Source organism: Burkholderia pyrrocinia, from assembly GCF_003330765.1.
In the GTDB taxonomy this organism is placed as follows: domain Bacteria; phylum Pseudomonadota; class Gammaproteobacteria; order Burkholderiales; family Burkholderiaceae; genus Burkholderia; species Burkholderia pyrrocinia_B.
Map to the genome: position 1 here is coordinate 794063 of NZ_CP024902.1, position 57671 is coordinate 851733.

Annotated in this window: 41 protein-coding genes (2 of these 41 running past the window's edge); 24 read left to right on the forward strand and 17 right to left on the reverse strand. The window is 61.9% G+C overall.

Going from position 1 to position 57671, the window contains the following annotated elements; all coding sequences use genetic code 11:
- Together miaA and mutL are read right to left on the reverse strand one after the other, a co-directional pair.
- Positions 1-800, reverse strand: partial view of a tRNA (adenosine(37)-N6)-dimethylallyltransferase MiaA gene (gene miaA / locus CUJ89_RS03780; RefSeq protein WP_114176191.1) — the 5' portion only. 175 nt of this gene lie to the left of the window's left edge; 800 of the gene's 975 nt are visible here — the first part of the coding sequence; its start codon is at positions 798-800; its stop codon lies off the left edge, out of view.
- Entirely contained in the window at positions 797-2776 is a 1980-nt protein-coding gene (gene mutL, locus CUJ89_RS03785; protein ID WP_114176192.1) for a DNA mismatch repair endonuclease MutL, read from the reverse strand. The genes miaA and mutL overlap by 4 nt, the downstream gene beginning before the upstream one ends.
- Positions 2777-2950: 174 nt before the next feature.
- On the opposite strand from mutL, the gene CUJ89_RS03790 reads away from it, so the two are divergent.
- A complete protein-coding gene (locus CUJ89_RS03790; protein ID WP_201752270.1) occupies positions 2951-3634 on the forward strand; it encodes a DedA family protein in 684 nt (227 codons plus the stop codon).
- A 35-nt stretch (positions 3635-3669) separates the two neighbouring features.
- Here the strand turns inward: CUJ89_RS03790 and CUJ89_RS39030 are convergent, their stop codons facing one another.
- From CUJ89_RS39030 to CUJ89_RS03805, 3 genes are all read right to left on the reverse strand, one after another.
- A complete protein-coding gene (locus CUJ89_RS39030) occupies positions 3670-3858 on the reverse strand; it encodes a transposase (RefSeq protein ID WP_415859041.1) in 189 nt (62 codons plus the stop codon).
- Positions 3859-3918: 60 nt separating this feature from the next.
- The gene (locus CUJ89_RS03800; protein ID WP_114176193.1) at positions 3919-5544 is read right to left on the reverse strand and encodes a hypothetical protein; all 1626 of its coding nucleotides are present in this window, start codon (positions 5542-5544) and stop codon (positions 3919-3921) included.
- A 70-nt stretch (positions 5545-5614) separates the two neighbouring features.
- Entirely contained in the window at positions 5615-6046 is a 432-nt protein-coding gene (locus CUJ89_RS03805; RefSeq protein WP_152036582.1) for a hypothetical protein, read from the reverse strand.
- 618 nt (positions 6047-6664) lie between these two features.
- Between CUJ89_RS03805 and CUJ89_RS03810 the strand changes: the two genes are divergently transcribed.
- The gene (locus tag CUJ89_RS03810; protein WP_236654914.1) at positions 6665-6979 is read left to right on the forward strand and encodes a hypothetical protein; all 315 of its coding nucleotides are present in this window, start codon (positions 6665-6667) and stop codon (positions 6977-6979) included.
- A 454-nt stretch (positions 6980-7433) separates the two neighbouring features.
- On the forward strand, positions 7434-8804 hold the full coding sequence (ltrA, locus tag CUJ89_RS03820) for a group II intron reverse transcriptase/maturase (protein WP_114176196.1): 1371 nt from the start codon (positions 7434-7436) through the stop codon (positions 8802-8804).
- A 103-nt stretch (positions 8805-8907) separates the two neighbouring features.
- Here ltrA and CUJ89_RS03825 read toward each other — a convergent pair whose 3' ends face one another.
- The 4 genes from CUJ89_RS03825 to CUJ89_RS03840 form a co-directional block, all read right to left on the reverse strand.
- Positions 8908-9720 (reverse strand): mechanosensitive ion channel family protein, encoded by an 813-nt coding sequence (locus CUJ89_RS03825; RefSeq protein WP_114176197.1) that lies wholly within the window; start codon positions 9718-9720, stop codon positions 8908-8910.
- Positions 9721-10061: 341 nt separating this feature from the next.
- Positions 10062-11489: a mannose-1-phosphate guanylyltransferase/mannose-6-phosphate isomerase gene (locus tag CUJ89_RS03830; RefSeq protein WP_114176198.1), complete on the reverse strand. Its 1428-nt coding sequence runs from the start codon at positions 11487-11489 to the stop codon at positions 10062-10064.
- Positions 11490-11629: 140 nt separating this feature from the next.
- The gene (locus CUJ89_RS03835; RefSeq protein ID WP_236654916.1) at positions 11630-13480 is read right to left on the reverse strand and encodes a capsular biosynthesis protein; all 1851 of its coding nucleotides are present in this window, start codon (positions 13478-13480) and stop codon (positions 11630-11632) included.
- Entirely contained in the window at positions 13477-14631 is a 1155-nt protein-coding gene (locus tag CUJ89_RS03840) for a glycosyltransferase family 4 protein (protein WP_114176199.1), read from the reverse strand. Before CUJ89_RS03840 ends, CUJ89_RS03835 begins: the two co-directional genes overlap by 4 nt.
- Before the next feature lie 144 nt (positions 14632-14775).
- Here CUJ89_RS03840 and CUJ89_RS03845 point away from each other — a divergent pair, with 144 nt between their 5' ends.
- The 10 genes from CUJ89_RS03845 to CUJ89_RS37605 all read left to right on the forward strand — a co-directional run bounded on the left by CUJ89_RS03845 (position 14776) and on the right by CUJ89_RS37605 (position 25717).
- The gene (locus tag CUJ89_RS03845; protein WP_114178477.1) at positions 14776-15945 is read left to right on the forward strand and encodes a polysaccharide biosynthesis/export family protein; all 1170 of its coding nucleotides are present in this window, start codon (positions 14776-14778) and stop codon (positions 15943-15945) included.
- Positions 15946-16092: 147 nt separating this feature from the next.
- Complete coding sequence (gene gmd / locus CUJ89_RS03850) at positions 16093-17127, forward strand: GDP-mannose 4,6-dehydratase (RefSeq protein ID WP_114176200.1); 1035 nt, start codon at positions 16093-16095, stop codon at positions 17125-17127.
- Between the two features lie 5 nt (positions 17128-17132).
- On the forward strand, positions 17133-18035 hold the full coding sequence (locus tag CUJ89_RS03855) for a GDP-mannose 4,6-dehydratase (protein ID WP_114176201.1): 903 nt from the start codon (positions 17133-17135) through the stop codon (positions 18033-18035).
- 153 nt (positions 18036-18188) lie between these two features.
- A complete protein-coding gene (locus tag CUJ89_RS03860) occupies positions 18189-18980 on the forward strand; it encodes an ABC transporter permease (protein WP_114176202.1) in 792 nt (263 codons plus the stop codon).
- Positions 18977-19630 carry an ABC transporter ATP-binding protein gene (locus CUJ89_RS03865; RefSeq protein ID WP_114176203.1) on the forward strand — a complete coding sequence of 218 codons (654 nt, stop codon included), beginning with the start codon at positions 18977-18979 and terminating at the stop codon, positions 19628-19630. Before CUJ89_RS03860 ends, CUJ89_RS03865 begins: the two co-directional genes overlap by 4 nt.
- 35 nt (positions 19631-19665) lie before the next feature.
- Entirely contained in the window at positions 19666-20952 is a 1287-nt protein-coding gene (locus tag CUJ89_RS03870; protein ID WP_114176204.1) for a glycosyltransferase family 4 protein, read from the forward strand.
- On the forward strand, positions 20919-21401 hold the full coding sequence (locus CUJ89_RS37600; protein WP_152036583.1) for a hypothetical protein: 483 nt from the start codon (positions 20919-20921) through the stop codon (positions 21399-21401). Before CUJ89_RS03870 ends, CUJ89_RS37600 begins: the two co-directional genes overlap by 34 nt.
- A gap of 298 nt (positions 21402-21699) precedes the next feature.
- Positions 21700-22815: a GSCFA domain-containing protein gene (locus tag CUJ89_RS03875; RefSeq protein WP_114176205.1), complete on the forward strand. Its 1116-nt coding sequence runs from the start codon at positions 21700-21702 to the stop codon at positions 22813-22815.
- A gap of 22 nt (positions 22816-22837) precedes the next feature.
- Positions 22838-23734: a WcbI family polysaccharide biosynthesis putative acetyltransferase gene (locus CUJ89_RS03880; protein WP_152036584.1), complete on the forward strand. Its 897-nt coding sequence runs from the start codon at positions 22838-22840 to the stop codon at positions 23732-23734.
- 267 nt (positions 23735-24001) lie between these two features.
- Positions 24002-25717 carry a hypothetical protein gene (locus tag CUJ89_RS37605; RefSeq protein ID WP_152036585.1) on the forward strand — a complete coding sequence of 572 codons (1716 nt, stop codon included), beginning with the start codon at positions 24002-24004 and terminating at the stop codon, positions 25715-25717.
- Between the two features lie 64 nt (positions 25718-25781).
- Here the strand turns inward: CUJ89_RS37605 and CUJ89_RS03890 are convergent, their stop codons facing one another.
- From CUJ89_RS03890 to CUJ89_RS03910, 5 genes are all read right to left on the reverse strand, one after another.
- Complete coding sequence (locus CUJ89_RS03890) at positions 25782-26900, reverse strand: glycosyltransferase family 4 protein (protein WP_114176208.1); 1119 nt, start codon at positions 26898-26900, stop codon at positions 25782-25784.
- A 194-nt stretch (positions 26901-27094) separates the two neighbouring features.
- Complete coding sequence (locus CUJ89_RS03895; RefSeq protein WP_114176209.1) at positions 27095-28717, reverse strand: glycosyltransferase family 4 protein; 1623 nt, start codon at positions 28715-28717, stop codon at positions 27095-27097.
- A gap of 6 nt (positions 28718-28723) precedes the next feature.
- Positions 28724-31651, reverse strand: coding sequence for a glycosyltransferase family 4 protein (locus CUJ89_RS03900; protein ID WP_114176210.1), 2928 nt, complete (start codon positions 31649-31651; stop codon positions 28724-28726).
- A 6-nt stretch (positions 31652-31657) separates the two neighbouring features.
- The gene (locus CUJ89_RS03905; protein WP_114176211.1) at positions 31658-34510 is read right to left on the reverse strand and encodes a DUF4214 domain-containing protein; all 2853 of its coding nucleotides are present in this window, start codon (positions 34508-34510) and stop codon (positions 31658-31660) included.
- A gap of 443 nt (positions 34511-34953) precedes the next feature.
- Positions 34954-36111, reverse strand: coding sequence for a hypothetical protein (locus tag CUJ89_RS03910; RefSeq protein ID WP_415859034.1), 1158 nt, complete (start codon positions 36109-36111; stop codon positions 34954-34956).
- A gap of 837 nt (positions 36112-36948) precedes the next feature.
- Between CUJ89_RS03910 and CUJ89_RS03915 the strand changes: the two genes are divergently transcribed.
- The 7 genes from CUJ89_RS03915 (at position 36949) to CUJ89_RS03945 (ending at position 51083) form a co-directional block, all read left to right on the forward strand.
- Positions 36949-38154 (forward strand): capsule biosynthesis protein, encoded by a 1206-nt coding sequence (locus CUJ89_RS03915; protein WP_114176212.1) that lies wholly within the window; start codon positions 36949-36951, stop codon positions 38152-38154.
- Positions 38147-38938: an SDR family NAD(P)-dependent oxidoreductase gene (locus tag CUJ89_RS03920; protein WP_114176213.1), complete on the forward strand. Its 792-nt coding sequence runs from the start codon at positions 38147-38149 to the stop codon at positions 38936-38938. The genes CUJ89_RS03915 and CUJ89_RS03920 overlap by 8 nt, the downstream gene beginning before the upstream one ends.
- Positions 38935-40467: an LTA synthase family protein gene (locus CUJ89_RS03925; protein WP_114176214.1), complete on the forward strand. Its 1533-nt coding sequence runs from the start codon at positions 38935-38937 to the stop codon at positions 40465-40467. The genes CUJ89_RS03920 and CUJ89_RS03925 overlap by 4 nt, the downstream gene beginning before the upstream one ends.
- A 3-nt stretch (positions 40468-40470) precedes the next feature.
- Positions 40471-48105 (forward strand): type I polyketide synthase, encoded by a 7635-nt coding sequence (locus CUJ89_RS03930; protein ID WP_114176215.1) that lies wholly within the window; start codon positions 40471-40473, stop codon positions 48103-48105.
- Entirely contained in the window at positions 48102-49019 is a 918-nt protein-coding gene (locus CUJ89_RS03935; RefSeq protein ID WP_114176216.1) for a UDP-3-O-acyl N-acetylglycosamine deacetylase, read from the forward strand. Before CUJ89_RS03930 ends, CUJ89_RS03935 begins: the two co-directional genes overlap by 4 nt.
- Before the next feature lie 64 nt (positions 49020-49083).
- Positions 49084-50412 (forward strand): aminotransferase class I/II-fold pyridoxal phosphate-dependent enzyme, encoded by a 1329-nt coding sequence (locus tag CUJ89_RS03940; RefSeq protein WP_114176217.1) that lies wholly within the window; start codon positions 49084-49086, stop codon positions 50410-50412.
- Positions 50409-51083, forward strand: coding sequence for a GNAT family N-acetyltransferase (locus CUJ89_RS03945; RefSeq protein ID WP_114176218.1), 675 nt, complete (start codon positions 50409-50411; stop codon positions 51081-51083). The genes CUJ89_RS03940 and CUJ89_RS03945 overlap by 4 nt, the downstream gene beginning before the upstream one ends.
- Positions 51084-51334: 251 nt before the next feature.
- On the opposite strand, the gene cysC is transcribed toward CUJ89_RS03945, so the two are convergent.
- From cysC to CUJ89_RS03960, 3 genes are all read right to left on the reverse strand, one after another.
- Complete coding sequence (cysC, locus tag CUJ89_RS03950; protein WP_114176219.1) at positions 51335-51931, reverse strand: adenylyl-sulfate kinase; 597 nt, start codon at positions 51929-51931, stop codon at positions 51335-51337.
- Between the two features lie 841 nt (positions 51932-52772).
- On the reverse strand, positions 52773-53606 hold the full coding sequence (locus tag CUJ89_RS03955; RefSeq protein ID WP_114178479.1) for a class II glutamine amidotransferase: 834 nt from the start codon (positions 53604-53606) through the stop codon (positions 52773-52775).
- A gap of 221 nt (positions 53607-53827) precedes the next feature.
- Entirely contained in the window at positions 53828-54157 is a 330-nt protein-coding gene (locus CUJ89_RS03960; protein WP_114176220.1) for a carboxymuconolactone decarboxylase family protein, read from the reverse strand.
- Between the two features lie 129 nt (positions 54158-54286).
- Here CUJ89_RS03960 and CUJ89_RS03965 point away from each other — a divergent pair, with 129 nt between their 5' ends.
- The 4 genes from CUJ89_RS03965 to CUJ89_RS03980 all read left to right on the forward strand — a co-directional run.
- Positions 54287-55237 carry a cupin domain-containing protein gene (locus CUJ89_RS03965; protein WP_114176221.1) on the forward strand — a complete coding sequence of 317 codons (951 nt, stop codon included), beginning with the start codon at positions 54287-54289 and terminating at the stop codon, positions 55235-55237.
- 103 nt (positions 55238-55340) lie between these two features.
- On the forward strand, positions 55341-55784 hold the full coding sequence (gene yiaA, locus CUJ89_RS03970; RefSeq protein ID WP_114176222.1) for an inner membrane protein YiaA: 444 nt from the start codon (positions 55341-55343) through the stop codon (positions 55782-55784).
- A 139-nt stretch (positions 55785-55923) separates the two neighbouring features.
- Positions 55924-56988: a glycosyltransferase gene (locus CUJ89_RS03975; RefSeq protein ID WP_114176223.1), complete on the forward strand. Its 1065-nt coding sequence runs from the start codon at positions 55924-55926 to the stop codon at positions 56986-56988.
- A gap of 66 nt (positions 56989-57054) precedes the next feature.
- On the forward strand, positions 57055-57671 hold the 5' portion of the coding sequence (locus tag CUJ89_RS03980) for a hypothetical protein (protein WP_114176224.1). The gene runs 400 nt beyond the window's last position; only the first 617 of its 1017 coding nucleotides appear in the window; the start codon lies at positions 57055-57057; its stop codon lies beyond the right edge, outside the window.

A 57671-nucleotide genomic window follows, 5' to 3' on the forward strand; every position in this document is an offset into this window, starting at 1 on the left:
TCGGTGTCGCCGTCGAGAAATTCCCACGCCTGCCGGTAGCCGACGCAGCGCATCGACGGCAGGCCGGGATGGAGGTCGTCGCGACGGCGCAGCCGTTCGACTTCGTCGATGAAGCCCGCGTCGAGCATCGCGTCGAAGCGCTGCGCGATCCGCGCGTGCAGCACCGCGCGATCCGACGGTTCGAGTGCGACCGGCACGAACCGAAACGCGGCGGCCGCATCGTCCGCGGGCGGCGGCGCGGCAAGCAGCACCGACATCGGCTGCCCGCTCAGCATGAAGATTTCAAGCGCACGCTGGATCCGCTGCGAATCGTTCGGCGCGAGCCGGGCGGCCGTCGCGGGGTCAACCTGCGCTAGCCGTGCATGGAGCGCGGGCCAGCCGTCGCGCGCGGCGTCGGCATCGAGTTCGGCGCGCACGGCTGGGTTGGCGCCCGGCAAGTCGTTGAGCCCCTGCGTCAGCGCCTTGTAGTACAGCATCGTGCCGCCCGCGAGCAGCGGCGTGCGGCCGCGCGCGGCGATCTCGCCGATCAGGCGCAGCGCGTCCGTGCGGAATTCCGCGGCCGAATACGCGTCGGCCGGGTCGATGATGTCGATCAGGTGATGCGGCACGCTCGCGCGCTCGTCGCGCGACGGTTTTGCGGTGCCGATATCCATGTCGCGGTAGACCAGCGCCGAATCGACGCTGACGATCTCGACCGGGCGGCGCGCGGCCAGCGCCAGCGCCGCGGCCGTCTTGCCCGATGCGGTGGGGCCGAGCAGGCAGGCGATCGTCGTCGGGCGGGAGGGCGGTGCGGCGCTCATTGGCCGCGCATGAACAGGCGGTCGAGATCGTTCAGCGTGAGCTGATACCAGGTCGGCCGGCCGTGGTTGCATTGATCTGCGCGCTCGGTCGCCTCCATCTGGCGCAGCAGCGCGTTCATCTCGTCGAGCGTCAGGCGCCGGTTCGCACGCACCGCGTGGTGGCACGCGAGCGTGCCGAGCAGTTCGTGCTGGCGCTCGGTGAGCACGCGCGAGCCGCCGAATGCGTGCAGGTCGGCGAGCACCGCACGCGCGAGCGCCTGCAGGTCGGCATCCTTCAGCAGCGCCGGCACCGCGCGGATCGCGAGCGTCGTCGGCGACAGCACCGCGAGATCGAAGCCGAGCGATTCGAGCGTGTCGCGCTCTTCCTCGACCGTACCGATCTCGACCGGCGTGGCCGTCATCGACACCGGCAGCAGCAGCGACTGCACGGCGACCGAGCGATCGGCGAGCGCGTTCTTGAACTGTTCGTACAGGATCCGCTCGTGTGCCGCGTGCATGTCGACGATCACCAGCCCGTGCGCGTTCTGCGCGAGCACGTAGATGCCGTGGATCTGGCCGAGCGCAAAGCCGAGCGGCTGCTCGTCGTGCGCGGTGGCTGCGAGCGGCGATGCGGTGAAGCCTGGCAGCGGCGCGATCGGCGTGCCGGCCGAATCGCGGGCGAGGCTCGTCGTGCCGTCCGGCGTGCCCGCGCCGGTGTCCTTGCGGCCGAACAACGCGTCGTAGAGCGCGAGCGGCTGAGCGACGGGCAGCGTTCCCTGCGTCATCCGCGCCTGGCGCATCCAGGTGTTGCCCGACGACGATGACGACGACGGCGACGAGAAACCGCTGCCGCTGGCCGCCTGGCCCTGGCCGAGCGGCGTGTCCAGGAACGATGCCGGCCCGCGCGGTGCGGGTTCGATATGCGCGGCATGGCCGCCCGCCGTGGTTTCCGGCGACGCGCCCGCATGGCGAGCGAGCGAGCGCTGGACCGCGTGGAACACATATTGGTGGATCGAGCGCGAATCGCGGAACCGCACTTCGATCTTCGACGGATGCACGTTCACGTCGACGGCTTCGGGCGGCAGGTCGAGGAACAGCACGTACGACGGGTAGCGGTCGCCGTGCAGCACGTCCTCGTAGGCCGCGCGCACCGCATGCGTCAGCAGCTTGTCGCGCACGAAGCGGCCGTTGACGAAGAAATACTGCTGGTCGGCGCGCCCGCGGCTCGCGGTCGGCAGGCCTGCGCAGCCGTAGACCGCGAGCGGGCCGGCCTGTTCGTCGAGCGGCAGGTGTGCGGTCGCGAAGCTGTCGCCGAGGATCTTCGCGACGCGTTGCGCGGGTTCGGTCGCATTCCAGTGCTCGACGGCCTTGCCGTTGTGCAGCACCGAGATCGCGACGTCCGGCCGCGCGAGCGCCGCGCGGCGGATCATTTCGAGGCAGTGGCCGAACTCGGTCTGCTCGCTCTTCAGGAACTTGCGCCGCGCGGGCGTGTTGAAGTACAGCTCGCGCACCTCGATCGTCGTGCCGATCGAGCCGGCGGCGGGCGACAGCACGCCCGTGTGCGCATCGATCTTCATCGCATGCGCGGCGTCGGCCGTCCGGCTCGTGATCGACATCTCGGCGACCGACGCGATCGACGCGAGCGCTTCGCCGCGGAACCCGAGCGTCGCGACCGCTTCGAGCTCCTCCAGCGAGCGGATCTTGCTGGTCGCATGGCGCATCAGCGCGAGCGCCAGCTCGTCGGGCGGAATCCCGCAACCGTCGTCGGTGATCGAGATGCGCTTGACGCCGCCTTCTTCCAGCACGATGCGCAGTGTTGTCGCGCCGGCGTCCATCGCGTTCTCGAGCAGTTCCTTGACGACTGACGCCGGGCGTTCGACGACCTCGCCGGCGGCGATCTGACTGATCAGCTGGTCGGGCAGGGGCTGGATCGCGCGCAGCGGGCGCGGAGCGGGGGCGGGCGCGGCGCCCGCGGCCGTTTCGGTGATATCGGACATGGCCGAATTATAGCGAGGCGGCGGATGTATGCCGGGGCGCCCGGCGGTTACGTTTTTTCACGGAGCCTTAAGGTAGTTTCGGTATCATGGGTCCGTAACGCACGCCGGCCTTGGCTGGCGCGCGCTTCAGCCTTTTCTGGCCATTCCGGCCCTTTCGCCTTCGAGGAATCGCATTTGGATACGCTGCTTCATTTCGTCAATCTTGTCCTGCATATCGACGCATTCCTCGGCGATTTCATCCGGCAGTACGGCGCGTGGGTCTATGTCGTGCTGTTCCTGATCGTGTTCTGCGAGACGGGGCTCGTCGTGTTCCCGTTCCTGCCCGGCGATTCGCTGCTGTTCATCGGCGGCGCGTTTGCGGCGACGGGCGAAATGAACGTCGGCGCGCTGATCGTGCTGCTGCTCGTCGCGGCGATCGCCGGCAACACCGTGAACTACCTGATCGGCCGCTGGGTCGGCCCGAAGGTCTTCAATACCCATATCCCGGTGCTCGAGCGCTTCCTCGATCGCGCCGCGCTGCAGAAGACCCACTCGTTCTACGACAAGCACGGCGGCAAGACGATCGTGCTCGCGCGCTTCATTCCGGTCGTGCGCACGTTCGCGCCGTTCGTCGCGGGCGCGTCGTCGATGAGCGCCGCGCGCTTCCAGCTCTTCAACGTGATCGGCGCGCTGGTGTGGGTGCTGCTGCTCGTGCTGCTCGGTTACTTCTTCGGCAACATCCCGTTCATCCGCCAATACCTGAACGTGATCGTGCTGGTCGGGATCGGCGCGGCGATCGTGCCGGTCGCGCTCGGCGCGGTGTGGAAGCTCGTGCGCGGGCGGCGGTCGGACAATGCGCAGGGGACGGGCGGGCGCTGAGCGGGGGGGCTTCGTTTCTGGTGCAATAAAAAAGTTCATCGCGGATTACCGGGGAACGCGGCGCGGATCTTGACGAAGAAGGACTCATCGTCGCGGTACCCGTCAGCCCTGCGCTTGATGACCTTGATGGTGCTGTTGACGCCTTCACGATGCCGGTATTGCGCGGCTGGCGGGCGCGCGGACGTCGAACGCCCGTTCCTGCGCGACCACCTTGTTTTCCGGATCGGTCATGTGATGGATCCTCGTGCGCGGAAGACCGGCTGATCTCTTCTCGTGCCGTGTCCTCATTGCGTCGGCAGTTCGGGCGCAAGCCCTCCGCTTTCGCGCAGCGCGACGGATCGCAATCCAATCCCGACAGTTCGATTGTCGTTGGGATTTCCCCCCACGTCGCAGGGCCGCAATGCCCCTTGCACATCGAAGGCAATGATCAGCAACCGGTGCTTGACGGCTTCGGCGTCGAGTCTGACGACCCACTCCATGCTCCCGTCCTGGCCGAGGGACAACCGACATTCGTGGCCATTGACCAGGATGCGTATGGTCGGCGGGGTCACCGTGCCGGGAGCAAACACCTGGCCGTGCAACGAGAATTCGAAGTCGCCGCCAGGCGGCACGTTATCGGGAAAGCCCAGTGGAATAACCAGCCACGCGTGCGCTTCTGCACTCCACACGCCCCAATTTTCAGGCCAGTACCAGCCATATCCGAAGACAGTACATGCAGCACCCGGCGCACCCAGCGCCATGCTCAGCGACTGTCCCGGCACGAGCGTCGGCAATTCCTGCAGACCGTTCGCCGCTGGATCCAGTCCCCAGCGGTAGCCGAAGATCTGGTTGAGCATGTCCTCGGGAAACGCCGGCGGCGGGTTGGCCGAAAGTCGAGGCAGGGGCCAATGCCACGCGCGCTGTCTCGCACGGGCGAAAGCCCTTAGCGAGCGAACGCTGGCCACCTCGAGCCTGACGGGTATCCACGGTGAGCAGGTTGTCGGCAGAAGACCGACCCGATTGCGGTCATCGGTGAGCAATCGCCGAATATCGTTGCACCCAAGATAGCTGGCTTCGTTAAGCACACCGGAGGATACCGCTCCGACGAATGCAAGATTGTCCGCGCAGAGCAGACTGTATGTGTTGCCGCTCACGAGCACCGCGTTGGGCACCTGTTCCAGCAATGCGTGCAGGTGGCTCGTATCGGTCTGCGCGGGATGAGGACGAATAGCAAGGAGATCGACCTCCTTCGCCCAATCGCTGATTTGCTTGACGAAATCGACGGGGCGCGTGAGGCGGCCACCGTGCACCACAGCCAGATCAACGGTCATCTGCCCGACAAAAACACCTACGCTCCGATCAGGCCGCACAATAAAAGACTGTCCGCGCCGCGCAAAGTGGGCGCGCAAGCCGGCGGCCGCAGACCAGATTATCTCTTCGTCTATGCGCAGCCGCTCCAGTTCACGCTGAATCCCGGGATCGTTGGTGCGCATTGCCAGATGCAGATCGCGGGTAAAGCGGATCGAGTGGATTTCCACGTCGATGAATGCCGCTCCGTGGCAGTCTACATAATGCATGATGGACGGCGGCAAGCCCCAGCCAATCACCAGGGTAGCGGGCGTCAAGGCCAGTGAGCTCAAGTGCTCTGCGGCCTGATTCAAGTCGGTCGTGCACGCAGCGGCCCATCCGTCCGGGCTTTGCGGTAAGTCCAGTGCCTCCATAACCTTGCGTACTGGAATGCTCCCGCCCTGCGACCGGGAGCAGACTTCCCTCACGCGCCAACCCAGTCTCGAAGCTGCCGTGCCGAAGAAAGCACGCAAGAACTTGCGGTTGACCTGTGATGCCAGCGGCAATCCGTTTTCGCGCGTCCGAAAAAAATCGTCAGCGAAGACCACCTCGTCGATGTGCGGTCGTCGTTTCAATTCCAGCATGAATCCATCGATTGTTTATTGCAGGTTACTGAATGTATTGCGAGTGCATCCATGACGAAGACAGGTCGCGTCAGGTGACCGTCTCGCGAGAAAACCCGAACGTCGGACTTGTGTGGCGATGCATTTCGCCCGGCTCGACGTCGACCTCCGCAAACTCCGGTTCGTGGTCGTGTTTGCGCAAAAACACACGATAGCCGTACTGGGGTGTCCCGCTCAAGCGGTGCCGCAACACATGCCGCAGATCGCCAAAGAGCCCGGCGACGATGGCACGCGGCGGGCAGCGACCAAGCATCTCCATGCCGCCTGATAGCGCATCGCCTTCCGCTCCCTCGATAATCCGACTCCAGATGTCGAACGCGCCGTGCTCGATCCGTAGCGCATCGATGCTCGTGGTTTGCACGGAAATCATGTGATGAATGTCGCCGAAGATGTACAGAAACAGCGCAAGCACTTTGTCCTTCAGGCTCGATCCTTGATGGCGCGCGAGCGAAACGGTCATCATGGTCGAGTGCCCCCGCATCGGAGGAGATCCTGGTCCGCGGGAACGACGCGGTCGGTAGCCCCCTCGCGAGCTTGGCATGAAGCTCAGGAATCGGCTCAGCAGCGATTACGCGACGCGCACCGGTCTCGAGCAACTTGATTGCGGTGACGCCGATATTCGCGCTGACATCGAGCGATCTGATTGCTTGTCCTGACGAATCGGCGGAACCGGGTCCGGTCTATATCATCTTTCGGATATCGAATATCCGGGATCAGCGACACCGAATAGTACCTTTCGTGCCGGCGAGACAAATCAAACGTGATGGGTATCGCACCGATTTCGAAAGTGCCTTTTCCGCTGCCCCGGATGCTGCCTTCGAATTCCGTGTAAAGCGTCTCCTGCGTCGACATTACGCTCTCTTCTGTTAATGGGGGCATATTGTCCGCCCGCGTCGGTGCCTATCGTACTCGCGCACAGGGTGAGCTTGATATTACTTTCAGTCACCGTTAATTACATTTCATTACATGGCATTGCCGGGTCCGCTAATTCGAGACATTGCTGCATCACGAGTATTGGGGTGACGAAGTCGCGAGGCCGTGTCGACGCCGCTTTCGATTCGGCAAGCGATGTCATCGCCGCATGCTCTCGCTCATGCTCCGGAATCCGACGCCCTTGACTCGAGCCCCTTCTCCCGAAGCACCTTCCGTGTCCGTCGCCGTCCTGCTACGTGCAAGCCATTCGCACCTTTATCCCGGCAGTATCGTGACGCTCGACGATGCACCGCGCATCGAGAAGCCGCATCCGGCCATAATCGAATTCGCCGGCGGATCGGGTGTGGCCGCGACGCTTGCTTCGCCCGACGACGATACATTCGAACTCGCCGTGGACGAATACCGTGACGAACGGTACTTCTTCCTCAAGATCCGCGCCGCGTTCCCCGGTAATCCGCGATGATCCAAAACAAAACCCTCGCACTTGGCGAGGGTCTGTCAGCAGTCTGAGCGTGGCGGTTGCCACGCTTTTTTCGTGTGCGCCCAGCATGGGCGCACTCCTGCGGGTGCAAGTCCCGCCATAAGCTGATCACGGCAAATGAAGCGAAGCGCAACTGCATGAGGGCGACCGAGTGTGGGGAGGAAGCGTGGAGCGTAAATCGCGAGCCGATGGACAAGAACCGCATAGAAGGCGCTGCCGAGCAGGGCGAGTGGGCACGTAACCACAAAGCTCTCGTGATCAAGGCGAGGTGGCGTAAATGCAGCGGTTGTGCGATGAAGGAGTGCGTTCTTACCTGGGGAGATCTCGCCTTGTGCCTGAAAGGGCGACGGTGCTGAGCCGGAGCGAGAAGTCAGCAGAGGCCGTAGTAGCCGCTGGTTGAGGGCGAAGGGCTGAACGAGTAGGAGGGCCGAAGGCCGTGTCGCTCGGACGTGCAGGGCATCAGAAGGCTACGCAGGTAGCGCGCAACGCGGGATGGCGAGGTGAAGCCGAGCCTGAAGCGAGGCGTGATGAAGCGCGGACGGCGCGACACGAAACTGGAGGCTTGGGGCGAGACAGTCTGCTATCGCAGGCGCTCGCGAGAGCGAATCTGGTGATGGCGTGGAAGCGCGTCAAAGCCAATCGTGGCAGTGCCGGGGTGGATGGGAAGTCGATAGCCGAGACGGCGGAACACCTCAAGACGCACTGGCCGGGGATTCGGGAAGCGTTACTGGGCGGCAGCTACCGGCCCGCGCCGGTGAGGCGAGTCCAGATTCCGAAACCCGGTGGCGGGACGCGTGAGTTGGGGATTCCGACGATAACGGATCGGCTGATCCAGCAAGCCTTGCTGCAAGTCCTGCAACCCATCATTGATCCGACATTCAGTGAACACAGCTACGGCTTCCGGCCGGGTCGTCGTGCGCGTGACGCGGTGCTGATGGCACAGCGGCATGTGCAGGACGGCTATCGGGTGGTGGTCGATGTGGATCTGGAGAAGTTCTTCGATCGGGTCAATCACGACATCCTGATGGAGCGGCTATCGAGGCGGATCGACGACAAGGCCGTGCTGCGGCTGATTCGTCACTACCTTGAGGCCGGGATCATGGATGGCGGCGTGGTCAGTGAGCGACACGAAGGCACGCCGCAAGGCGGGCCGCTGTCGCCGCTGCTGGCCAATGTGCTGCTGGACGAGGTGGATCGTGAACTGGAGAGGCGCGGACACCGCTTCGTGCGTTACGCCGACGACTGCAACGTGTATGTACGCAGCAGCCGGTCGGGCGAACGGGTGCTGGGCGGCCTGCGCAAGCTCTACGATCGGCTTCACCTGAGGGTCAACGAGGCGAAGACGGCGGTCGCACAGGCGACCGGTCGCAAGTTTCTGGGCTACGAACTGTGGCGCAGCGCGGGGGACCGGATCAAATGCGCGGTGTCGTGGAAGGCGCTCGCGACCTTCAAGCAACGCATCCGGGAACTGACTCGCCGCCCGGGTGGGCGGAGCCTGCCGGAGGTAGCGGAGCCACTGAGAGCGTATATCCCTGGCTGGAAAGCGTACTTCCGGCTTGCTCAGACGCCGAGGGTGTTCCGTGAACTCGACAAGTGGATCAGGCACCGGCTGCGTGCAGTGCAGCTCAAGCACTGGCGTCGAGGTACGACGATGTACCGGGAGTTGTTGGCGCTGGGCGCCTCGAAAGAGGATGCCCACCGGGTAGCCGCGAACAGTCGGCGTTGGTGGCGAAACAGCCGCTGGCTGCTGAACCGCGCCATGCCGATCGCCTACTTCGACCGTCTTGGCGTACCCCGGCTCTCATGACCTCAACTGCTCGAACCGCCCGGTGCGGACCCGCATGCCGGGTGGTGTGGGAGGGGATCGGTCAGGTTGCCTGACCGCCCCTATCCCGATCCGTGCGATGCCGTTACGCGCTGCGATGCGAGACCGGCGTTTCGGGCGTCGGGTATTGGGCGTCGCGGAACGTATCGAGGATCACGCGGTTGGTGTCGCAGTACACCTGCCAGTAGTTCTCGGGTGCCGTGGACGGGCGCACGAACAGCAGCGGGCCTTCCGGCGTGAACTGGAATACGCCGACGTCCGGTGCCGGGTTGGTCAGCACGTTCGGGATCTGCTGGATCGACGTCTTCAGGCGGTTGATCGCGTCGACCGCGTCGACGCCGTTCGCGATCTTCGCGGTCAGGTCGACGCGACGGTGCGACGTCGCGCTGTAGTTCGCGATGTTGTCCGAGAAGATCTTGTTGTTGCCGACGATCGTCACGATGTTGTCGGGGGTGATGATCGTCGTGCCGAACAGGCCGAGTTCCTTCACCGTGCCCGTGACGCCGCCCGCATTGATGACGTCGCCGATCTTGAACGGGCGCAGCACCTGCATGAACACGCCGGCGGCGAAGTGCGCGAGCAGGCCGCCCCAGGCGGTGCCGATCGCGAGGCCGAGGCCGGCGAGCAGCGCGGCGAACGAAGTTGTCTGCACTCCGAAGATCTGCAGGATCGCGAGGATCAGCAGGACCGTTAGCAGCACGCCGACGACCGAGGTCAGGTAGTCGGTGAGCGTCGGGTCGACCTTGCCGCTGCGGCGTACGACTTTGCCGAGCAGGCGCGTGCCGATACGGACCGCCCAGCGGCCGACGAACCACAATACGATCGCGGCGAGGAGGTTGAGGCCGAAGTCGAGGCCGCGGGCCATCAGGAATTGCTGGGCGGTGGCGAGATCGATCATGCGTTCTCCAAATCGGAAGTCGGGGCGCGGAATGCGCCGGCTCCGAAGTTATACCCGGACGGCGACGACGCGGCAAATATCTGGCGATGCCGATATCGATACCGAAGCTCTCTTAGCTGGCGGTCATCGCACCGGGCCGGATCGAGTTGTCTGTAGACGAGGCAAGCCGGGAGCACATGCGGACTTTCTGCTGCCGCAGACGGGCTGTAGCTCGTACGGCGTCGCCGGTCGGGATGCCTGCGTAAGCGCGCGGAGAACCGGGCGCGTACGCCGGAGGGAGAGGCCGTGCCGCGCAAGGCGGCACGGTGATGGGCTCTGTGGCGCGAGCCTGACGCCCCGGCTTACTTCGGTGCGCGGCCGTAGGTGTCTTCGAAGCGGACGATGTCGTCCTCGCCCAGATATGAGCCCGACTGTACCTCGATCAGTTCGAGCGGGATCTTGCCAGGGTTGCTCAGACGATGTGTCGTGCCCAGCGGAATGTAGGTCGACTGGTTCTCCGTCAGCATGATTTCCTTGTCGCCGTTCGTGACGAGTGCAGTACCCTTCACGACAATCCAGTGCTCGGCGCGATGGTGATGCATCTGAAGGCTGAGCTGCGCGCCGGGGTTCACGACGATACGCTTGACCTGGAAGCGGTCGCCTTGGTCGAGACCTTCGTAATCGCCCCACGGACGCACGACGCGGCGGTGCGTAATCGATTCATGACGGCCGGAGGCATTGAGTGATTCGACGATTTTCTTGACGTCTTGGGTTTTGTCGCGATGCGCGACGAGAACGGCGTCGGCCGTCTCGACAATCACCAGATTGTCGACACCGATCGTGGCGACCATGCGGTGCTCGGCGCGAACGTAAGCGTTGCGGGTATCGTAGGTGAGTACGTCCCCGAGCAGTGCGTTGCCGTCATCGTCTTTGTCGGCGATCTCGGCGAGTGATGCCCACGAACCGATGTCGTTCCAGCCGAGGTCGGATGCGGTGATCACGACGGCACGATCGGTCCGCTCCATCACCGCGTAGTCAATCGAAATGTTCGGTACGGCGGAGAACTCTGCTTCACCGAGACGGATGAAGTCGGCGTCGCAGGTGGCTGCGTGGAGCGCCGCTTCGGCCTGTCGGGCGACTTCCGGCTCGAAGCGTTGCAGTTCCTCCATGTATGTCGATGCCTTCAGCATGAACATGCCGCTGTTCCAGTAATAGCCGCCGTCGTCGAGGAAGGATTCGGCCGTTGCGTGGTCGGGTTTCTCGACGAAGGCCTGAACCGTGTAGGCGGCGCATTCCTCGGAGATGGTCGAGCCGCGGCGGATATATCCGTATCCGGTATTCGGCGAATCCGGCTTGATGCCGAACGTGACGAGGTGATTGTCCGCGGCGATTTTCGCGGCGGCGCAGGCCGCTTTCACGAATGCCTGCTCGTTGAGAATGATATGGTCCGACGGCAGCACCATCAGTAGTGCGTCCGGTGCGCTTCTCAGCGCAACCAGTGCCGCGATGGCGATCGCGGGGGCCGTATTGCGACCCATCGGTTCAAGTATGACCGAGGATGGCGTGATGCCTACGGCGCGCAGCTGTTCGGAGATGATGAACCGTTGCTCGGTATTCGAAACGACAATGGGTGCGGCCGCATCCGGGATGTTGGCAAGACGCAGTGCGGTCTGCTGCGCGAGAGAGTGCTTTCCTGCAAGTTTTAGATATTGCTTCGGGTAGCCTCCCCGCGACATGGGCCAAAGCCGCGTACCGCTGCCACCACAGAGAATCACCGGATAAATGTTCATGAATCACTCGACCTTGCTGAGATGCTGATGAAAGAGTTGCCTGCCTTGAAATCAGTGCGCCATTTTCTCGAAATTTTGCAGACACGTGTTGTTTTCGGATGAACGAGTGTCGCGTTTATCCGCAATCGACCGCAGCGCTATCAATCGCGCGAAAGAAGGTGCAGGATGCCATTCCGACTCCAGCGCCAAGCTTTCAACCACGGCCGCATTCGGTTGCCTTCGATTTTTTCGAGCGGCCGAGATGCGGATGCGGTCATTTTGCTGACAACTGATTCCGGCGTGGTAAATATCCCCCACGTCCAGTCCCAGTAAACCGGGTAGCGAATCAACACGCCGGCGGTCAGCATGTCGAGAGTCAGTCTGCGATCGCGCCATGGCTGTGCGAGCCTGTCGTGCGTGAGGCCCCAGCCGGCGTAGAACGGCAGTCCGTAGGTATGGACTTGCTTGCCGCGTATGAGGGCTTCGAAGCCGGATAGCGAGGATAGTGTATGAACCTCGTCGGAAATCTCGATTAGCGACGCGAGATCGGATTCGGTATCGACGATATCTGCATTGCCGTTCGCCTCGACAACGCCCAGCCGGTTTCCGGACAATACATCCGGATGCGGTTTGTAAACGATAAATGCGTCGGGGCGCTGCAGGCGGACCTGGTTCACGAGATCTTCAATCGTCGAGATGTTTCTCGTGCCGAGGCGAATGGATGCGTCGTCGGCGACTTGACCGGGGACGAGGATGACGGTTTTCCCGACCGGAGCGTGCCAGGTCGGACAGCGGCGGCCCAGATTGTATTTCGTCAATCCGGCGTTTGAGATAGTTTCGCGTAAGGCTCTGGCGCGAGAAAGTTCTGCGTCGGCAAACTCCGCTTCGTTCAGGATCGCTGTGAGATCGCTCGGCCGGCTCGCATCGAAATAAATCCCTCTTCGGTCGATGACCTGACTGCAGGGCGCGACGTGATCCGAACCCAGGCCGGCCGAATGCAGGAAGCCATCCTCGATGCGGATCACGGGCGTCTCGGGTGGAAGGCCTGCCGACGAGCGAGCGCCCCAGAAGGCGGCATATTCGCCCACGCGAAGTTCGTCGAGCCGATCGAGCCAGCGCAGTTGTGCTCCCGCAGCGGTGAGATAGGGTTTGGCGAACGTCCGTTTCCACAATTGGAAGCGGACGCCCGCAACCCTGCCCACATCGGCGAAACGCCGCGCGGTCGCACGGTGTGTCGCGATTGCGGCAAGCAACTTGTCCAGCTCGCCGATTGTCCCGGTCTCCGGATCGATGTATTGGGACAGGCGTACGAATATCGCGTCGAACAGGGTGCCAATTGTCGCACTGGCCTGGCGTGCCGGTTGATCGGCATCATCGTGCGTCAGGCCCCATCCTGCGTAATAGGGGTGGCCAAACACGTGGACCGGTACGCCGCACAATAGCGCCTGCATGCCTTCGGGAGCAGATACGGTGTAAACGTGCTGGAAATGGGGGAGCGACGCACACAACGAACCGAGCGGATCAATTGATCGCGAAACTGCGCATATCTCTGGATGACGGGCGGACAACCATTCCGTGCGCTCGTTCGCGCCGCTGCGCGCGAGCCACAATTCCGCCACGGGGTGCGTGCTGCGCGCCGCCGAGACCATTCTTTTGAATGCCTGGTGGCGCATCGGAGGCGGTGTGCCGAAAGCGTCCGAGACCGGTTCGTCGATCAGCAGCACACGCTGCCTGGTCGACGCGGCCAGGTCGGGGTGGGGGCGCGACGGCGAAGCAGCAGGATCGAATACGCAGGCCGCGCGAAAGCGCTCCATCAACTGCTGCAAGTCGATCGTGTCGCTGTCGGGCGCGTGCTTCGCCAGCACGTTGTCGATGCAGCGGATCCACGTCTCCGTGGTGCGAATCGCAAGTGGCGCACAGAACCACGATAGTAACGGCCCGCGTTTGCGTGGCAGGATATCGTTCGTCCATACGCCAGGGGCGTCGGCGGGCCGGTAGATGTTCTTCTTCACGAAGACAGTGCGTTAATGAATGCGTCGACCTGGCGGAAATGGGTTTGCCAGGTGGGAATATCGAAGTCTGCGATGCGGTCGAGCTGTGCGTTGCGCTCGGGGCTGCCGGTTTGTGCATATGCGAGAATGCGCGCGCACCAGCCCGGGCCATCGAATGGATCGAGATAGTCCGGAATATCCCCGGCAATTTCATGAAACACCCCGAGATCGCTTGCCAGTACCGGGACGCCAAGCGTCAGCGCCTCGACGAGCGGCATGCCGTAGCCTTCCACGAAGGACGGGAATAATAATGCCCGCGCATGCTGCAGCCAGGCGCGCAATTGCGCGTCGCTGCAGTCGGAATGTTCTATGACGGCATCCTGGATACTTTCGCAACGCTCGAGCATGTCAATGACGTTTTCGCATTCCCATCCGCGGCGACCGATAATGACGAGTTTGGGCGCTTGCGTACCGAGCCGGGCGACAAGCTTCCGCCAGATATGCAGCATGAACCAGTGGTTCTTGCGAGGCTCGATTGTACCGAGCATGACGAAGTAGGGTTGATCGAGTGGGCTGGGCACACTGCCGTGCGAGGCGATTCCCGGCGCCAGACGGGCCACGACCGTAGGCGGCAACGACAGGTTGACGCGATGCGCTTCCGCGGTCAGTGCATCGAGTGTGTCCTGCGAGTTCATGATGAGGCCGTCGGCATGGCGCAGCGCGGTGTGGATGCGCGCGCGATGAACCGTGCCGACTCCCGGGCGACAGTATTCGGCATGCGTGATCGGTATCAGGTCGTGGATCATGAAGACTGACCGAATACCGCGACGTTTCATGGCTTGATAGTAGCGCGGCTGTTCCATGCCGTTGTGGCTGGTATGCAGGAGAATGGCCTTTTCGAAGGTGCCGCTCACGGGTGTCAACAGACTGAAAGCCGATTGAACGCGTATTCGTGCCTTGGAGGGCGCGGTCGATTGCAGCAGCAGGCTGAATAGCCGGCGCGAATCCTGTTCGGACAGAATTTTGGAAAACCCCAAATCGCTGAGTACCGCCCGCGCGTTGCCGTGGTAGCGCTCCACGTAGGCCAGGCCGACGCGATCCACACCGGTCGGTAATTGTCCTTTGGCGAGACGCGACAGGAGTCGAGATACGTCCAGAAATACGTTTAACACGGATGAAATATTTTGTCGTGACGGATGGGACGTATGCGAGTAGCAACGGATGGATCGAGGAATTCTGCCAATCGCGCGCAAATATATTCTACATCGTGAGACAATCCAAGCCGATTCTAGATGATGACCGGAACGCATCAAAACATGGCAAGTTTCTATCGTCGTACATATCTGGCTTGGGCCGTATGCTGTGCCGTCGGTCTGAGCGCCTGCTCAGCCATTCCGACCTCTGGGCCCAGCCGGTCCCAAGTCAATAGCGCGGCCACCGAAAGCAATCCGGCGGGAATCCAAATCGTCGATCTCACAGACGAAGTGGCGCGCAAACTTTTTGCCGAGCGCAAGCTAAGCGATTTCGTCGATGTCCTGGGAGACGGGGCGCAATTCAGTCAGCGGTTCGGGGTCGGCGACAGTCTTTCCGTGTTGATCTGGGAGGCGCCACCGGCGACGCTGTTTTCAGCAGGTGAAATGGACGCCAAGTCCGGTGTGACAAGCGGATCGCGCATGACGACGCTGCCGGCTCAAACCGTTGATGGTGAGGGGAACATTCGTATCCCGTTCATTGGTGCGGTAAAAGCGGCCGGGCGGACGCCGGCGCAGCTTGAACAATACATCACGGCCCGGCTCAAGGGCATGGCGCATGATCCCCAGGTGCTGGTGAAACTCGATCGCAACGAGACCTCGTATGTCACGATTGTGGGAGATGTGGCGAGCAGCAACAGGATGCAGCTCAGCGCACGCGGCGAGCGCGTGCTTGATGCTCTGGCTTCTGCAGGGGGCGTCCGGCAGCCGATCGACAAGATCACGATTCAGGTGACGCGTGGCAATGTCGTGGCGTCGCTTCCGCTTGCAACCGTGATTCGCGATCCGCGTCAAAATGTACCGTTACGCGCGGGAGACGTGGTTACCGCGTTGTTCCAGCCTTACAGCTTTACGTCCCTGGGTGCCACGGGCAAGAATCAGGAAATCAACTTCGAAGCGCAGGGCATTACCCTGGCACAGGCGCTCGCGCGAGCTGGCGGCCTGGAAGACTCGCGTGCGGATGCGCAAGGCGTGTTCATCTTCCGTTTCGAGGATGCTGGTGCGCTCGATTGGCAGTCCAAGCCGGTGCGTACCACGACGGATAACAAGGTTCCTGTGATTTATCGGGTGAACTTGCGTGATCCTGGTTCGTTTTTTGTTGCCCAGAATTTCATGGTGGACAACAAGGACCTGATTTACGTGTCGAATGCGCCTGTTACGGAGCTCCAGAAGATGTTGAACCTGGTGTTTACTGTTGCATATCCGGTCGTGACCGGGGTGCAGTCGTTCAAGTAATTTGAGGATTGAGTCATTCGATCGTTATGTGACGTGGCGCGGCGTCATTCAATTCAGAGTGCGGAAATATTTAATTGTGTAATCGCACGATTGTATGTTTCGACGCATTGGTGATCTGAAGTATTTTTTTGAATTGCAGAGATAAACATGAAGACGGCAATCATTACTGGTATCACTGGGCAGGATGGGGCGTATCTGGCGCAATTGCTGCTGGAGAAGAATTATTTGGTTTACGGTACCTACCGTCGGACGAGCTCGGTGAATTTCTGGCGAATCGAGGAACTCGGCATCGACTCGCATCCCAATCTGCGACTCGTCGAATACGATCTGACGGATCTGGGCGCGAGCATCAACCTGCTCAAGACGACCGGCGCCACCGAGGTTTACAATCTCGCGGCGCAAAGCTTCGTTGGCGTGTCCTTCGATCAGCCGTCCACTACGGCCGCGATTACCGGGCTCGGTCCGCTGAACCTGCTCGAAGCGATCCGTATCGTCAACACCGACATTCGCTTCTACCAGGCCAGCACCTCCGAGATGTTCGGCAAGGTGCAGGCGATCCCGCAGGTTGAGTCGACGCCGTTCTATCCGCGTAGCCCGTACGGTGTCGCAAAGCTGTATGCGCACTGGATTACCGTGAATTATCGGGAAAGCTACGGCATCTTTGGCAGCAGCGGCATTCTCTTCAATCATGAATCTCCGCTCCGCGGGCGCGAATTCGTCACACGCAAGATCACCGACAGCATCGCGAAGATCCATCTCGGCAAGCTTGATGTGCTAGAACTCGGCAATCTCGACGCGAAACGCGACTGGGGGTTTGCCAAGGAGTACGTCGAGGGCATGTGGCGGATGCTGCAGGCGGACAAGCCCGATACCTATGTCCTGGCCACAAACCGGACTGAAACGGTGCGCGATTTCGTGACGATGGCGGCGAAGGCAACCGACATCGACCTCGCGTGGAGTGGCAGCGGTGCCGACGAAATCGGTAAGTGCACGAAGACGGGCAATGTGATCGTCAAGATCAATCCGAAGTTCTATCGTCCCGCAGAGGTCGATCTGTTGATCGGCAACCCGGAGAAGGCTCACGCCGAACTCGGCTGGAAACCTCAAACTTCTCTTGAGGCGCTTTGCCAGATGATGGTTGAAGCCGATATCCGCCGCAACAAAGCCGGTTTTTCGTTCTGACTCTCATGGCGAAAGTCCTGATCACCGGGGTACACGGCTTTACCGGCCGCTTCCTGTCGGATTTTCTCGTCGCGGCAGGCCACGAGGTATGTGGCTTTGGTCATCGGCAGGACGTTGATTCGCAAGCGACGACTCGTGTCGTCGACCTGCTGGATCGCTCCCAAGTCGTACAGGCCCTTGAGGAAATCAGGCCCGATGTCGTTGTGCATCTGGCCGCCATCGCGTTTGTAGCACATGGAGACGCGCGCGCAATTTACGACACCAACGTGGTCGGTACGCGGAATCTGCTGGATGCCGTGTGCGCATCCGGATGCACTCCTCGATCGGTGCTGCTGGCGAGTAGCGCGAACGTTTATGGCAACTCGGATCGAGAAGTCTTGAATGAAGAGACGCCTGTCTGTCCCGCGAACGACTATGCCGTTAGCAAGATTGCGATGGAGTTCATGGCCAGACTGTGGATGGACAAACTTCCCATCACCATCGTCCGGCCGTTCAACTATACAGGTGTCGGGCAGTCGACCAGTTTTCTGTTGCCAAAAATCGTTGAACACTTCCGTGATCGGCGACCGGTAATCGAACTCGGCAATGTTGACGTGATTCGGGATTTCTCCGATGTCAGGTCGGTGGTCGCAGCCTATGCGCGGCTGATTGACGGCAGTTTTGCGGGGCAAACGTTCAATGTCTGTTCCGGCCGCGGCTATGCGTTGCGCAAAGTGTTGGCCATGGCGGAACAAATTACCGGGCACCATCTCGAGATTCGTGTCAATCCGCAGTTTGTTCGCGCCAACGAAGTGTATAAATTGATTGGTTCGAACGAGAGATTGCGTGTGGCCACCGGCTGGGAGCCGGATTCCGACCTGGATAAAACGCTTGAGTGGATGCTCGCGAGAACGAATGTCAAGCAATGAGCCGATGGCTGTCCATCTCACCTCGCAATCCGCTGAAGCATCTGGTGGCTTGCGAGTTGGGCGGGTCGGCCGGAGCGATTTTTATCTCTGTATCCGATGCATGCCGTTATGGTTTCTCAACGAGCGCGGCCAGGTAGAGATGGGTTATACGGAATGAAGCACGATACACCACTTAGACGATCCATCGAAATTCAGATCAGAGTGATCGGTGCACTCCTGATGCGGGAAATCATTACGCGTTACGGGAGACATAACGTTGGGTTCGTCTGGCTATTTGGTGAGCCGATGATGTTTACGTTAGGTGTCATCGGTTTGTGGACGGCCACCAAGGCAGTCCACGGCTCAGGCCTGCCGATCGCTGCCTTCGCATTGTCGGGCTATTCGTCAGTCCTGTTGTGGCGGAATTGCGTTAACCGCTGCTGTCTCGCCATACTTCCGAATCACAGTCTCCTGTTTCACCGGAACGTGCGCGTGATCGATTTGTTCATTTCACGGGCGATACTTGAGATTGCAGGCGCAACAATTTCAATATTCACGTTGACGATATTGTTTGTAACGCTCGGCATCATGTCGATGCCAAGTGACATCACTTTAATTCTCATGGGTTGGTTTCTGCTTGCATTTTTTGCAATCGGGCTTGGATTTGCGATTGGGGCATTGAGCGAGCGCAGCGAGATGTCGGAACGGATCTGGCATACAGTTTCTTATCTGCTGTTCGCGTTGTCCGGTGCGCTGTTCATGGTCGACTGGTTGCCGAAGAAGATGCAGCAGTACGTATTGCTTCTGCCCATGGTGCATGGTGTGGAAATGATGCGGGCAGGCTACTTCGGTGAACTCGTCAAACCGCATTACAGCGTGTCCTACGTCGTGATATTCGATGCCATTTTGATGCTCGTCGGCCTGTTTCTGGTGGCCGAAACCGGCAAGCGAGTCGAACCCGAATGATTGCACTGGAAAACGTCACCAAGGTCTATCGGACCCGCCAGGGTTCGCGCGCGGTTCTCGATCGTATCAGCCTGAAGGTTGAGCGCGGAGAGAAAATTGGTATTCTCGGACGCAACGGCGCCGGCAAGTCGACCATGATCCGGCTGGTTAGTGGTGCGGAACCACCGACCAGCGGGATGGTTCGACGTGGCATGAGCGTATCGTGGCCGCTGGCATTCGCAGGCGCATTCCAGGGCAGCCTGACCGGTCTGGATAATCTTCGCTTCATCTGTCGAGTATATGGCGCCGATTCGAAGGCGGCCGAGCCTTTCGTTCAGGAGTTTTCCGAACTAGGTTATTACCTGAGAGAGCCCGTCAAGACGTATTCGGCGGGTATGCGTGCTCGCCTGGCGTTTGCATTATCGATGGCTATCGAGTTCGATTGTTTCTTGATTGATGAAATCATTGCGGTTGGTGACAGCAGGTTTCACGCGAAATGTCATACTGAACTCTTTGAAAAGCGGCGTGATCGGGCATTGATTATCGTCAGTCACGATGCCGGATATATTCGTGAGCATTGCGATCGTGCTGCGGTTCTCGTTCAGGGGAAGTTGCATCAATTCGCACATGTCGACGAAGCCTACGAGTTTTACCAGAATGGTTCGAATTAATTGAATCTTAAATTTTCGAATTTGGTCGTTTCGTGATGTGGAAAATGATGCGGTTGCATCTTCTCCAGCTGCTTGCCGTTCATTTCCACGGGGCTTGGGTGAAGTACGCCCGCCAAGGCATTGCGTCGTTGCGGGTCGTACAGGATGACGGAAGTGGGCCGCAGCACAGGGGCAGGTGGCTGCTTGTTGATGTCTCGATCTTGGCGATGTACGACGCGGGGACTGGCATTCAGCGCGTTGTTCGCTCCATTGCGATCGAATTGCTGCGTGCTCCCCCGGATGGTTTTGAAGTCAAGCTGGTCAGAGCCACGCGCAAGCTCGACTATCGTCATGTCGAGCTGCGGTGCCCGGCCGGAGACGACGATCGCTTGCCATTGCGGACGCTCGATCTTCCGGTAAATGCTCAACGCGGCGACATTTTTCTCGGCCTGGACTTCAGCAGCCGAATCATCCCGACGAGACTGCGTGAATTATTGTCATGGCGACGAATCGGGGTGAAATGTGCATTCGTCGTCTACGATCTGATCCCGGCCCAACATCCGCAGTGGTTCACGAAAAAAGGCAGAGGGTATTATCAAAAGTGGTTGAGAGCAATCTCGATTCACTCCGATATGCTTTGCTGTATTTCGAATGCGGTAGCCGTCGATGCTCGTCATTGGATTTCGTCGAAATTTGGTATCGGCGATGACGAGATTCAGCTTCGATGGTTTCATCTTGGCGCGTCGTTCGGCGAGGCACCCATCGAACCGGTTCAGTCGGTAATCGTTCAAGCCGACAGAGGCGAAGCCGCGCTCGCGCGATCCTTGTTGATGGTCGGAACCGTCGAGCCGAGGAAGGGGCATGACCAAGTGCTGTGCGCCGTGGAGGAATTGTGGCGGCGAGGGTGCGATGTCGTACTGGTGGTGGCGGGGCGGCAGGGCTGGAATGTCGAATCGTTTGCCGCACGTCTGCGCGCGCATCCCGAGAACGGCAAGCGGATCGTCTGGTTGGAAAATGTCAGCGACGGCCAGTTGGGATGGCTCTACAAGAATCTCGCCGGACTGGTGATGGCGTCGATGGCCGAGGGATTTGGCCTGCCCCTCGTCGAGGCGATGCATTACGGAATGCCTATTTTGGCGCGGGATCTGCCGGTGTTCAGAGAAATCGCCGCAGCGTCTGCAGCGTATTTTCGTGACGATCATCCGATTCCGCTCGCGGATCGAATATACGAATGGATGAACGATCAGAAAGCGGAAAGGACGCCCCCGATAGACCAGACGAGGTTGCTTGACTGGCAGGAAAGCACAAATTGGCTGATCAGCCATCTGAACGAGCTGGCCTGACGGGCACGGCCCTGGGCCAGATGACGAACCTGGTCAGCGGCATCGTCAGTCGGGACGATCGGCCACCGGGCAATGTATTGCGTCTCGCGTTTCCGCGGGCACTCGGCGTGACGGATCGTCGCGTCGACAGCAGGTTCCCGATTAGCCAAACCGGTCGACAGCCTTGCCCGGGTTCCGGAGATTGCTGTAACGAAGAGCATCAGGGCTGGCGTGAGATTGCTTTGCGTGCGAAGGTGCCCGACTTCAAGGTGCCGCGTCGCACGGCGGCAATCGACGCAATTTCAACAGTCTTTCGCCGAAATTTCACGATTTTGGCGTCGTCGTCGCATCGACACAATTATCGCGAGACTTTGCTGATATTCTTCGTCTATTGCAACGTAAAGTCATCGAAATGGCTCGATTCGTTCGTCCCGGCTCGGGTGTGTGTTCAGCAGGATGAAGGCTTGTGAAGTGCTCGATTGTGCCCTTGTCACGAGCCAGCCCGGCAGGAAATCGAGTTTGCCGGGAACGGTTCGTGGTGGAGGTGTCAGTCGCTCGATTCGAGGCGATGGGGCGCTGGCGCATGTTGTGCGGACATTCCCGTGCGGTGCTGCTGACCATGGGCATTGGCGACCGGCCGGGGCATCGGCTAGTTCCTACACGCAGTGCTTCAGCACCGAGAGACTCATACGCTGGCGGTTCACGCCAAAGATGAGCGGTCCGGGAGCAGAGATTAGCTGTATCAGTCAGAACATGTGAAGGGGAAACATGAAGAATCCTTATTCCGGTAAACCGGACTACGCTTTCTGGAAAAGATCGGTGTCCAGTCTGGGCATCAGTGAAGTGGATCCGGTGGTGTCGGCGCCGTTCCTGATCAATCTCGGGGACAAGATCGCGACGGCAGGAAGCTGTTTTGCCCAGCACATATCGAGAACGTTGACCTCGGAAGGTTACGACTATCTGGTTACGGAGAGTGCCCCGCGCTCCATCGCCGCGGTCGATGACGGATATGGTGTATTCCCGGCTCGCTTCGGCAATATCTATACCGTGCGTCAGTTGCTGCAGTTGTTCCTCCGGGCTTACGGCTTGTTCCATCCGGTCGATTCCGTATGGTGGCGGGCAGACGGCCGCGCGGTCGATCCGTTTCGCCCGCGAGTACAGGAGTCGGGATTTGCCGGCCGTGAAGAGGTTGAGTCCGATCGTATTGAGCATTTCAAGGCCGTGCGCGAAATGTTCGAGCGCGCAAACGTCTTTGTATTTACGTTGGGATTGACGGAGGGATGGGTCTCGGATATCGACGGCGCTGTCTTTCCGATCGCTCCCGGCGTGGTTGCCAATCCAGATATTGGAGACTCGATTTCATTCCGGAACTTTACGGTTCGGGAGATGGAAGAGGACTTGACCAAGTTCATCTCGCTGCTGCGGGGCGTCAATCCGGCCATCAAGATCATCCTGACCGTCTCGCCAGTCGCCCTGGTCGCAACCTACGAAGCGCGTCATGTACTAGTTTCAACCTGCTACAGCAAGTCGGCGTTGCGTGTCGTTGCCGAGGATGCGTCGCGAGGCCATTCAAATGTGGCCTATTTCCCTTCGTATGAAATCATTACCGGGGCGTATGCTCGTTCGTCATATTTCGAGGACGATCTGCGGGAAGTACGGCCGGAGGGTGTGACGCACGTGATGCGCCTGTTCAAGCGTCACTATCTTGCCGGCACCGACGCAATGGATAGCGGTGCCGAGACACCTGCCGCGCGGCCGGTAGATCTCCGTCCGGACCATACGGCACGAAGGGCGGAAGGCGGGGCTTCGACCGCGGAGCACATGAAGCAGCTTCAGAAGATTATTTGTGATGAAGAAGTCCTTGATCAGGACTTCGGCAGCTAGTTTCCGAAACGACAGGCGAATCATGAAAATTTCTCTCGTAGGCATCTGTCAAGTCGTGGGAATGGCTGCATATTTGCGAAAGCAATTTCCCGAAATAGAAGTATCCAGTTATCACGTACAGCCAACGGCGAATAGAAGCGACATTGTCAGTCGTCTGGAAGGCTCGGATCTCATCATTTCACAAATCCTTCCGGATCACGGAATGGAAGAGTTTTCGAAAGATGCGCTGCAGAGAATTGCGAAGAATGTCGTGATTATTCCGCCGCTGGTGTTCAGCGGTTTCCATCCCGACATGATCATCATCCCGCATCGTGGAGCACCGCTGAATTCTCCGATCGAGGTCTACCACTCCAGAATCATTGCGGCCGCCTATACCCTTGGTTTGCCCGATACGCAAGCGGCAAATATTGCCAATGCATTGATGTTTGACCGCCTCGGTTATTTTCATCACTTCAATGCAGCCAAGGAAGTATTCTTTGAGATGTTGCGTCCCTATCAGCTCGAAGAGTTCGCGCGCTCACGCTGGGACGACTGGATTGCACGAGGCGCATTCATGCATACGCCGAACCACCCGAACGTCGCCATTCTTGGCGAGTTTGCGCTTCACGCAGCCAAAACAGTTGGCCTTGAGCCTGGCACGCCGATCGAAGGCGCGATCGACGATATCTTCGACGATCAGCATGGTTGCCCGGTATACCCGGAAATCGCGCGTTATCTTGGAGTACAGGGCGCATTCAGTTTTCGCACTTACAAGCGAGCAAGCAATAGCGAGGCGGAGAGATACATGGATATCCATCGCTTTGCGAAAAATGCCTATCAGATCTATCGTTCGTTGGAGCGCGATGAACTTCTCGTCGATTCCTCGATCCGCTTTGCCCGGAAAGTCATACAGGACCTGATCTCCGACTCTCGCTCCTGATCGATGCCGGTAGGGCAGGCGTCGAGTTGCGGCCTGTGTCGCATGCCGGTCGCGCGATCCATCCGCTGACGGATCACGCGATTGACAAGGCGCGGGCATGAACCAGCACGCGACTATTCCGATTGTCTGCGACTGCTTCCACGAGCGACGCCAACCGGCGAACGATGCATCTCTTCGGTAGTCTATGGCTGTGTTCGGCGAGCGCACGCGGAGGCCATATGAGGCATGTCACCGGGACGGATGCCGATATTCGCTGGATTCTCGGACATGCGTGCTGGACTGCCCATGAAACATGCTGGATCGGTTGTGGCCGTGATGGTTGGCCTGTGTGCTTTCGCGACAAAGACTGCGGACGCGCAGGCAGTTGATGTGCCCAGTCGAGAGACGGTGGCGGGTACCGATCGAAAGCACGGCGGCCGCGAAGACGCCGTCTGCGATCCGACCGGAAACAAGGATTCGACTGCCTGTATCGAGGACAAGATGCGTGGCCTGACCGGTGGGGGCCGCGTCAAGATAACCGGCAAATACCTGATCGGGCGAAAGCTGGTTGTCCCGCCCGGTGTTTCACTCGAGGGTGATTGCACCACGCCAGGAACCAACGGCAGCAATTCGATTGCGGAATACGGAAACTCGAGTTGCGGTGTGTTGAATGTGAGTCCCGCGGCGACGGTTGTCTTGTCTTCCGGAGCGAGTATCCGGGCGATGCAGCTCTTTCGCGCGGGAATGACGTTTCCTGCGCCCGACAGCAAGTCGTACGCAGGGACGGCAATCACGATCGGCGGCGATGACGCCGCGGTGGACCGCGTGACGATTCTCGGGTTCGAGCGAGCCGTATACGATGCGGGCTACCAGCGGCCACTGATTAATGCGTTGTATGGCGATAATAACAATGGCATCGAGCTCACTCGCGTTTACGATGTTGCCCGGATTACCAACTGCCACATGTGGCCTTTCGCAACGATTGCATCGTCGGGAAGTCCATCGCGAAATCAGCGGTCGGGTATTGCCTATAATTTACACGATACGGTTGACGGGCCTGTTCTTGCCAATAATTTCGCATACGGTTATAAAACGTCATTCCGCTTCGCGAATGTCAGTACGGTTGGGACAGTAAACAATGTTGCGGATAACACTGGGCAGTATGTTGATTCCGAGGGGTGGCGGTTTGATGGAAATCTAAACGGATTTTCAGGGATTGGCAACGTCGCCTGGAGTCAGGCTGTTGGAGTACGGGTCAATCTGAATCGCAGTCAAATCGTTGATTTGTCCGGTATGCACTTCAACCGCAATTCGACGCATATTTATGTGGAAAGCGGTAACGTGAAGGCGTATGGGGCGGAATTTTTTAATGCGAAAACACTGTTGGCGATTCGGCGCCCGGAATCGATTGTTCTGTTCGATAGAAATACATTGGCGAACAACGGTGTCGGTATATCGGCGCTTGTCTCGACATCCAATATCAGTATCGGGCCGGATAATCTCAATCTGACGGACAAGCAGGGTGAGTCGCTTTCCTCCGGAGAGCTAAAAATTCCTGAACTGATATCGAACGAATTTCTGACGCTTCCGTCAAACGGCGAGGTATTTGCGGTGAAGGGAAGCGCCGGATTGCGGTATCTCGGCGGCGGTTGGGCGGGAAGGGCGATCACATTGATATTTCGCGATGCCGTGACGGTCTATTCGGGTGAAAGCCGCAATTCCCTGTTTGTAGGCAACGGCGGCAAATTCCAGGCGAGTCGCAACGCGGTGCTCGTGCTTGTTTATGATGGGGCGCACTGGATCCAGGTGGCTGGGGCCGACGCGCGACCCGCGGTGATGCCGCAGGCAATGGTCGCAACCCTGCCCGCATGCAGCAAGTCATCGATTGGATCGACTTACATGGTGACCGATGCAACGTCTCCGCAATACGCGAAGCCGTTGACGGGCGGTGGGACAACGACCGTGCCGGCGGTGTGTGACGGGGCGAAATGGACTGCGCATTGATGCAGCGTCGTCCTGCACTCTGGCCGGGTGCCGCGATAGCGTCTCATCGTGACGGCGCCAGCGACTACGCCGGGGAGATTTGCCGATAGAGTTCGATAGTCCGTTCCGCGCAACGCTTCCAGGTGAAGCGGCCGGCCACGACCAAACCTGCAGACGCTGCGGTACGCCGCCAGTCGTCGTCAAGGACGATCTTCGCGATGCCTTGCTTCATCGCTTCGGTGTCGTCGGGGTCCACAAGCCAGGCCGCGCCGCCGGCCACCTCGGGGAGGGACGAGCGATTCGACGTCAAAGTCGGGATGCCGCTGGCAAGCGCTTCGAGGACAGGGAGCCCGAATCCCTCGTAAATCGACGGGTACAGGAAGGCGCGCGCGCCGGCGTAAAGGAGCGGGAGCTCCGGCTCCGGAACAAACCCGAGATAGCGGAGCCATCCGTCGCGCTGGTAGGTCTCGATGCGGGAATGGAGCGCGCCACTCAGCCAGCCTTTGCTGCCTGCCAGCACCAGCGGGTAGTGCCGTCGTACATCGTCAGGGAGATTGGAATAGGCATCGAGCAGGTAATCGATTCGCTTGCGCGGCTCCAGCGTCGATACGCACAGCGAATATGACCCGAACCCAAGTCCGATCGAGCTCAGGTAGCGTTGCAGATCGCTCTCGCCGCGAGGGTGGAAATCGGCCGCCACGCCGAGCGGAATCGATGTAACGCGATGTTCCGGCCAGCCGAAGTAATCGATGATTTCCTTTCGTGTGGCTTCGGAGTCGGTAACCAGGTGTTGTGCTCTGTCGAGCGTCGATTCAAACCGGTTTTCGAAATCGACGAGTCGTTCGCGGGGATGCGCCTCGGGATACTTGAATACCGACAAATCGTGAATGGTCGAGATTCCGGAGTCGGCCAGATCCGGGAGAAAGTAATTGGGTGAGTGAAACAGGAACTGTCTGGCCTGACGGTACAGTCGCCAGCGCCGGAATTTGCGTGTTGTCTGAGCAAGCAAGCCCTTTCGGTGTCGGGGCTGAACGAGATTGCTCATCAGCGCGTTGGGGTTTTCGATCCAGCGATTCTGGAGAAAAAATTTCAACTCCGCAAAATTCGATGTAGCTGCCTGGTAATGATTGGCCAACTCATACGTATAACGACCGATGCCGGTGAGGGGCGGGGTAATGGCATCGACGCAGAAGGCAATTTTCATGAATTCGCGATAGTGGGGAGACAACCTTGTGCGGGGTACGCCATTTCCGGTCACAGTTGAGCGGCATCGAGATGGAGCCCATCTCGATGCCGCGATTGACGAGTCGTGTATCCGCCCGTCACGTCAGATCTTGCGGCAAATGAGCGGCAAGCCGATCCCGAGGTGTTTGCAACCGACCGAGGTACACGTGATGCTCAACTGATCGATTCGGTATGCGACGCATGGCGACCGGCGTGATCTCGCGAAAATTCGATAATGCATGCCAGTGCTTCCGCGGCGTCTTCGTAAGCAAACCACACCGGGAGCCCGTGTTCCGCAGGCAGGCTCCTGAGTTTTGCGTGGGGAAGGACTACCGGCACCCCGATGTCCAGGTTCTGGCGTATCAGGCTGCTCAGATCGCCATTGCTCTCGGTGATCCAGATCAAGGAGAACTCCCGGAGTTGCGCTGGCGTGACCCATTCATGGTGCGTGAAGACGGGGCGGATTTCCTCGGCGAGACATTCATGGGTGGCTTCGACGATCGTGGCAAACGACTGGTCGAATCTGTCTCCGATGCACAGAATCCGCGCGGCCGGGCCGGGATTTCGGGAATGATCGATCGAAAGCCTGTAGATATGAACGAGGCGCGAAACCTGCATCTCAAAGGCGTTGAACCGCATGGCTTGCTGCGCATTGACGCCAAGCAGGGTGCGCAGTTCGGGAGAGCGCGCCATTTCTTCCATGCAATGGGCGAGGTCGCTTGCGTTGCCGGGCTCGAAGGTCAATCCGGTGACGCCATGCCTGACCAGCTCGGGCATGCCGCCGATTCGCGATGCAATGACCGGTATTCCCGAGCACATGGCTTCCGTGATCGAGACCGGCTGATTTTCCGGCCAGATGGACGGAAGGACCAGCACGTCGGTATTTTCATAAACGGACGTCATCTGCTCGTTCGGGATTTTCCCCCAGAACGTCACGAGATCCTTGCTGCCGCTGCTGGCAACCAAGCGCTCGTACTCCTCATGCTGCTCGCCTTCGCCAATCAGATTGACGTGAACATTGACATGGTTCTTGACGATCGCGAGCGCTTTCAGCAGTGTGGCGGCACCCTTGTGCTTGCCGAAGTAACCGACAAAGGTAAAGCGTACGGCAGGTGCCGCACGCCTGTCGATATTGGAAAAGCGTTGGAAATCGACGCCATTCCAGTTGACGTGCATCTTCTCCGCCGGGAAGCCGGCCTTCAAGTAGGATTTCGCCAAATGGACCGAAGGCGAGATGAAGGCGTCGACGCTGTCGAACAAGATCCGGAAATGACCCTGGCGAAGCCGGATCGGTATGTTTCTGCCGCGGCCGTCGTCCAGCGGGCCGTGGCATCGGGTGCAGGCCGTGAAGTCGTCACAAAGCTGCCCATCCTCAAGCATGGCCGTATTCTTGAGGCAATATCCCCAATGATCATGGAGCGTGACGACGCAGAACGCACCGGCGTCCTTGGCGATCCGGAGAATTCGCGTCGACAGTCCGATCAGATTATGCCCGTGCACGACATCGGGCTTGAACCGCTCGATGACCGCGCGAAAATTGTCCTCGACTTCAGGATGGTTGAAACTGAGCAGGTTGATCTGGAAATCTTCACCGGTCAGTCGGTTGCGGTGGACCGGGATTCCATCCAGTTCGTCCGTGCGCAAGCTATGTCGAGGGTAGCCCTCACGAATGTCCCCGCAAAACACTTCGACTTCATGTCCGGCGCGTTTCAACATGACCGCTTGCTGATGCGCGATCAGCTCGGCACCGCCGATGAATTTCGGCGGATAGACGTTTGAGCAGATAAGTATCTTCATCGCAATTCAATGAGCGGATTGTTGGGTGTCCATGATCGAGAAAACAACGTGTTTTCTTGAATCACCATCACCGAGCGTCACGATATTGCCTGTCGGTTCCGGCTTTTGGCGGTCGTTGGAGATGACGGACATACGATCGTTCTGAAAGACATCGTGCTGTTGCAACTTCGCCATGTCCTGCAAGTTCGTCTCGAGATAAACGGCGAGCGGTTGCTTCGCGGTGTATGTATGGACGATGTCGAGGGCTTGTGCGACAAGGCGCTCATCGTCGGACACGACCAGCAACGAATCCGGATATGGTCCCCGGACATCGAGCTCTTCAAGCACGAGTGGAAGCGAGATATCGATCGGCCCACTGATCCGGATGACATTGTCGTCACCTGGACGGACGTCGTGCGCTTTGTCGTCAGGGTTGAACGCGAATACTGCGCGTCCGTCGGGCACCTGTATCAGCGTGTCGACCTGCTTGTCGGTGACGATGAGCGTGCTGCCAAGCGAGACGCGTTTGAACAGCGCGTTCAGGAAGATGCGCGACGCCGTGCTGATGCCATAGTCACGGATGAGCGACAGCGATTCACCGATGGCCGCCTGCACGCCGATGTCGGCGGCGTCTTCGCGCTCGGTGCGGATCGATTCATCGAGTATCTCGAGAAAACCGGACGTGTATTCCTGCCAGTTCTTGATGGCACGCTTGCCGGCCTGTTCGGTCAGGCGCCGCATCAGTGCCCGGTCGCTACCCGCCTTGAATAGGGCGTCCGCGATGCAGCTGGGTGTCGTCATATCCGCCGTCAGGCAGCCGCCGTCGCTGGCGAGTTCACGCATCACGCCATCCGAGTGGCAAATGCAGGGCTTGCCGTGCCACAGGCTTTCCATGATGGGCATGCCGAAACCTTCGATTTCCGACGCGTAGATCGTCAGCGTCGAATCGGAGTAGGCCTTGCACAGCGTGTCGTCGTCGACGATTCCGAGCCATTTCGCACGGGGCTCAGATTGGCAGAATGCCGTCATCTCGTCAGCAATGTCCTGGGCCCCCGCATATCGATTGCCGATGAACGTGATTTCCCAGTCGAAATCGGGATGGTCCTTCGCCAGCATTCGCAAGGCCGAAAGTATCTTCCGGTGCCCCTTTCTGGGTTCCAGCGTTGATACGCAGAGAATGCGCGTCGGCCCGTCAGACGACGAGTTGGCAGACGTGACAACCCGGGATATGCCGCCGAATTCGCCGGGCAGGGTGTTGACACAAACCTGCGGCCCGGCGAGATCGTTCTCTTTCCAGAATATATCGAGGCAGTCGCCCGAGAATTGGGAAATAGGAATGACCACGTCACAATCCGAGATCCCTCGCATGTAGTCCGCGTGGTTCTCGCGAATGGCGGAGTCCTTGACGTAGTCGGGCCGTAGCACGGGGATCGCATCATAGAAGATGGCCGCCGTCCGGATGCCGTTCTGCTTGCAGAACTTCCGAATGTTGATGCCATTCTTCTCGAATATGGTTTCAGTCAGAAGGAGCCACGTATTGTTGCCGCGATACAGATCCGAATGGTCGCTCAGCGGCTTGCGTTTGCCCGCTGGAGAGCGCGGCAAGGCACTCCCGGCGATCGGGCCATTGTATTGCGACAACTGCTTGTATTCATGCTCGGTCGGGAACACATACTGCTTGATGCTTGGATCCCACATAACGAAGACAGGATCCACAAAATGTTGCAACTCGCGACTCAGTCGTCGGGTGACACGAATGACGCCGGAATTGGCCGGGTCGATCGCAGCGTTGCTCACGTCGATCAGGACCTTCCTGCGGGCGTGACCGAGATCACGGATGAGGTCGACGTATTGCCCGATGACACGCTGCCAGCGGAAATCCCGATGAAACAACGTCCGCTCCGGCCAGTGATCGGCGGCAACGACATCGGTGGAATCGCGCAGATAAGCGAGCTTGTCCACCATCTCGGTGGTGTTCGTACACAGGTACCACGGGTGAACAACGACCTCGGGGTGCGCGGCGACATTGAAAACTAGTGTCGGTTTGTTCAGCCATTGCATCTCGGCGAGCGGCAGATTGAATCCTTCCCAGGTCGAGACAGAAATTCCGACGTCGCAGGCGCGCATCAGATCCTGCAATTGCAGATCGCTCGGGAAGCCGACCGGGTGCACGTGATCTCGTGCGGACGCGGGGCATTCAAACTGCTGAGGATCGGCCAGTACGAAGATGTTGTGGTCGATGTTCCGTTGCGAAAGCTCGGCAGAGATGTCGAATACGCATTCGGAATTCTTGTAGCAGCCGGGTTCCCAGCGGCCCAAGTTGATGATGTTCAGTTTCTTCCCTTTCGACGCGTCGAGGATCGGCGACGCGAGCGATCCGGAATTCTGGGCCGCGTCGTCCCAGATCGCGTCTGCCATGTGGTCCGCGCCGAGCAGGATCGTTTCGGATGACACCGAGGGAGCGTCGACTACGGATTGCGATGTCGCAATGAACTGGCTGATCGGCGAAATCTTGCTCAGGCTGGGCAGGTGTTTCTTGCGCAATTCCTTCAGGTAAAGCTGAATCTCGCGCGCGTGACCCTCGAATCCATCGAGCGGGACGGACCCGCAGTCGATGAACAAGGTTCGGCAGTTGTGCTTTTCGAGAACCGGAATCGTGGAGAAAAATGGCCAGCCGCCGATAATTGCGACGTCGGGTTTCGATTTCCAGAACAGTTCGTCCCATGCCCTGTCGATCCACTTTGACGTAAAAGTGTCGAGCTGGATGTAGGCTTCAGCGCCATCCGGAATGCGATAGATTTGATCGGCGGCATTTTTTACCACTGATTCATTGAAGTTGTTCGCAATCACGGTGACGTGGTGCCCCTGCTTGCGAAAATTCTCAGCGAGAATCAGGAGTAGTCGATCGACGCCGAAGCGAAACAGAAGCCGCTCGTTGCAAATCAGAATATTCATGATCGTTTATGCCTGTTTTTTGGCTTTTTTGCCGATGACTGCGTAGTCTTGCGGGCCTGCCAGCAGGTTCGCAAGTTGATTTGAGACGGGCGACAACTGCGTGTGCAATTCCGTGTTGGGATGGAGTCTCACGCTCTGGACGTCAACGAATCCGTTTTCCTCGAACAGGAGCTGAAGCAACTGTGGCGGAATGGGGCGCTTGTGCGTCGGATCGAGATAGAAATTGGAGGCGCCGACAATCATGTTTTCCGGGTTCGGCGTTTCCAGAATCAGCATGCCGCCTGGCTCGAGGACTCGCATCGCCTCCTTGAGCAACTCGAGCTGGGACGCAGGTGCCATGTGCTCGATCATGTGAAACGAGGTGATCACCGAGCAGGAAGCGTTCGCGCAATCCATGAGGTAGGCGATTGCATCGGATTGCACGGTTTTCAGATTCGCGTTGTTCGTATTGGGTGATACGTCGACGCCTATGACATCATGATTTTCGGCGCGCAACAGGGATAGCCACTCGCCGCGTCCGCAGCCGAGGTCGAGGATGCGCTTGGTTTTCGTGTTGGCGATGGATGCTTCGATCCACGGAAGGTAGAGCTTCTGACGCGAACTGATCAACGAGCGCGCTCCCCGGAACTTCGTTTCGAAGTCGTGATATAGCGATTGGAAATACCCGTTCTTGATGGAGTCGAGCCGAGCCAGCTGGTCGCTGTCGAGATCTCCCGACCGGGAGGCCCTCATTTCCTCAAAAAGGTCGGTCAGTTTATTCCGCGTCTGATGAAGCTCGTCGCTCAGCACGGCAGCTATCTGATATTCGGTTGACAGATCGCGCTGGCTCGTCGAGCGATCCGATTGGGAAATCGGGGTTTCATGCCCGGCGAATTGGCGAGAATTCTGTTGCGGAAACCGGATTTTTTCGATTTTCCCGAGTACCTCGGGTGGCGTGTCGCGAAGAACCTGTCGAGTCGCCTCGTCATCGGCGTGACCGACCGTCGCTTTCGTCTGGCCCGATCCGCTTCGCGAGTCGGCCGCTACTGAGATTTTCGTCAGCGTGTCGTCCAACGACTGCTTGAACGAATCCAGTTGTCTTGCGATGGCAAGCAGTTGGGCCTGCTCGGTGGAGTTGCTCGATTCGCGGAAGTGGTTCGTTCGATGTACGCGTTGCTCGATGCGACCGATCTTGTTTTCGAGCGCACGGAGGCGCTCGTCGTACACGATCCACTGAGGTTGTTCCGCAGAGCGTTTGCGTTCCTTGACGATGTGGTCGACGTTCGACCGGAGCACGTCGACCGACTGTTGCAGCATTTCGATCTCGGAATCGCGAACGCCGTTGTTCTCCGCGATGAAATCCAGCAAGGTTGCGAGTGTCCGGTCGTGCGTCGCCGACGTACTGTCGAAGTCACCTTCGGGCAAGCCAAGCCTGTCCGGACGTGCGGATTGCATGCGTGAGGTCGCACCGGACGTGCCGTGTGCGGTCGACGGGGTTTCGTCGACCGCCGCGGAAACGACGCGGGTGGTGTCGAACACGTCCTGGCGGAGCAGATCGATTTCGCTTTTCAGCTCGAGGGCGAATGCTTTGCTCGTCTTCCTGCTGTCTTCGAGAGTGCTGAAGACGACGCGGTGGATGTCGTCCGAGCGCGATGCAACGTCCTCGAGTTTGGCGAGCCGCGCGTGAAGATCGTGATCGGGTTGTATTTTCTTCTCGAGCTTGCGGATTCGTTCGTCGTATGCGATCCACGGCGAACGCTTGGCCGATTCCGCAATCATCCTGGATGTGGCATCGATGCTGCCCTGCAGGGAAGTGATCGCGTCACGCGTAATGCAGGCCTGGATATTGGAGACTTGATCGCGTTCCCCGATGGCAATCAGGATCCGCTGAAAGGCGGAGTCCGCGGCTGTGGCGCGTGCATTGGCATGGGCGATGAGGGCGCTATTGGCCAGCTTGGCCAATTTCGCGACGCGATACGTACGATAGTGAACGATGAACGGGAAAGCGATCCACCGGATCACGGGGATGACCTCCAGCGTTTCTACCATGCTCGGGTAGGCGATATCGTGGAGGACGGTCGCGGCTTCATGTCCTTCGCGGCTGGCGCGCATATCCTGAATGATCTTGACCTTCGAGATACCGGACCGGAGCTGATTCAGGTAGTCGCGGAGACCTTGGGTGTCTGGCTCACGCTTCAAGATGACGCGATAGGCGGAGCGGACGAACCCCTCGTCTTCATACTGCTGGAGCGTCGTCGCGGAAAACTGGATCGGTTTTTTGCCCGAAATCGATCGCCCGAGCTTGCTTTTGATTCGGGGGCCGATTACCGGAAGATTCGAGAGAAACAGAAGTCGTTTTGCGCGCCGTATTCCCGCGAGTTGCGTGCCGAGTAGTTTTCGTTCTCGCGATGCCCAGATGTGAAGAAGGACTTCGAGTTGGGAGTCGCCCGACTGGAGTTGTTCGAGCAGATGCTCGAGGCCAGCTTCGTCGGGCTCCCGGTGCAGGAGATGGGTGAACAGCCGGTGAAGGAAGCGTTCGTCGCTTTCGTCGAAGAAGTCGACGAAACTCGGAAAGGTGGGCAGTGCCGGGTAGGCCAGGTCAAACCGGGCGGGAATGGATACACTGGGCAACGGCGACAGCGGATGCGGCTCGAGCGTGGCGTGATGGTGTGCGCCGCCTGACGCATGAACGGCGCCACGCAACTCGATGGCGATCTGCTTGATGCGCTCGATATCGGGTGCGATCGAGGCCGGGCCGCCGGCATGCACATGCGTCGGGCTGACCGCCTTCTCGAGTTTGGCGTGCAGGATTCGGTCGGCTTGCTTCGCAACTACCTGTCGGATTCGGTTCTTGAAGTGAGCGATTTCAGTGGGCTGCATGGTTTTGAACCTTCTTGAAGGTAATTGCCGAAATAAAAATCGTGAACTTCCTGCCTGCCATCTGCCGAGCCGATGTGGTGGCTGGAGTGAAGCTCCGATCGTCGCGCGATATTTCCCCGAAGCGCGACGACCGGAGTTTCACTCCGGAAATACCTTCTCGGCCGTGTGGGCAAGTCATCGAGTAAGCTCGGCGGGAGCGTACATACTGCATCGCCGCCGGCGAGGAGGCGATTTCGAATTATGGATGCCGAAAGACTGATTGCCGGAAAGAAGCAATCGACCACTCTGTAAATAAAGCTTGTGCACTACCGCTTCCGCAAGCCACGAGTTGCCTCTCCGCTGATCTTCTCGGGGGATGGCGCAGGCCTCCGAATTGCCTGCGTCATCGTGCTGAAATGGCTCGTTATTTTAGCAGCTTGCCAAGATTATGGTGTCGCAACAGATTAATCATGGTGTTCGCGTATCCCCGCGAGCAACAGGCTCAAAATACCCCATGCAATCACTCCGAGCGCGATTGCTTCGAATATCGATTGGAGTCGTTTGGGCTCGGTTGCGACATCGGGGGTGTTGGGTTGAACCAATCGAGCCAAGTAAAGCTGCTTTCGCTCCGCCTCGCCGCGTGCATTTTCCAGTGCGGAGATGGTCGAGGCAAGCTGCTTATTGGCAACTTCCGAATCCAGTTGCAGCTTCGTATAGGCGACATTTTTTGCCGACAACGAGCTCTTGTTGCCGGTGACATCTCCGGTGGCATCATGTATCTGCTTCTGCAGCATGGCAACGTTTTGCGTCAGTACCGGAATCTGGGGGTTCTTCGGTGCGATTGACTGCAGTTGCACGAGTTGGGTCTGGGCACTGAACAGTTCCGTTTGCAGCTTCGTGATTTGCTGAAGTTGCAGGGCTGACTGTTTTTCAGGGTCGAAAACCGCGTTCCCGTTTCGATATGCCGCCAGGCTGACTGCGGCTGCCTTGGCTCGTTCCGCGGCTTCGTCGACCTGGCGTTGGGCAAATCGCACCGTGTCGTCCGCGGCGCGCTTGTTCATCTCGTTGATCAAGCGCTCGCTTATCTCCAGCAGCTTCTCATTGATGCCGGCGGCCTCATTGGCGGTATAGGCGCGCACCTGCAGGGTCGCGATGCCGGACGCGGAATCCAGATTCGCCGTCACAATGTGCTTGCCATAGTATCTCCACAGCGATTCGAAGCTGCCGTCGAGGCTTGCGTGGAATCTGCTGAAGATGTCGCCCTGTGCAGAGTAGGCGGTCGCAATGCTGTTGTTGGCATTGAGCTCGTGAAGTGCATCACGCGACTGGATATAGTCGATGACGGAGTAAGCATCATCCGGCGTTCGGGAAAAAGCAGCCCCTTGCAGCAAGGCACCCATGACGCCGCTGGAGCTTTGGCGAGATGCGCTTCTTACAATAAAGCGCGACTCCGAGACATATACATCGGAGGCGATCAGGCCGTAGTAGACGATCGCAATGATAGTCGGAACGATGACGGTGATTGCAAACAGCCGATTCATGCGCTTAAATCTGTCGATCAGGCTGCGTCTGGCTGGTGTCGACTGATTGTTCGTTGCAGTGTTGCTAGAGATCTGTTCCAACTCTTTTCCGCATGAATGTGGTGCCCTCACTTCATTGCCAGCATCACCTTGTCTGGCGGAGGGCGAATCAGAAATCCGGGGTGCCGTTCAGGCTGGACGGAGGTAGCCTGGTGCGCATCCCGGGACGTGCAATCATGTACCGTTCCTGGCTCTTCGTACTGCAGGCCGGAGCGGAGCCGCGATCTTGCTGTCCATGCCACGCTGAATTCCGGGGGACCGCCGCGCGAATTATAGCTGCGTTGGGTGCACGATATCACTCGTAGCTGACACTTTTGTGTTCTATTGTGCGGCGGCGTTCGAAGGGCGTGTCAATTCGCCGTGACGCTGCTACGCATAACAGAAAGATTGTGACTAATCCGCATTAGTGTACAGGTCCGGTGTAATCGCCAGCTCTGCTGGCGGGCGATTCGTTGTCGTTTGCATTGCATGTGGACGCTGTCGGCAATTGAGGATGTGCAAAATTATTTTGATCAATTGTCTGATTTGAAGAGTATGCCGCCAATAAAAGCAGGCGGAGCCGGACTCTGCGTGGATGAAGTTGTGAGGTGACCCGGGCGGTTGTGAGCGCCGTACCCCGTGCGCCGGGAGGAGCGGGCACGCGGTGGTGCGCCGAGGGAGCGTACCGGGTACTGGTCGGGCATGGCGGAAGGCATCTCAACCGGGACGTTGTAATGCGCCACATATTTCGGCTGCTGCCTTGTGGATGCTCAGTTTGGAATGCTATATTCGGCGGCCTTGCGAATCGCGAGCAATCCCTGCGCGATGAATACCAATTCCAAAGCCCGATTCGATGAATGAGGGCGATTCCCCCGGGATGCCCGGTTGGTTGATATTTCGATGCCTCGCTCTTTTCTTGTGCTGCAAGGCACGGCTTCCCTGTTTTTCAGTCGGTTGTCCGAGGCGCTCTCCGCCCGTGGTCACGCGGTATGCCGTGTCAATTTCTGCGGCGGCGACTGGCTGTACGGCCGGAGGGGGAAGGTCATCAATTATCGAGGGAGGACTTCCGATCTCCCGGCCTGGTATGCGGATCTCGTCCGTGAGAAGGGTATTACGGATGTCCTGATGTTCGGCGATTGCCGCGAGATCCACCGGCACATGCATTGGGTATCCGAGCGGCACGGCCTTCGGTTGCACGTATTCGAAGAAGGGTATATCCGCCCGCACTGGATCACGCTCGAGCGTCACGGCGTCAACGGCCGATCGCTGATGCCGACCGGTCCCGAGAATATCCTTCAGTTACAAGGACATATTCCTCCGGCGCAACCCGGGGTGGCAACAGGGTACAACCTGTTCGAGCGCGTCTTTCATGACATCGCATACCGTATCGCGAACGCACTGCTGGCGTGGCGCTTCCCGTGCTATCGCAGCCATCGTCCGCGTAACGGACTGTTCGAATACACGGGGTTGGCGGTGCGCGCGTTGTTGCGGGGCCGGCATCACCGTCAAGCAGAGGCGGTCACGCGGGAACTGCTCGACAGCGGACGGCCGTACTATCTGTTTCCGCTGCAACTGAATTCCGATGCGCAGATCATCGTGCATTCGCCCTTCGACGGCGTGCGGGATGCCATCGATCAGGTGATCCGGTCGTTCGCGAAGCACGCATCGCAAGACACGACACTGGTCATCAAGAATCATCCGCTTGACACGGGGTTGATCGAGTATCGGCGCTTCGCGATGTCGCTCGCGCACGCAGTCGGCATTGACGGGCGTTTGCGTTTTGTTGATTCCGGCCATCTGCCTACGCTACTGGAGTTCGCGCGCGGCGTCGTGGTGGTCAACAGTACGGTCGGCTTATCTGCCTTGCACCATGAGCGCCCATTAATGACGCTCGGTACAGCCATATATAATATGCGCGGCCTGACTTGGCAGGGAGGGCTGGATGACTTCTGGAGCAACGGCGAACCGCCCAATATGGTCCTCTATCACGCCTTTCTCGACTACGTGATGCATCACACGCAGATCAACGGTGATTTTTATACACATACCGGCATTGCGATGGCGGTGAAGGGCGCTGTCAACCGCTTGGATTGCGTGGATGCGTAGCCGCGGGCCTAGCCATATCGTCATCACGGGCGCCAGTGCAGGCCTCGGCCGGGCCCTTGCGCTAGCCTATGCACAACCGGGCATCATGCTCGGTCTCGTCGGTCGCGATTGCGAGCGGATCGCCGAGACCGCGGCGGCCTGCCGCTCGCGCGGGGCTGCGGTCGAGACAGGGGCCATTGACGTGTGCGACGCGGCGGCTATTGCCGCTTGGCTTGACGATTTCGACTCCCTTCACCCGATCGACCTGCTGATCGCCAACGCCGGCGTCGCCAGTACGATTGCGTCGTCTTCCGACTGGGAGGGGCTCGAGCGTACTGCGCGGGTCATCGACACCAATCTTTACGGCACGCTGAATACGGTCCTGCCTGTCATCGACCGGATGTGCGCCCGCAGGCGCGGCCGCGTTGCCATGGTCAGTTCGATCGCCGCGCTGCGCGGCATGGCGATCTCGCCTGCCTATTGCGCAAGCAAGTCTGCCATCAAGGCCTATGGCGACTCGGTGCGGCCGCTGCTTGCGCGAAACGGCGTCGGCGTCACGATGATCCTGCCCGGCTTCGTGAAGACGGCAATGAGCGACGTGTTCCCCGGCGACAAGCCGTTCCTCTGGAGCGCCGAGCGCTCGGCCGCATACATCCGGCGCCGGTTGGACGCAGGCCGTAGCGAGATCGCATTCCCCGGGCTGCTTGCGTTTGGCATGCGCTTGCTGTCGATCCTGCCCGCTGCGCTCGCCGACGCGATCCTCGATCGTCTGTCCTATCTGCCGTCGAAGGACCGAGTCAATTGAGCGCGCGTCTTGCCGTGACGCTGGCGGCCGCCGTTGCACTGTCGTTCGCGTCCGATGCGATCGCTGTCCCGCGCGCGCCGCTGCGGCGGCCACTGCTGTCGTCAGCGCTTCATATTCTTTCCGTACTCTTCGTATTCGACTTGGTGTTCGCTGTCACGTCACGGCCGCTTTTTTCGGCCTGCGTGTTGCTCGCGCTCGTCGGTCTTATCGCCGCAGTCAGCAATGCAAAGTACGAGTCGCTGCGCGAGCCGTTCGTATTTACCGATCTGAGCCTTTTCAGCCAGTTGTTTTCGCATCCCCGTCTTTACTTGCCGTTCCTGAGCGTCGGCAAGATCGTCGCGATCGGTGCCGGCATCGTGCTCGTGATCGCGGGCTTCGTCGTCGAGAGGCCCGAGTTTCCTGGCTCCCGCGCGCTGGCCTGGCTCGCGGTGGTGCTGCCGTTCGTGCTTGCCGTGCCCGTAGCCGCACGCGTGCCGCTCACGCTCGATCCGTATGCCGACCAACGTCGACACGGCTTTTTTGCCGTGTTCGTTGCCTATCTGCTCAACGGTTTGCGTCCTGCTACGTTTCGGCGGTTTCGTGAGGTCGCGGCGGCCGGACCGTTCGCAACCGGTGAGCCGATGCGACACCCTGACGTGGTCGTGATCCAGAGCGAATCGTTCTTCGATGCGCGCCGGCTCGGTGAGTCGGTCGTGCCGGAACTCTTCAGGCACTTTGACGAGGCGCGTCGTGAGGCCGTTTGGCATGGTCAGATGACGGTGCCTGCCTGGGGAGCTAACACCATGCGAACGGAGTTCGCGGTGTTGACCGGCACGGAATCCTTTTCGCTTGGGTACGCGCGTTTTTATCCTTACGCATTTGTAAAAAATAAAATCGCCTCACTCGCATCCTGGTTTGGTCGTTGCGGCTACGACACAGTCGCGATTCATCCCTATTACGCCGATTTCTTCGGGCGGAACCGGGTATTTCCATTGGTCGGCTTCAAGCGTTTCCTCGACATCCGTCACTTTGCGTCGGCATCCCGTGCGGGGCCTTACGTGGCAGATGCCGCAGTTGCCGAGGCGATCGTTGCGGAACTTGAGGCGGCGGGCGGCGACCGCCCGCGCTTCGTATTTGCGATGACAATGGAAAACCACGGCCCGCTACACCTCGAGCAGGTTTTACCCGGCGAATCGTCTTCAAGGCATACTCTCGGCGAGGATGCATCCTGGCGCGACCTGACAGCGTATTTGCGGCACATTGAAAATGCAGACGCAATGATCGGGCACCTGCTCGATTATCTGCGCACCAGCAATCGTGACACGGTCGTTTGTTTCTACGGCGACCACGTTCCCGCTCTGCCTCATGTGTTCGAAAAGCTGGGCGTTAATCCGCAACACAGCGACTATTTCATTTGGCGAAATTACGGCGCAGTTGCGCCTGAATGCCGGAATTTGGCCGCCGAGGAGCTGGGGGCGGCGCTGCTGCATGTGGTACAAGATGACGGAAATCGTGCGGAAGAGCCGTGCGCATCCGAGAAAGCGACTTAAAAGATGAACAGTAAGATTGCAATAATTGGGATGGCGTGTCGATTTCCGGGGAGCGCCAATAACCCAGGCGACTTCTGGCAACTGCTGCGCGACGAACGCGACGCGGTCACCGAAATCCCTGCCGATCGCTTCGGCACCGATTTCTACCAGCACCCGTCCAAACGCGAACCGGGCAAGAGCTACACGTTCTCGGCCGGCGTGCTCGACAACGTCGCCGGCTTCGACGCCGCGTTCTTCGGCATTTCCCCGCGCGAAGCGGCCCAGATGGACCCACAGCAGCGCCTGCTGCTCGAACTCGCATGGGAAGCGTTCGAAGATGCAGGCGTGCGCCCGGCCGATATGCGCGGCAGCAACTGCGGCGTCTTCGTCGGCGCCGCCAGCATGGACTACGGCAACCGCAACATGGACGATCTGAACGTGATCGATCCGTATTCGGCGACCGGTAATACGCTGAGCATCGCGTCGAACCGCGTGTCCTATCTGTTCGACCTGCGCGGCCCGAGCATGTCCGTCGACACGGCCTGCTCGTCGTCGCTCGTCGCACTCCATCAGGCCGTGCGCGCGCTACAGTCCGGCGAAGCCGACACGGCGCTCGCCGGCGGCGTCAACTTGCTGCTGCACCCGTTCGGCTTCGTCAGTTTCTCCAAGGCGTCGATGCTGTCGCCGCGCGGCCGTTGCCGCGCGTTCGATGCGACCGGCGACGGTTACGTCCGCTCGGAAGGCGGCGCGTTCGTGCTGCTCAAGCCGCTTGATCGCGCGCTCGCCGACGGCGACACGATCCATGCGGTGATCGCCGGTTCCGGCGTGAACTCGGTCGGCCACTCGCCGGGCGGCATCAGCGTGCCGGGCGCGGCCGCGCAAGCGTCGCTGCTGCGCGGCGTATACGCGCGCGCAGGCATTGATCCGCAGTCGCTTGCGTACCTCGAGGCGCATGGCACCGGCACAGCGGTCGGCGATCCGATCGAGGCGCGCGCGCTGATCGACGTCGTGTCGGGCGAGCGCCCGGCGAATCGCCCGCTGCTCATCGGTTCGGTGAAGACCAATATCGGCCATCTCGAAACGGCGTCCGGCATGGCCGGCCTGCTGAAAGCCGTGCTGTGCCTGAAGCATCGCGCGGTGCCGCGCTCGCTGCATTTCGTCACGCCGAATCCGGGCATCGATTTCGACGGCGGCCGTCTGCGCATTGTTGATCGCTACATGCCGCTCGACGCGGGCGACGCGCCGCTGACGGTCGGCATCAACTCGTTCGGCTTCGGTGGAACGAACGCACACGTCGTGCTGACCGAGGCGCCGACGGCGGTTGCAACGGACGCGGCTACGACAGCGGCGGCACCGTCCCAAGCACCATCCCCGCTCGTCCTGACTGCGCGTAGCGCGAACGCACTCGGCGCGCTCGCAGGCCGCTATCTGGCGGCACTCGAAAACGGCGGCGACTGGCAGGCGCTTGCCGCCGCGGCCGCACGTCGCCGCCAGTGGCTCGAGCATCGCGCGATTGTCGCGCCGGCCGATGTGGCCGAAGGCCGCGCAGCGCTTGCAGCGCTGGCGCAGCCGGCGCCGGAAGGCTTGCCGGCCTGCGTGGCGACCGGCCACGCGCCCGCCGACGCACTGCGCACCGCGCTCGTCTTCTCGGGCAACGGTTGCCAGTGGGTTGGAATGGGCAACGAACTCTATGCTGAGAACGCTGTCTTCCGTGCGGCGCTCGACGAAGTCGACGCACTGTGGTGTGCCGACGGCAGCCCGTCGCTCGTCGACGTGATGCGTGGCGGCCCGAGCGCGGAATGGCTGGCCGGCGCGGGCGCCGAATGGCTGGCCGCGACGGAGAACGCGCAACCGCTGCTGTTCGCGATACAGATCGGCATGATCCGCGTGATCGACGCGCGCGGCATGCGTTACGACGCGGCGATCGGCCATAGCGTCGGCGAAATTGCCGCGGCATGGGTGACGGGCGCGCTGTCGCTCGCCGACGCGGTTCGCGTGATCAAGATTCGCAGCCGCGCGCAGGCAATGACGCGCGGCAGCGGCCGAATGGCGGCCGTCGGCATCGGCGAGGCGGCGGCGCGCGAACTGATCGCGCGCCACGGGCTGGCTCGACGCGTCGAGATCGCCGGCATCAACAGCCCCGAGGCGGTGACGCTCGCGGGCGAACTGCAGGGATTGCAGGCACTGGAGGCTGCGCTGCGCGGCGGCGGCAAGTTCTTCCAGATGCTGGATCTCGACTATGCGTTCCACAGCAGCCACATGGACCGCATCGAACCGGTCGTGCTGGCCGAACTGGCCAGCCTGCGGCCGCAATCGGGCAACGGCGCGTTCGTGTCGACCGTGACCGGCGGCGCGCTCGCCGGCAGCGAGCTCGATGCCCGCTACTGGTGGCGCAATATCCGCGAACCCGTGCGCTTCGGCGACGGCATCGCGCATCTGATCGAGCAGGGCGTCCGGCTGTTCGTCGAGGTCTCGCCGCATTCGATCCTGCGCACGTACGTCAAGCAGGCGTTCGCGGCCGCCGGCGCGACCGGCGTGGCGCTGCCGACGCTCAAGCGCGATCACGGCAGCGAGGCGACGCTGCGGCAAGCGATTCTCGCGGCGATCGCGCACGGTGCGAGCGTTGATCCCGACCGCTTTGCGCCGGGCACGTCGCGTGCGGCATTGCCGTCCTATCCGTGGCAGCGCGACCGCTATTGGCTGACGCCGACCGTCGAAGGCTACGGCCTCGTCAACCGCAGCCGCGAGCATCCGCTGCTCGGCTATCGCCTGCACGAACACGCGTTCGCATGGGAAAACCAGCTCGATCCGGCAAAGCTGCCGATGCTGGCCGATCACGTCGTCGATGGCGGCGTGGCGTTCCCGGGGGCGGGATACGTGGAAATGGCGCTCGCCGCGGCGCGTACCTTCTTCGCTACGCCGGATGCGGCACTCGAAAACGTCGAGATTCGCACGCCAGTCGTATTCCAGCCGCAGCAGGCGAAGCTGTTCCGGCTCGTGATCGAGCCGCGCACCGCGACCTTCACGATCGAGACGCGCGACCGGATGTCCGACGGCGCATGGACGCTGAACGTGACGGGGCGGATGCTGGAAAGCGGCAACGCGCTTGGCGCCGCGAGCGTCGTGCCGTCCGACATGCTCGATCGCCTGCTCGCGCGGCCGGCCGCTGACGGCGATACGCTGTACGCGAACACGGCGGCCATCGGCCTCGGCTACGGGCCGGCGTTCCGCTGGGTCCGCACCGTGCGGGTCGCCGCGGACGACGGCGCGGCGCTGGCCGACGTCGCCGCGCCAGCCGCATGCGGCGACGCTCGGGCACTGTCCGCCTATCTGCTGCATCCGGCGCTGATGGACAGCGGGTTTCATCCGCTGTTCGCGTTGCTTGCGGCGCACGCGCGCGACGGCGAGCATCCGGCTTACGTGCCGGTGCAGATCGGCCGGGTCGACTATCTGCGCGGCGACACGGTCGAACGGGTACTCGCGCGGATCGACCGGCGCAGCCCGCATTCGATCGTCGCGCATTTCGAATTCCTCGACGCGCAGGGGGCCATCGTCGCGCGGCTCGGCGGCTGCCGGTTCCGGCGCGTCGATCTTGTCGGCCGTCGGCACAACCCGCCCGCGCGCTTCGTCTACCGCCTCGAAGAGGTGCCGCTGCCGAACGACGTCGACGCAGCCGGTTTGCCGGCGCCCGACGCGCTGCTCGCGCAAGCCGTCGAGCGGCTCGATGCTGCCGAACACGACGGCCGCCGTACGCAGCATCTGACCGAAATTCTGCCGCTGCTCGACGTGCTGGCGAGCCTCTACGTGCTCCGCGCATTCGATGCGCTCGACGCATTCGCCGGCACGTGGCAGCCTTCGCCCGGGCGAGCGGCGCTGGCCGCACGTCTTGCCGACATGCTCGTCGAGGACGGTCTTGCCCATCGCGATGGCGATCGTCTTGTGCGCGACGACGCGGCGTGCGCGGCGTTGCCGCCGCTCGACGAGCTGTGGCGCGGGCTGCTGGCCGAATCGCCGGGGCACGTGGCCGAGCTGACGCTGCTCGCGCATTGCGGCGCGGCGTTGCCCGAGGTGCTGAGCGGCGCGAAGGATGGCGCACGTTTGCTGTCGCCGACCGGGCACAGCCTGGTCGAGCAGCTCCTTGCCGCGTCGCCGACCTGGCAGCACGTGCATGCGCTGCTGACGGCGAGCGTCGAGCAGGCGGTCGACGCATGGCGCCCGGCGCGCCGGTTGCGCGTGCTCGAACTGGGCGCGACGGACGGCGACGTGCTGCAGACACTCGGCATGCATCTCGCGGCCGCGCGCTGCGATCACACGATCGCCGCGACGGCCGGCCAACTGGCCGGGTTCGACGCGGATGCGGAATCGGCGGTGCGCACGGTTGCGCTGCAGTCGGGCGAGCGGCTGTCGTTGTCGGCCGACGAAGCCGGGCCCTACGACCTGATCGTTGCGAATCGGGCGTTGAGCGGCCGTCACGACCTGGCCGATGCGTTGAGCGCGATCCGGTCATGGTTGGCGCCGGGCGGATTGCTGCTGCTTGCCGAGTCGCGTCGCGGCCGCTTCTCCGACATCGTGTTCGGCCCGCAGGCATCGTCGACAGAAACCGATGCGCCAGTGCCGCTGGCGCCGGCGGATCTCGAGGCGGCGCTCGAGCGCGCGGGATACGTCGACGTCGTCCGGCACGTCGAGCAGTCGCTCGATCTGGACGGCACGCCGACGTTCGTCATCGCGCGCAACTCCGCGAGTGTCGTTGCCGCGCAAAGCGGCAACGACCAAAGCGATCTCGATACGCTTGCACGCAGCGAGCAATGGCTCGTGATGCACGCGCCGGATGCCGTCGGCGGTTTCGGCGGGCGGCTGGCCAATGCGCTGGCGCACGCGGGCTATCCGGCCGATATCGTGGACATCACGCACGCGGCCGATGCGATCGCGTCGTTGCCGGCCGGGCAGCCGGCGCATGTCGTGTTCTGCGCGCCGGAAACGCCGCTGGCCGAATCGGCAACGGGAGACGGCCTGATGGCCGCGCAGCGTAACGGCGTGATCGCCCTTGCGGCGCTCGTCCGCGCGCTCGGCGCGCAGCCGAACGCGGCCACGCGGCTGACCGTCGTCACGTGTGGCGGCGCGCCATTCGCGGGGGCCGCACATGCGCATCCGGAACAGGCGACGCTGTGGGGCCTCGGTCGCGTGCTGGCGAACGAGCATCCCGAACTCGCGTGCCGCCTGATCGACGTCGATCGCGCGGCGGACCGGATACCCGACGCGCTGATTCGCGAGCTGACCGGCGCGGCGGTCGAGGAAGAAGTCGTCCTGAGCGCACACGGGCGGCTGGTGCCGCGCATGCTGACGGCCGCCCAGGCCGCGGCCCGCAACGATGGCGCGATCGCGCGCGCGGCCGTGCTCGCGTTCGATGCGCCGGGCTCGTTGCGCAATCTCGAATGGTTTGCGTTGCCCGAAAGCGCGCTGGGCGCGGACGAGGTGGAAATCGGGCCCGTTGCAACCGGCCTCAATTTCCGCGACGTGATGTATGCGATGGGGCTGCTGTCCGATGAAGCGGTCGAGACCGGCTTCGCGGGCGCGACGATCGGCATGGAGTTGTCCGGCCGCGTCGTCCGGGTGGGCAGCGCCGTGACGGAATTCGCGCCGGGCGACGCGGTGCTCGGGTTCGCGCCGGCGTCGTTCGCGACGCGCGTCAGGACGCGCGCGCAAGCGATCGCGTTGAAGCCCGAGCGCCTGTCGTTCGAGGAAGCGGCGACCGTGCCGACCACGTTCTTCACCGCGTATTACGCGCTCGTCGAACTTGCGCGGCTGCGCCGCGGCGAGCGCGTGCTCGTGCATGGTGGTGCGGGCGGCGTCGGGATCGCCGCGATCCAGCTTGCGCGCCACTTCGGCGCGGAAGTGTTCGCGACGGCCGGCAGCGACGAGAAGCGCGAGTTCGTGCGCCTGCTCGGCGCCGACCACGTGCTCGATTCGCGCAGCCTTGCGTTCGCGGACGAGATTCGCGCGATGACGAATGGCCAGGGCATCGACATCGTGCTGAATTCGCTGGCCGGCGAGGCCATGGTGCGCAGCATCGACACGCTGCGTCCGTTCGGCCGTTTCCTCGAACTCGGCAAGCGCGATTTCTACGAAAACAGCCATATCGGGCTCAGGCCGTTCCGCAACAACATCAGCTATTTCGGCATCGATGCCGACCAGTTGATGGGCGCGCTGCCGGAGCTGACGGCACGCCTGTTCGGCGAAGTGATGGCGCTGTTCGCAGCAGGCGTGCTGCATCCGCTGCCGTATCGCGCGTTTCCCGCCGACCGCGCCGAGGATGCGTTCCGCTACATGCAGCAGGCGCGCCAGATCGGCAAGGTGCTCGTGACCTATCCGTCCGGCACGCCGGCCCCGACACGCGGGGTTACGAGCGCGGGTTCGCTCGCGCTCGATCCGCATGGCGTGTACCTGGTGGTCGGCGGCACAGGCGGGCTCGGCTTCGCGAGCGCGCGCTGGATGGTCGAGCGCGGCGCACGCAGGCTGACCCTTGCGAGCCGGTCCGGCGAACTCGCCGCCGCGGCGCGCGAGGAAGTCGAGCGCTGGCGCGAGACGCTTGGCGTCATCGTCGACGTCGTGTCGTGCGATGTGACCGACGCGGCGGCGGTCGATGCGATGATTGCCGCGATCGTTCGGCGCGACATCCCGCTCAAGGGCGTCCTGCATTCCGCGATGTCGATCGACGACGGCCTCGTGCGCAATCTCGACGATGCGCGCATGGCCGCGGTGCTCGCACCGAAGGTGGCCGGCGCGTGGAACCTGCATCGCGCGACGCACGCGCTGCCGCTCGACCTGTTCGTGGTCTATTCGTCGGCGACGACCTATCTCGGCAATCCGGGGCAATCGAACTACGTCGCGGCCAACAGCTTCCTCGAAGCGCTCGTCGAACATCGCCGCGCGGCAGGATTGCCCGGCACGTTCATGGCCTGGGGGCCGCTCGAGGACGTCGGCTTCCTCGCGCGCCATGCGGATACGCGCGAGGCGTTGCAGTCGCGGATCGGCGGTGCGTCGATCACGTCCGACGAGGCGCTGGTCGCGCTCGAGCGGGCGCTGGTCGCGGGCGCGGCCGGCGAAGCCGTGGTGCGGCTCGACTGGCACGCCGTGGCGCGCGGGATGCCTGCCGCGAAGGCGCGCCGGTATTCGCTGCTGCAATCGCATGCGAAGGGCGGCGATGCGCGCGACGGCGGCACGCAATTGCGGGAAGAGGTGCTCGCGTTGCCGCGCGACGAAGCGATCGCGCTGGTGGCCCGGACACTGCAGGCGCAGATCGCGCGGATTCTGCATATGACGCCCGATCGCATCGCGCTCGACAAGTCGGTGCTCGACATGGGCATGGATTCGCTGATGGGGATGGAACTCGGCCTCGCGGTCGAGGAAGCGTTCGAGGTCAAGCTGTCGGTGATGGCGATCGCCGAGGGCGCGTCCGTGACGACGCTGGCCGCGCGCATCGTCGATTCGATCGGCGCGTCGGCCGATGCCGATGCCGGTTCCGCGACCGATGCTGCGCACGAGGCGGTCGCGGCGCTCGCCGCGAAGCATGCGATCGACGGCGAAGCGCGCGCGATGCTCGATGCCCGACCGGTACCCGTTGCGAGTCACGCGTCGCCGACGCTGGAGGTTACCCGGTGAGCGCGCCGACCGGCTGGGCGACGTGCCAGGGCACGCTGGCACGCCCGCTGACGATCGACGGTCACGGGCTGCACACGGGGCGCCGGGTGGGCGTGCGGATCCTGCCCGCGCGTCCGGAAGACGGCGTGACGGGCATCGCGTTCCGTCGCATCGCGCAGGGGCGCACGCTCGCGACGCTGCCGGTCGATCCCGCGCTGCGTCGCGCGCAGCCGCTTTGCACGATGCTGCGCAATGCCGACGGCGTCGGCGTTCGCACGGTCGAGCATCTGCTTGCTGCGCTGCTCGCGTGCGAGATCGATCACGCGATCGTCGAGCTCGATGCGGAGGAAGTGCCGATTCTCGACGGCAGCGCAACGCCCTGGGTGGACGCGATTCGCGCGTGCGGCCGCGTCGCGCTCGATGCGCCGAAGCGCTTCATCCGCGTGCTGCGGCCCGTCGTCGTCACGGACGGCGACGGCGACCAGCGGCGCGAAATGCGGATCGAGCCGGCGCTGCGTTACGAACTGAGCGTGCGCAACGACCTGCGTGGTTTCGGCGACATGCATTGGGATGGCGCGCTGACGCCGGCCGCATTCGCGACCGAAATCGCGCCGTCGCGCTCGTACGGGCGCGTGAAGTGGGCCGTGCCGGCGATCGTCGCCGGCTATCTGCGTGGGGTGCCGATCCTGCGCGGCGCGCGGCCGTCGTGCACCGCGTCCATCGTCGGCAATCGCGTGCTGGGCGGGATGCGGCTGCCGGAGGAGTTCGTCCGGCACCGCGTGCTCGACCTGGTCGGCGATCTCGCGCTGGCCGGCGCGCCGCTGCTGGCGCGCGTGAGCGCGTTGCGGCCGAGCCACGAGATGAATTTCCGGCTGGTCGATGCACTGCTGGCCGATGCCGAAGCGTGGCAGTGGGCCGAGTTTTCCGAGACCTGAAACCACGCTTTTTAAAAATACGCGGCGTAACATAGCGCCTTTTCGAGATAAATCGAAGGAAGCAATGGCACTGGGAGAGCATCTTCGCCAGCAACTGGCGGCGAAAGCGCTGAAACGGCAACTGGAGCGTGCGACCGATGCCGCCGCGGCGCCCGGCGTGCCCGGCACGCCGGCAGCGCAGACCGCGTCGGCGCGCAGCCGCTTCGAATCGATGCCGCAGTATCAGCAGGTTCGGATCATGCGCGAGATGGGCGAGAAGCTGCGCGTCGACTCGCCGTTTTTCCGCGTGCACGACGGCGTCGCCGGTGCGACGACGCAGATCGGCGGCCGCGAATACCTGAACTTCGCGAACTACAACTACCTCGGCCTTGCCGGCGATCCGGCGGTGTCCGCGCGCGCGAAAGCCGCGATCGACCGTTATGGCACGTCGGCGTCCGCGAGCCGGATGGTCGCGGGCGAGCGGCCGGTGCAGCGCGACCTCGAGCGCGCGCTGGCCGCGTTCTACGAGACCGACGACTGTGTTGCGTTCGTGAGCGGCCATGCGACGAACGTGACCGTGATCGGCGCGCTGTTCGGGCCCGGCGATCTGGTCGTCCACGATGCGCTCGCGCACAACAGCATCGTGCAGGGCGCGCAGCTGAGCGGTGCGAAGCGGCTGAGCTTCGCGCATAACGACTGGCAGGCGCTCGACGAACTGCTGTCGCGCGTGCGCCGCGAATACCGGCACGTGCTGATCGCGATCGAAGGGCTGTACAGCATGGACGGCGATTTCCCCGACCTGCAGCGCTTCGTCGACGTGAAGACGCGCCACGGCGCCTTCCTGCTGGTCGACGAGGCGCATTCGCTCGGCGTGCTCGGCGCGACCGGCAAAGGCATCCGCGAGCATGGCGGCGTCTCGCCCGACCAGGTCGACATGTGGATGGGCACGATGAGCAAGACGCTGGCCGGCTGCGGCGGTTTCATCGCCGGCTGTCAGCCGCTGGTCGACATGCTGCGTCATCTGGCGCCGGGTTTCCTTTACAGCGTCGGGCTGGCGCCGACGCTCGCCGAAGCGTCGCTGGCCGCGCTCGAGCGCCTGCAGGCCGAGCCGGAGCGCGTCGCGCAACTGCAGGCGCGCGGGCGACAGTTCCTGACCGAGGCGCGTGCCGCCGGGCTGAATACGGGCACGAGTGCCGGGTATGCTGTCGTGCCGGTGATCACGGGGAGTTCGCTGAAGGCCGCGCAGTGGGCGAATGCGATGTTCGACGAAGGGATCAACGTGCAGCCGATCTTTTATCCGGCCGTCGAGGAAAAGGCTGCGCGGTTGCGCTTCTTTATTTGCTCGACGCATGAGCCGGAGCAGATCAGCCGGACGGTTGCCGTGTTGTCGCGACTCGCGGGACGTACCGCATGACGCTGGCCGCCGCGTTCGCGCAAGCGGTCCCGCGCGCCGGCGAGCCCGCGCGGTGTCGCGCGGCCGGCGCGGACGACGCGTCGTCGTGCGCGCACCTCGTGTTTGCGTCCGGCGTTGCCGAATTCGGATTCTTTCTCGGTGAAAGCGACGCGCGCTGCATCGCTTTCCTGCAACAGGCGTTCCGGTCGCGTCATGGCCGCTTCTCGTGGCGCCGGCATCGCGTCGCGGTCGCCGCCGACGGCGCCGTGCTCGCCGTGATGGCGATTCACGACGGGCAGCGGACGATGTTCGACGACGTACATGTCGTGTGGGCGCTGACGCGCTTCTTCGGCGTGCGCCGCACGATCGGCCAGTTGCTGCGCGGGCTGATCCTCGAAACGGAAATCCCGGCGCCGAAGCGCTCGCAGATCCTCGTCGCGCATTGCGCGACCGACGAGCGTCAGCGCGGTACGGGCATCTTCAGCGCGCTGTTCCGCGACGCGCTGGACGCCGGCGCATTGCCGGCCGACGGCAGCCGCGACATCGTGCTCGACGTGCTGACCCGCAACGTGCGCGCCCGCGCGCTCTATGAACGGCTCGGGTTCACCGCGCTGCCGCGGCCGCGTGCCCGTTCGCGCCGGTTGCCCGCCGAACTCGATTCGATCCGGATGCGGTTCTCGCGCCGCAGCTGACAGTGCGAACGATTTCCGGACCTGCTTGTGCTTCAGGCCGCGCGTCCCGCTGCTGAATATCCGACCCGTGCGCGACGATCGCCATGTCTTCTGGAACTTCCCATGACGGAGTCGTTGCCCGCTTCCGCGATCCGCGGGTCATGTAGTTGCATGGAACATGCGTGACGTAGAGCAGCGAGTACAATCGCCGCTCGTCAAAATAGCGTGCCGAAATTTGTGGGATAACGGGTGAACCGTTGGCCGTGCCGGTGTTAGCCGTCCAGTGGCAATTTTCGAATGATCTCGTCCACGCATTCCAGCGGACTTGCTTCGACCGTCCGGACATGCACCTCGGGGCGCACGGGCCTCTCATAGGCGGATTCGATGCCGGTAAACTGCCGAATGGCCCCCTGCCTTGCCAACGCATACAGCCCCTTTGGGTCGCGGGCTTCCGCTACATCCAATGCAACGTCGACAAAGACCTCGATAAACATTCCCGGTGCAAAGCGCGCACGAGCTTTGGCACGCGCCTCCTGAAATGGTGAGATCAGTGCAGCGATGACGACGAGTCCTGCATCCACCATCAGCCGTGCTACCTCGGCAGTCCGACGAATATTCTCGTGGCGGTCTGCGTCGCTAAATCCCAGGTCCTGGTTCAACCCTTCGCGTAGCTGGTCGCCATCCAGCAAATACGTTCGAAGTCCGCGGGCATCGAGTTGTTCCTTCAGTAGATTCGCCAGCGTCGATTTACCGGAGCCGGAGACGCCAGTAAGCCACACCACAAAGGCTCGATCCTGCTTCAGGCTGGAAAGCACGGATTGACTGCCCGTCTGTGTGACGGGGAGAGGGTTTTTGAAATCTTGAGTCATCTCGGATTTGATGTGCCGACAACTGCAGAGCTACTTTATTGTGGTTCGGATTCGCTTGTCGGGAAATTGTAACGTGCTTTTCAGGATTTGTAACTTGATTATTTGAGTCAGGAATAAAGGCGACGCACGCACGCGACAGCCGTGATGTGGGGAGGAGTCCGTTCGGTAATAGTTTCCTGTCGGCTGTAACGATTCGAAATAAAAGAGCTGTCTGTCGGTTGTAATAATTTGAAATAAATGGCGTGACTGAGTTGAAACGAAGTCGAGTAGAATTTTCGCCTTCCGGCCGTCCTGGTGGGCTTGTAGCGCTTCTCTATGAGAGGCCGAGCCATGGGTCGACGCGCGACTCGAACGGCCCGCGGCAGATTTATTAGAGGAATGACGAAATTCGCTACTGCGACGTAGTGCGAGACCTTGTCGTGTCTATCGTTGCTTGGATGCCGACCATGGTATTAAGTCGGGAGATCGGCATGGAATCGAAAGACTATTAACTTTATATTCAGAAGAATACGCGGAAGCTCGGCTACTTTGCTTTCGTCGTTGTGCTGCCCCCACCGGTACCATCCAGAGCTGGTTTACTTTGGAGTGTTACCAGGAATGAAGAATCGTCTTCTTATGTTCACTCGGCGAGGGTAGTTGAGACAATTGCGGTTGCCGATTGAAAAGTTGCCGGTGCTTGAGATGGCACCGAATTCCGGGCGTATCGCCAGTTCGCCTTCCTTCCGACTTCTACGGCGGTACTGGGGCGCACGCTATGACATAGCTGGGGCCCCGCTGGTCTTATTTCCCATTGAAGTGTTTGACACCAGCACGCGCTTGATGTCGCTAGGGCCGCAGCGCGTTACTTCCGCCGCGGACTAAACGGCCGCTGCTGCACGTCCGCTCCATGCGCGACGATCGCCATGCTCTCCGGCACTTCCTCCCACGCACCACGCAGGTCGACGAGCGGCTCGGACACGACCATGAACGCGTCGTCGCCGGCTTCGGCGATGCGCGGGTTATGCGGATACAGCGCGTGCAGGTGCTTGAACGACGTGCTGTGGAACAGCGAACGCGATTGCCGTTCGCTCGAGTAGCGCACCGCGATGATCCGTTCGCCGTCGGTCGCGCAGATCGTCATGTTGAGCGGGTCGGCCACGCGATGCCGCGCGGCGGTTTCCTCGACCACGCCGACCATCCGCTCGAGCGCCGGCAGCGGCGTCTGCTCGAGGCCGTACGTCAGCGCGAGGCGGAACATCAGTTCGGAATCGGTCGAGCCTTCGAGCGTCGGGAATAGCGCGGGATCGACCGTCATCGTCAGGTCGCGGCGCAGCTTGTGGAAGTCGCGGATCAGCCCGTTGTGCGCGAACAGCCAGCGGCCGTGGCGGAACGGATGACAGTTGGTTTCCTGCACGGGCGTGTCGGTCGCCGCGCGAATATGCGCGATGAACATCCGCGAGCGGATCGCGCGCGCGGCTTCGCGCAGGTTGCGGTCGTTCCACGCGGGATGCACGGAGCGGTAGCGGAACGGGAGTTCGTCGGGGTGCCCGTACCAGCCGATGCCGAAGCCGTCGCCGTTGGTGGTCGTGGCGCCCAGCTCCGAATGCAGGCTCTGGTCGATCAGCGAATGCTTCGCGCGGAACAGCACGGTCTCGAGATGGATCGGATTACCCGTATAGGCGAGCCAGCGGCACATGGAGCGCTCCTTTACGATGGATCGTTCGCGCATGGTAGCCGACTTCGTACCGCGTTCGCGTTCGCGTACGGGCGCGCCGGGCCGGTCATTCGCGCGGGCATGCTGTCCAATCTTCATACATCGCGTTGCGCGCCCGTACGCGCGATCCGCGACCGCCCGGCCATGCGGCCGGGCGCCACGCAGCGAGGCGGCACGCTGCGGCAGCGCCGCGGCCGTCACGCTCAGTCGCCGAGCGCGTCCATCACGCGCGCCGAATAGACGAGCGCCGCGCCCGCATTCAACGCAATCGCAACGCCGAGTGCTTCCGCCACTTCCTCCCTGGTCGCGCCATGCTTGGCCGCTTCGGCGGTGTGAACGGCGATACAGCCGTCGCAGCGCGTCGTGACGGCCACCGCGAGCGCGATCAGCTCGCGCGTCTTCGCGTCGAGATGGCCCGTCTTGGCGCCGGCGCCGGACAGCGCCTTGTAGCCGGCCAGCGTATCGGGCGACAGCTTGGCGATGTCGCCGATGCGCGTCGAGAGTTCCTTCCGGTATTCGTTCCAGTTCAGCATGATGCGTCCTTTCGAGAAGAGGTGAGGAGGGCGGCGGGCGCCGCGATCTCGGGCGATGCAGGGCTATTCTGATCGTTCGCGCTGAGGGTTTCGATACGCTAGAGTGTCAATTTTTAGCGCGATCGTCTCATGGATGCATTGAGTCAACTGCTGTCGCTGGGGCGCAGCCATGTCGAGCTCGACGTGCGCTGCCTGCTCGACGGGCCGTTCGCGATGCCGCACGACCCGCTGCCGCCCGGCGAGGCGGCGTTCCACCTGGTGCTGGCCGGAACGTGTCGGCTGTATACCGCCGACGGGCGCACGCTGCAGCTCGCCGATGGCGATTTCGTGCTGCTGCCCGCGGGTGGTGCGCACGACCTGCTCGATGCGGGGGCTGGCCGGTCGCGGCCCGTCGCGCCGCTGCGCGAACCGGGCACCGGCACCGGCGGCGCGGTGCTGCCGGTCAAGTCGAATCTCGATCCGGCCGAACCGGGCGACGCGAGCGTGGACCTGCTCTGCGGCCGGTTCGTCTACGCGCGCGGCGCGGGTGAACTGCTGATGCGCACGCTGCCGCATGTGCTGCATGTCGGGTTGCGCGAGGCATCGGGGTTTGCGCCGCTGCAACTGCTGACGAGCGTGCTGCGCACCGAGGCATCGAATGTGCAGCCAGGCGCCGGCGCGATCGTGAACGCGCTCGGACAGGCGCTGCTCGCGTATGCGTTGCGTGCTTATGGCCGCGGCGCGCGCGTGCCGTCCGGCTGGCTCGCGCTCGCAGCCGATGCGCGGCTCGGCCCGTCGGTCCAGGCCGTGCTGCAGGCGCCGCAGCAACCGTGGACGGTCGAGTCGCTCGGCGACGCATCCGCGATGTCGCGCGCGACCTATGCGCGGCATTTCCGCGAGAAGGCCGGGATGAGCGTCGGCGCGTTCGTTGCACAGATCCGGATGATGCACGCGTGCGCGCTGCTGCAGGACACGCAGCGCGGGCAGGCGGAGATCGGGCAGGCGGTCGGCTATCAGTCCGAGGCGGCCTTCGGCAAGGCGTTTCGCGCGGTGCTCGGCACGACGCCGGGGCGCTGGCGGCGCGCGCAGCGCGAAATGTAAGACTGCAAGTGCGGCCGTCTTGGCGCGCGCCAAAGCTGCTACCATGCGCGAAACGCAGTTCAACGAAAACGATTCCGAACAACAAGAAAGAGAGGGCAAAGCAATGAACCAGACCACCATCCAGCAGCCGTCGTTCGCGTTCGTGGCCGCGTCGTGGGCCGCGCTGCTCGCCGGTTTCGCGGCATTCCTGATCGGTCTCTGGAACGCGACCATGCAGCTCAACGAGAAGGGCTACTACTTCACCGTGCTGGTGTTCGGCCTCTATGCGGCGATCTCGCTGCAGAAGAGCGTCCGCGACCGCGCGGAAGGCATTCCCGTCACGGGCATCTACTACGGCCTCAGCTGGATCGCGCTGCTGCTGTCGATCGCGCTGCTGGTCGTCGGCCTCTTCAACGCGACGCTGCAATTGAGCGAGAAGGGCTTCTACGCGATGTCGTTCGTGCTCGCGCTGTTCGGCGCGGTGGCCGTGCAGAAGAACACGCGCGACCTGCAGAGCGCGAAGCCGCGCTTTATCGACGCCGATTCCGCGTCGTCCGTCCAGGAGTGACGGCAAGCGAAGCGGGCGCCCGCAGGGCTGCCCGTTTCGTGACGACAGCCGTGGGCGACCCGCATTCGCCGGTGCGCCGCGGGCTCCCCGCCCATTCGTTTCATCCATGCCGGTGTGCGTGACGATGGAGATAGTCCGGATGCCAGACTTCACAGAAGCCGCACCGCGCACGCGCGCGGCTGCCCGTTCCATGGCGGCGCAGGCCGCGCTCGTGCTGGAGACGAACAACCTGCGCGGCGGTGCCGGCCTTGCGCAGGCCGTCGACAGCCTGAAGCGCGTCGTGTCGGCGCTATCGAAGCAGACCGTGCCGCCGGCGGCACTCGCGCAATGGATCATCACGCACGACGGCCTGCCTGTCGATGCGTGCGCGCAGATCGCCGCGCTGGCCGGCCGCCCGATCGACTTCGTCGAGATCGGCGCGAGCACCGGCTACTACGATGCGAAGAACGACGGATTCGATCGCGTCGACGCGGCCCGCTGCGACATCGTCGTGTTTGGCGATGCCGATTGCCGGCCGGCCGACGACTGGCTCGAGCACCTGCTCGCGCCGTTCGCGCGCGACGCGGGCGATGCGCCCGTCGCGGTGGCGGGGCGGACCAGCTATGCGCCGAACGTGCTCGGCATCGCGCTGACGTCGATCGATTTCATGTATTTCCCGAGCCCGCTGCGCGACGGCGCGACGCGCAATTTCTACGCGAACAACGTCGCGTTCCGGCGCGATGTGTTCGCGCAATTCCGGTACGAACCGCTCGACGGCGTCTATCGTGCGCATTGCCAGGTGATGGGGCTGAGGATGCAGGCCGCCGGCGTGGCGGTCGAGTTCGCGCCCGACGCGCACACCGAGCATCGGCTGCCGGACACGCATCGCGAATCGCTGAAGCTGCGCTGGATGCGCGGCGAGGACAGCGTCGGGCTGACGCCGTATCTCGTGAGCGCGTATCTGCCGCGCCAATGGCAGTGGCTCGGCCGAAGCGGCCCGCTCGGCCCGTTCTGCGTGATGGCGATGCGGCTCGGCTACAGCCTGCGCGCGCTCAATCGCCAACAACTGCCGCAGCTTGGCGCGATCCGCTATCTCGCCGCCGTCGGCGTCACGATCGCCGCGTCCGCCGTCGATACGCTCGGCGCGCTCGCGCGCGGTTTCGGGCTCGCGGGACGCGCGTCGGCCCGGCGCGATCTCGAAGCGCTGTCCTATCACCGTCATTGAAACGGCGCCGCGCATCGCGGCGCCGCCACGACACGCCGACACCCTGCATCCATCCCGACGACGACCATGCCCTCATTCGCCACCCGTGTTGCCTGCCTCGCCCTGTTTGCCGCCGGCGCCGGCGCCCATGCCGCACCAGTCGATCACGCGGGGCGCGGGATCTACCACTTCGCGTCGCAAAGCGGCTGCCCGTTCGCGAACGCGGCCGTGACGGACTGCAATCGCGTCGCGCTCGATGCGCCCGACGTTCACGCGAGCGTCGATACCGACGCGCGCGTGATTGTCTTTTCGAGCGATGTGACGCGCCGCACGAAGGACGTGCTCGGCGATGTGCTGCTGCAGGGCACGGGCGTCGACGGCGACGGCCGGCGCGTGCCGTTGAGCGTGCACGTGCTGTTGCGTCGCGACGGCGCGAAATGGGACCGTGACGTGTACGTCCATGCGCCCGTGCGCGGCAAGTTCACCGATGTCCGGATCGATCCTTACCGCGTGCGCGTGAAGGAGGGCGACGGCGAGCGCGACGTGCTCACGCCGGATGAAACGCTTGCGCTGTTCGCGCATCCGTCGCTTGCATCGCGGCTCGCGCGGCATCTCGTGAAGGTGAGCGCAACCGATCCGAAGCAGCCGTCCGCGGACGACATCACGATTGCGCTCGGCGTCGGCGGCCTGACGAAGTCGGTCGC

What these genes read in the sequence shown, in the direction of transcription:
- mutL (WP_114176192.1), bottom strand. Translation starts at nt 2,776, where the DNA reads ATGTCCGATATCACCGAAACGGCCGCGGGCGCCGCGCCCGCCCCCGCT.
- CUJ89_RS03800 (WP_114176193.1), bottom strand. Translation starts at nt 5,544, where the DNA reads ATGCTGGAATTGAAACGACGACCGCACATCGACGAGGTGGTCTTCGCT.
- CUJ89_RS03805 (WP_152036582.1), bottom strand. Translation starts at nt 6,046, where the DNA reads ATGATGACCGTTTCGCTCGCGCGCCATCAAGGATCGAGCCTGAAGGAC.
- CUJ89_RS03810 (WP_236654914.1), top strand. Translation starts at nt 6,665, where the DNA reads ATGCTCTCGCTCATGCTCCGGAATCCGACGCCCTTGACTCGAGCCCCT.
- CUJ89_RS03825 (WP_114176197.1), bottom strand. Translation starts at nt 9,720, where the DNA reads ATGATCGATCTCGCCACCGCCCAGCAATTCCTGATGGCCCGCGGCCTC.
- CUJ89_RS03830 (WP_114176198.1), bottom strand. Translation starts at nt 11,489, where the DNA reads ATGAACATTTATCCGGTGATTCTCTGTGGTGGCAGCGGTACGCGGCTT.
- CUJ89_RS03845 (WP_114178477.1), top strand. Translation starts at nt 14,776, where the DNA reads ATGGCAAGTTTCTATCGTCGTACATATCTGGCTTGGGCCGTATGCTGT.
- gmd (WP_114176200.1), top strand. Translation starts at nt 16,093, where the DNA reads ATGAAGACGGCAATCATTACTGGTATCACTGGGCAGGATGGGGCGTAT.
- CUJ89_RS03855 (WP_114176201.1), top strand. Translation starts at nt 17,133, where the DNA reads ATGGCGAAAGTCCTGATCACCGGGGTACACGGCTTTACCGGCCGCTTC.
- CUJ89_RS03860 (WP_114176202.1), top strand. Translation starts at nt 18,189, where the DNA reads ATGAAGCACGATACACCACTTAGACGATCCATCGAAATTCAGATCAGA.
- CUJ89_RS03865 (WP_114176203.1), top strand. Translation starts at nt 18,977, where the DNA reads ATGATTGCACTGGAAAACGTCACCAAGGTCTATCGGACCCGCCAGGGT.
- CUJ89_RS03870 (WP_114176204.1), top strand. Translation starts at nt 19,666, where the DNA reads ATGTGGAAAATGATGCGGTTGCATCTTCTCCAGCTGCTTGCCGTTCAT.
- CUJ89_RS03875 (WP_114176205.1), top strand. Translation starts at nt 21,700, where the DNA reads ATGAAGAATCCTTATTCCGGTAAACCGGACTACGCTTTCTGGAAAAGA.
- CUJ89_RS03880 (WP_152036584.1), top strand. Translation starts at nt 22,838, where the DNA reads ATGAAAATTTCTCTCGTAGGCATCTGTCAAGTCGTGGGAATGGCTGCA.
- CUJ89_RS37605 (WP_152036585.1), top strand. Translation starts at nt 24,002, where the DNA reads ATGCGTGCTGGACTGCCCATGAAACATGCTGGATCGGTTGTGGCCGTG.
- CUJ89_RS03890 (WP_114176208.1), bottom strand. Translation starts at nt 26,900, where the DNA reads ATGAAAATTGCCTTCTGCGTCGATGCCATTACCCCGCCCCTCACCGGC.
- CUJ89_RS03895 (WP_114176209.1), bottom strand. Translation starts at nt 28,717, where the DNA reads ATGAAGATACTTATCTGCTCAAACGTCTATCCGCCGAAATTCATCGGC.
- CUJ89_RS03900 (WP_114176210.1), bottom strand. Translation starts at nt 31,651, where the DNA reads ATGAATATTCTGATTTGCAACGAGCGGCTTCTGTTTCGCTTCGGCGTC.
- CUJ89_RS03905 (WP_114176211.1), bottom strand. Translation starts at nt 34,510, where the DNA reads ATGCAGCCCACTGAAATCGCTCACTTCAAGAACCGAATCCGACAGGTA.
- CUJ89_RS03915 (WP_114176212.1), top strand. Translation starts at nt 36,949, where the DNA reads ATGCCTCGCTCTTTTCTTGTGCTGCAAGGCACGGCTTCCCTGTTTTTC.
- CUJ89_RS03920 (WP_114176213.1), top strand. Translation starts at nt 38,147, where the DNA reads ATGCGTAGCCGCGGGCCTAGCCATATCGTCATCACGGGCGCCAGTGCA.
- CUJ89_RS03930 (WP_114176215.1), top strand. Translation starts at nt 40,471, where the DNA reads ATGAACAGTAAGATTGCAATAATTGGGATGGCGTGTCGATTTCCGGGG.
- CUJ89_RS03940 (WP_114176217.1), top strand. Translation starts at nt 49,084, where the DNA reads ATGGCACTGGGAGAGCATCTTCGCCAGCAACTGGCGGCGAAAGCGCTG.
- CUJ89_RS03945 (WP_114176218.1), top strand. Translation starts at nt 50,409, where the DNA reads ATGACGCTGGCCGCCGCGTTCGCGCAAGCGGTCCCGCGCGCCGGCGAG.
- cysC (WP_114176219.1), bottom strand. Translation starts at nt 51,931, where the DNA reads ATGACTCAAGATTTCAAAAACCCTCTCCCCGTCACACAGACGGGCAGT.
- CUJ89_RS03955 (WP_114178479.1), bottom strand. Translation starts at nt 53,606, where the DNA reads ATGTGCCGCTGGCTCGCCTATACGGGTAATCCGATCCATCTCGAGACC.
- CUJ89_RS03960 (WP_114176220.1), bottom strand. Translation starts at nt 54,157, where the DNA reads ATGCTGAACTGGAACGAATACCGGAAGGAACTCTCGACGCGCATCGGC.
- CUJ89_RS03965 (WP_114176221.1), top strand. Translation starts at nt 54,287, where the DNA reads ATGGATGCATTGAGTCAACTGCTGTCGCTGGGGCGCAGCCATGTCGAG.
- yiaA (WP_114176222.1), top strand. Translation starts at nt 55,341, where the DNA reads ATGAACCAGACCACCATCCAGCAGCCGTCGTTCGCGTTCGTGGCCGCG.
- CUJ89_RS03975 (WP_114176223.1), top strand. Translation starts at nt 55,924, where the DNA reads ATGCCAGACTTCACAGAAGCCGCACCGCGCACGCGCGCGGCTGCCCGT.